This window comes from Paenibacillus eucommiae (genome assembly GCF_017874215.1).
GTDB classification, from domain to species: domain Bacteria; phylum Bacillota; class Bacilli; order Paenibacillales; family NBRC-103111; genus Paenibacillus_AI; species Paenibacillus_AI eucommiae.
This window is the reverse complement of the sequence record NZ_JAGGLB010000043.1, coordinates 1-57,671: the sequence shown is the minus strand read 5'-3', so window position 1 is coordinate 57,671 and position 57,671 is coordinate 1. Positions and strand designations below refer to the sequence as shown.

Genomic DNA, 57,671 nt, shown 5'->3' with positions numbered 1-57,671 from the left:
CCATCCCCAAATGCCAGTCTCTTTCACCCCGAAATCCCGGGCTTCCTGTCTAAAGCTCCTGCATCCCTCCTCTGTCCAAGCCGCAGGAAATGAAGACTCCAGCAGCAAATAGTCTTGAAAGCCCGCTTTAATCAGGGCTTGCAAATATCCGCTTGGCGCATCCCAAACATCGATGCCAAATCGAACCTGCGGGTTAATCTTGCTAAATTTGCTTTCCAGAAGACGCATATATTTAAAAGTATCTTCAGGATTTTTCAGATTGCCGGGATCGTAATAGTGTCCGATAACCCGATCAACATACATGGCCAGATCACTGTATTTATCATAATATTTCTCGAATGTCTTCCTCACCTGCGGATTCTCAAATGCACTTTCGCCATCAGGAGCCGTATACACAGCCTCTGTATCCACCCAGCCATATTCATCAAAACAGGCGGCCCATACCCAGAGTGTGACCTTTTGCCCGCATTGATGGGCAATTTGCGCAATTTGCTTCAGCTTCTCATGATAAGCATCAATCGAACCGAATCTGCTCCACATGTAACAGGTATCCAGGAGCTGGACTCCATTAAACCCGAATGAACCCATCATCTTGATATATTCCTCTAACTGACGCTCTGAAAACTTAAATATATCGAAATCGTTGCTTGCATGAGGATTGATAAATTCCCCTCTGACCTGGCTGGGAATCCAAGGGCACAAAGCCCACTCCCTTTGCTGTACCCAAGGTTTAACAGCTAATCTTTGTTCAGGCAGCCATAATTCCTCTCCATCTTGTTTGGTTATGCGAATCAGATGATAAATGGCTTGCTGCAGGCAGCCGGCATTATCGGCAACTATCGTCACCAACAGTCCGTTTTCACCTTTCTCCATACTGAGCAGGTATGAATCTTCGCCATCCGGGCTCTGGAAATCTCCGAACAGCTTGGCATTTTCAGTTGAAGTAAGAATAATAGAAGGAAACTGGATGACCATTTCTTTGCTGTAAGGCTTAATTTCCGGCGTGATTCCGGAGCACCTCTCCATATACGACAGTAGATCATGGACTACTGGATGCTCTAATGTTTCTGCAAAAGCATTAATAATTTGAACCGCAGACGCTTTGCTATGCAAGAGATTAGTATAGGAATTAACGTTCATTATCTTGAATCATCCCTTTTCACTTAAAAATTTCACTTACGCTTTTATGGCACCGATAAGCAAGCCTGATCTAAAATAACGTTGGATAAATGGAAAGATAATCAATATCGGTAATATAGTAATAACTGTAACAGCCATAGTAATGGTCTGGGAATTTGTAGTTACAGCCTTCCCCATTTCCTGAGCATCCTGCAAACTAACTGCCTTCGAGGTTAATATCATGTATAAATAAAATTGCAGCGTATATAGCTCACGATTCATAAAATTGAAAAGCATAGTATCAAAGAAGGAATTCCATTGTCCAACAAATGTGAACATGGAGATAGCCGCGACAATAGGCATACACATAGGAAAAAGAATTTTCCAGAAAATTACTATTTCGTTTGCACCATCAATCATAGCAGATTCTTCAAGCGCAGGAGGCAGGCTTTCGATAAAGGCCCGGATGATAATAACCCCAAAAACACTGACCAATGCAGGGATGATATAAACGAGAAAAGTACCGACTAAGCCAAGAGACTTGACAACGATATAATAGGGTACAAGTCCGCCTCCGAAATACATCGTGAAGACAAAAAACTTTCTGGCAAACCGGACCCCGGGGACATTGCCTTTGGTAATTGCATAGGCTGCCATACAGCTGACAAACATGGTGGCTGCAGTGCCAATCACCGATCTTGAAACCGATACATAAAACCCGTTTAATGTATCCGAATTAGCGAACAATGTTTTATACGCTTCAAGGGAGAACCCTTGTGGCCACAAGATGAGACCACCTTCAAGTTTCAATACGTCGCTTAGTGAATAACTCACTATATATAAAAATGGATAAATCATGATAACAAAGATACACAGCATTCCAGCAATATTCATGACATCAAAAACGCGAGAGAAATAGCTTTGTTTCCCCATTGGTTACTACCCTTCCTAAAATATAGATTTATCCGAAAGTTTCTTGCATATATAGTTTACCGCGAACACCATGGCCAAACTGATGATCGTTTTGATAATGCCTACGGCAGTTGCATAGGCGAAATCCCCCTTCTGCATGCCGCTCTTGTAAATGTACATATCAAGCACCTCCATGGTACTCCAATTCGTTGAGTTGGTGAACATAATCAATTGACCTAGATCCGAGTTGAAAACGTGACCGCTATTAAGAATCAGTATAACGACTACGGTTGGTATGAGATGGGGAATTAAGATATACCATATCTTAACGAATCTGCCGGCACCGTCTATTTCTGCCGATTCGAATTGCTCTCTCTCGATCCCGGCGATTGCAGCAACAAACAAGATCGCATTGTATCCAAGTGTTTTCCAGGTGCTGGATAAGATAATCAGGATCCACGAATACTTTTCGTCACCAAGAACGTTAATGCCTTGCTCGATTATACCCGCTCCGACTAAAGCCTGATTGACTCCTCCTGAAACAGGTGCAAAAAAGGCGTAAATCAAGGAATAGGTGATGCCCCATGAAATAAAAAAGGGAAACATGGCAGTGATCTGTATGGTATTATTGAAAACACGGCTTCGGAGTTCATTTAACAATATGGCAAAAACAAACGAAAGGAACAATGTTGCAAATAATACGCCGAAATTCATAACCAGCGTGTTTTTTATGGTATATACATAATCGCCGGTCATCGAAAAGAATAATTTAAAGTTATCCAGCCCTATCCACCGCGACTTCCAGATACTTTTCGCCGCGGTGTAATCTTTAAAGGCGATGACCCATCCAAAAAGCGGGACATAAGAGAAAATAAATACTGTGATGAAAGCAGGAGCCATCATAAGATAAACATATTTGTACCGCATTATGGGAGAAATTATTTTACTCATAACATCCTTCCTTCTGTCAAAGCGTAACATATAGGCTTTCCGGCATTTTAAAAAAAAAGCATAGCTCCATCCCAGCAATACAAGAACGAGCTATGCGGTTTCCCATAATCTTATTTGGTGATTTCCTTCATTTTCTCCTGATATTGTTTGTTATACGCGTCTATTACGATTTCAGGCTTCATTTTTTTGTAATCTGCTACAGCAGCATCATAGATTCCATTAAACTCTTCCTTGGTTTTTGCCAAGATAAGCTTAGCGCTCATTTTATTCCTGAAATCGATTAGTTTGGGCTCAAGCCTGCCCTCTTCACTTTTCGTATCAAGGCTTATCGAATTCACGAAGTCAGTTGGAACAAGAAGTAATTTGTCATACCATTCGGTAAGACCCATCTTCTCAATGGCTTCATTCATTCGCGGTTCAGCAACTTCATTCATAATCTCGGGCGTAAGTAGGCTGTAATGCTGTCCGTTGCTGGTCTTTCCATTTATTGATGGTATGAACCTGAACTCATATGCCAATCCAATTTGCTTGAGCCAATCGAAATTTCTCAGGTTTTTCTTGTACTCATCCAAGAGCACTTTATTTCCGTCCTGCACCGTGTAAGTCTTTCCTTCTATGCCGGCTTGTCGCCATACCTGGCCTTCTTCTGAAAGCGTCCAGTTAATAAACTCCATGATCCTTTCCGGATCTTTGGCCTTGTTGGTGATAACAACAGCCTCGTTACTATTCGTGGAGTTCATAGCCATGACTCTTTTTTCATTATTATCCGCTTGAGATTCGAGCTGAAAGGGCGATGTAACGTATTTCATCTCGGGTTTGCCTGAAGCAACAAATCCCTGATTGGCTTCAGATCCCGACCAAACCGCATACCACGTTGAGAGTGCTTTCCCTGCCTTCATCTTATCTGTTGTCTGGGGGTACTTGTCAGTAAATGATTCTGGATCCAGCAATCCCTCCCGGTATAACGTATTGAAGAATGCTAAAGACTCACGAACGTTCTCGTTCAGAAAATAGTCCGTAAATTTTTTATCAAGTATGCTCCAAATAACTGCATTGTTTCCAGATGCTGACGTATACTTCTCACCCTTCTCATAACCGATACCCGCTATACCCTGCAAGCCCCACGGCTCAGCCAAAGGCAATGTCATACCGACGGTTTTCTGACCGTTAATTTCAGGAAAATCCTTCATGGCCTGCTTAAGGAAAGCGATAAAGTCATCCTGCCTGACAATATTGGGCCAGCCCTGCTTTTCCAGCGCATCACTTCTAACCGCCACATCAGTGGGGAGATCCATGATTATTGTGCCAGCTGTCTCTCCACCAACGCCAACCTCCCAATGATGCACCTTATTATCGTCGCTGTAGCTTCTCCAATAAGGCAGCTGGGTTGCAAATGCTTTTTCGAAATTGGGAGCAACCGCAAAGTACTTCTCCAGATCTATTGCTGCGCCAGCATCCACATATGTTTTAATTAAATCCGTGCCGGCGAGCGTAAGCATTTCCGGATAATCACCCGTAGCAAGCAGTAAATTTGCCTTTTCCACGAAGTCGCCCGTATAAGGCAAATATTCAAAAACAATGTTAAACTTCTCCTTGATAAACTTACCCATTTCATTCTCATCACTTTTTTTAATATTGGGATTGATCGCCATATTCGTTAAAACCTTAATGGTATAAAGCGGTCGATCCTTAGGGTTTGCCTCTTCACCAGGCTTTGCACCAGCTTGTGTTTCTTGTGTAGCAGCCGGGGTAGAAGAGGTGGATCTGCTGCATGCCGTTGTTAATACAAGCAGCAATCCTAAACACACAGCTACTATTGTTCTGAAAGAATAGAACTTAGTTGACATTGAAAACCCTCCCCTTAAAAATAAAAGTATGATGTGGCCAATAGTATTTGAAGGTCAAGCATTGACAACGACTCTCGTTAGCTAAGCGAATCATCATTTGTCAGAAAGAGAGGCAAAACTTAGAAAGCGCTTTCCATATCATTTATTATAATAGTAATCTTCCCGGGTGTAATTATGTGAGAATGTACTTTAGTATATAATAAATTATACATATCCCCCTATCTCCGGGTTGTCTCGTTGCTGTCATTGTTTCTTGGCATCAGATCGATAAAATGAGGGTGAAACACCTTTTGCTTCCTTAAATTTTTTATAAAAATATACGATATCCTTATAACCTACCTGTTTGTATATTTCAGAAACTTTATAATTTTTATTATTTAAATAGACGATCGCCTTCTCTATTCTTAACTTGTTGATATAATCATTATATCCAACACCTGTGTACTGTTTAAATAATCTTCCCAGATAGGCAGAATTCATATAAAACTGGCTTGATATCATTTTCAGGTTAATATCCTCACAAAAGTGTTCATTCACATAGCTGATGACTTGGTCAATAGTCGTATCACTGCCAAACAAAGAATTACAATGTACGACTCTTTGCATGCTCTGATTATGAATAGTTAGTGAATTGCATTTGATAAACGTGGATGTAATCGAGTTAAGGGCACTTTCCGCATTATCGATATCCGAGCTAAGCATTACAGAATACGATATTCCAGCTTCTGAATTTAATAGTTCCAGAAGTGTATTTAACCTTACAAGTAAATCTGCCGTATCCAGAGCATTGTAAATGAGGGAACCGATGATAGAGTACGTGCGGTCAATATGAAAAGTAAAATAAGGATATTTGGCTTCAAGTGTGTCCTTCATTAAGGCATCAATATCATCCAGCTTCTTACTCCCGTTGCAGGCATGAGGAAGAAACACCACCAGCTTTGCAGGGTTGTTATACGCATTTATTCCAGCAGAAAATATGAAATCATTGATTTCTGTATCTCCGCCTTTATTATGCAGGAAACTGTATAGCACTTTCTCGATTGCAATATCCCGAAATTTAATCAATGAAGATTGTTCGGCCAGTTCCTTATCTATTTCGGTTTTTATGGAGCTTACTGTATCGATCAGTATATCCTCATCAATTGGTTTGAGAATATAATTCTTCACACCGAAATTTATGGCCAATGCAGCATATTCAAAGTCCTGATAACCGCTAAATACAATATACTTTGCAGGAGAATCTGTTTTCTTTAAGTTCCTAATCAGCTCTAACCCATCCATACCGGGCATTTTGATATCCGTTATGATTAAATGGTATGAGGTGCTCTGCGCCTTTTCAAGCGCTTCCTGGCCGCTAAAAGCGACTTCGATTGGTTCAAATCCATATTTTTCCCAATCGATTATTTCTTTCATCCCCATGCAAATTCTGATTTCATCGTCAACTAACAAACACTTATACAACTTCATCACCTTCTGTCTGTTTTTCGGAAAAAGGCAAATTAATTTTGAAAAGCGAATATTCTTCTTTTTTGCTTTCAAAACTTAAGCCATATTGAAGACCATACATCAAGCTAATCCGGCTATGAACGTTCCTGAGCGCTGAATAACCTCCATTGCTCCAACTATTCTCGTTCTCTTCACTGCCATATATTCTCTCTCGCAATCGATTAATCTCATCATTGTCCATGCCAACACCATTATCATACACTGTAGCAATAATATCATTAGCCGTCCGAAACACTCTTACCTCAACCAAGCTATTCCCGGCTTTGGGCTCGGCACCATGAAAGACCGCGTTTTCTAGCAATGGCTGTAAAATCAACTTCGGTATCCGGCAATTATACAGGCTTTCATCTATGTCTACTTTAAACCTGATCCGGTTGCCATGCCTGTAATTCTGTACAAGCAGGAAATTTTGCAACAATTTCATTTCATCATTTAGCATATAGATTTTTCTTTCATCATGGACATACGTACGAAAACCATCCGCAAAAGCCTTGATTACATCCGCAAGCTCACGTTGCTTCTGGATAACAAGCTCCATTCTAACGGTCTCTAAGGTATTGAAGAGATAGTGGGGATTAATTTGGCTTTGCAAGGAGATAATTTCAACCTCTCTCATCATTTTTTGGATTTTCTGGTGTTTGATTTCCGCGTTTTTAGCTTTCAGATCCGATTCATAGACTTCAGTAATGAGCAAGCTGACTCTGGATACCATATCATTGAAATTGCGTTCCAGAACGCCAATCTCATCATTTCCTGAGATATCAATCTCCGTATCGAAATTGCCTTCCTTCACAGTTCTCATCTTGGTTATAAGTGCATGGACACGGGTTGTAATATTTTTAGAGACCGTCATAACAAGCAAGGAGGAGACAGTAAAACAAATGATGCATAAGAAAATACTGGAATACCAGATGAATTTGGATTCCGATAATATGCTTTCCGCTGGAATCATGTATACTATCTTCCAGTCCGCAATCGAAAGCTCATCGATATCTATTGTGGTAAATTTAAAAAGATATTGCTTCTTATTTACTTTAATGATTGTGTTGCTGTGGACCGCAAGCAATTTATTGCTGTATCCTATAGATAATTCAAAATCGTTTATCGTTTTACCCACCATACTTCTCTCCGTGCTGGAAAGGATGTGATTATCCTTATCGAGGATAATTACAATGTTGCCGACCTTTGCCTCCTCTGAAATAAGCTTGAACAGCTTAAGCTCATTGACAAAGGCTGCATACACCGACTTTAATTCTTTACTGCTTTTGTCCTTAAATTGTTCTTTAAATATGTTTAGATAATATGGGGTTTGACCAAAACTGCCTAGCTTGGTCAAACCCCAATTGTAGCCATATTTTGAAATAGAGCTTTCGTTATACCATGGTTCGTTATGAAGGCTTGATATCTGATTATTAGTCAACATAGAGGTTCTGATTGTAGGATTGTTTGAATAAATTTTGATATAATCAACTGAATTTTCAGCATTCACGATCTCAAGAAAAGGGGCAATGTTGGCCATATAACTATCATAGGCTTCATAATCACTTTGAAAGCTTTGATTAATATATTGAGTAACCGATTTGTTATTGATCATAATAGGTATAATCTTAGCCCAGTCATTAAGCTTACCGATCGTATTGTTTTTGATTTGGTTAAGGCTAGTATCGGTCAAATTTATAGTGTTCTCGAAGTAAGAACGATTTAGACGCGCCGTCAAATTGAAGCCAACTATAAATATCGAGAGACTGAGAATGATGAAGATGACAATAAGCTTATTCCAAAGAGAAATATTATTGAACAGTTTAGAATGCCTATCTCTTTTCATAGGGACTGCACCTCAAGGAGTGTCAAGTTAAGTTTTATAAATATTAAAGTGTTTATAATTTCGCATAGAAAGAACATAGTCACTACCTCAAGATTTTGGGGTTCCCTTTTTTCATGCATTTCAAACCCGATTTTATCCATTATTTGGAATTATAGAATTAATTATATTGCAGTACTTTTCTAAAAGGTAGCGTTTACTTTGGAATAATCATACAAAAGCTTTATCACTTCAAAATCGCATTTCGTTCTCTCCTCCCGTTTCTCCTATCGCTGCGTTTATGGATAAATTGTACCACCCTCCGGTGGATTTTGCCTAGGGTCCAAGAGAATAAAGACGTAAAACAGGGAAAAGACCAAAGCATATGCCCTGATCTTTTCCCTGTTTTATTTCCCTGCTCTATAATATATGGCCTATGGCCTATATCAACTTGCAACTTGCGTCCATGATCATCTAAAAAGGCAGTTCCACACCAAATTCAGCCGCTACACTTGCAAGAATGTCTTGATGCTCCGCGTTAAGAGGAATGCCTGATACGCTCCAATCCTGTTCGCGATGTGCTTCAAGAACGCCTGGCAGTGTCGCCTTTTGCAGCCCTGGCATAGGCTTCATTTGACTCGTTACCTTCATGTAGTTGTCCATTTCACCTTTAAATTGATCAATCGGGAAAAAGCGGTTAATGTCCATCGCGATAATCAATGATCCTTGATCAGCGCCTCTGTACTGCTTGCCTGCCCGCTCCTCATCCAATGGAACACCTGCAAGGAAGCCACCTAATGCTTGGCACATATAACCCAGTCCCAGGTTGCGAAATACAAGGCCGGGAGCCAGCTTGAACAATTCTTCTGCCCGCGGCGCACCTGTATACAGATCTTGTGTAGCTCCAAAGTCCAGCACCATAGGCAATTCTTCATCTGAAGGCACAGCGAAGGACATCGGTGGCCCGCCTGCCGCATCCGCGATTGAATTCTCAGGACCTATATTCAACTGATGACCGGATGTTACATATCCAAAAAGGTCATTCTCCACCAGTAACCGGGTATAAATACCCGCAGCTCCGATATGACCGTGATTACGCGTAACAGCAGCAGCTATTCCGTTAAGACGAGCACGTTCAATCAGCTCTTGTGTTGCCTTATAAGCAGCAAAGTAACCAAGTCCCCCATCCCCGTCAACAACAAGGGTTGAGGAGGCATCATTATGGACGCTGACCTGTGGATTCTTATTAAGCAGGCCCGCACGCATATCACGGGCATAAGTAGCAATTTGTTTGGAACCATGGGTAAATACACCACGAAGATCGTTCTTGATTAGTAATTCCGCCAGAAATAATGCCTTATCCTCAGGCAAGCCGGCTTTGTGTGCAAGAATGAAAACAAAGTTTTTCATTCTCTCTGGATCTGCTTTAATTGGCTCCTTAAGCTCTGTGTTCATGAGATCAAATCCTCCGATTATTGTCCAAAATGAGATCGTTATTTCCCTATTATAGCAGGGTGGGTTTCACTATGATAGAGCCAGATTTCAGCTTTTTTCAGATCATTATTGCTAATATCCAACAGTCCGTGCGCCTTACCAACATGTCTTTTTTTTGTCCAAATAACATGTACGATTTCGACGCCAATTTCCTAGGCTGCCATGATTCATTTCACCCGCCATGAAAAATAATATCGGCTATATGGAGATAAAGTTGTAGATGTTTTTTACATGGTACTTGACCATGCACAAAATGATAAAACGGACGGTATGCCGAATTGGTGATTTGGCGATTTGGCGATTCGGAGATTCCGAGATTCTGAACCTGCCAATCCGGGCATGTAGGGCATAGGACGAGATGTTTACGGACACCACAGCCGTTATTTGTGACAAAATCGCTTGTTTTGAAATGCTTACGGACACAGAAGCCCTTATTCAGGCTTATTTTCCTGTTTCTAGTCTGTTTCAGGGCAAATAAGGGATCTCATGTCCGTATCTTTTAAGAAATGGAATCTTTTAAGAAATGGCCTCATTACGGGGAAATAACGGATCTCATGAGGCTGTCGACTAACTGTTAGCAACTCAAAACTCTCACTGAAATCGATGAAAACTCACCTGTCAGCAGCATTGGAAGCTCCCCCTCCATTGTAGGCAAAAGCCACGTACTCTAACCATAAGTAAAACCTGCGAAAGTGCAGGATTTTTCACCCAAAATCGGTTATGGACCGAGAATTCCTGCAATTGTGCAGCAAAATAGTCACTTGTAGCGCTCAAACGGACAAAAGGCGCCTAAAATCCTGCAGATTCGCAGTAATTTCCTTTATCCAGTGCATTCAGGCCCAAAAAAGATGTACTTATGCATCTTTCTCGTTCCCCATGGCAGGTTGGATTCATTTTGAACCCTAAAATCCGCTTTTTTTTCTTTTCTCCGTAACGATAACGATGTTTTTCATCGTTAAGTCATGCAATCGCCAGCAATCTGGCTCATTAACGATGTTTTTCATCGCTAAACAGCTCTTTCATCCGCGATCAAGGGTAATTCTCTCACTTTAACGATGTTTTTCATCGTTACGAGACGAAATCTCCAGTAATCTGGCTAGTTAGCGATGTTTTTCATCGCTAACTCCGCGCCAGCTCACAAACTACACTTCATACACCGTACCCTACTACCGGACCTTACCGCATCGAAGCGAAAAATAAAGAAAACTCAAGCTAACTATCAGCTTGAGTTTTCTAAAACTATTCAGCCACTCCTATGAAGCTTCAAACACAAACTCATAATCGCCGCCATCAACAGCAATGACGAATCCGTCTGCTGAGAGCTCACAGCTTTTCACTCCGTTTACTCCAGCAATGAAATGCCCCTTATCCCAAATAGTGCCGCCGGATTCCTTCTCCCGGATGATCACACTATCTGCCGTGCCTCCTGCATCAACGACAATGCTTCCATTCGTCGTGACCGGAATTTGTGCCGTAAGCCGGATACTGGTTCCGTCAGCAGAACGGTCCCATCTTACGCTGATTGCGCCGCGCACTGTTGGAATCGTTGCTGATGCAAAGGTAAGATCTTGCGGCATATAAGGCTTAATCTGCACATCGGCAAAGCCCGGCGTAAGGGTACTTATCCCGACCACATACTCCTGAAGCATCCGCGCCGGATAGCCGTTCCATGCATGGCTGTGCGATTCGATATCATCCCAGCCTTCCCACATCGTGGCCGTGCCCTGGGCGATTGTATATCCCCAGCCCGGATACTCTGTCCGGTTGATCAGCCGATATGCAGCCTCCTGCTGCCCATTCTCGAACAACATCCGCAGCAGCGGAAGCGATAGGACAGTCTTGCATTCCCACGGTCTCGACGCCGCGTATTGAACCAGCGCTTCGCGGTCCTCCTCCGGTGCCACACCAGCATAGAGCGCTATGCCCGTAGCCCCTTGATGGGCCTGTTCAGAATTCAACCCATCGCGGAATCTCTTATTTTCCTTATCGAACAGATGCTTCACGATATGTTCCTTAAGCTGATCAGCATGCTGGCGGTAAGTGACACTGATTTGCTCATTGCCTATTATTTTAGCGGTCTCAGACACAATATGCGCTGCCTGATACAGCTTCACATTTTGCACAGTTAAATACAAGGGCTTATCATCTACAGTCGGGTATGGCCAGTCACTAATGTGCCACCCTTTATCGATGGGGACCAAACCATACTGAGGATCGATGATGCCCAGATAATAATCAACCATACGCTTGCCAGGCTCTATATAAGTCTCCAACAAACGCTTATCGCCATACATCCTGTATAACTTCCACATGATCGTGCAATAATGCAGATCCCATTCAGGTATTTGCAGCTCACCGTAAGGTCCATCCACATTCTGTGGATACACGAACGGGAACGTCCCATCCTCCCATTGACCATCGACAAAATCACTGATGACTTTTTCCAGCACATGCCGGGCATCGAAATTGTACAGCAACGCTTCAGCCTGCAAATCGGAATCCGCCAGGTATTGAGCCTGCTCACGATGCGGACAATCTACCATCTGCCCTAATGTATTATTGGTCTGCGTACGAATGCAGGCTTGATACATTTTGTTCAGCAAATCATTTGAACATTCAAAGCTGCCTTCGTAAGCCATGCCTGTGTGGGCGTATGAGATGCGCAGATTTTCGCCTGGAACCAGAAGCTCTGGATAGCCAGTCACCTCGATATAACGAAAGGCTTTATAGGAAAAGCTTGCTTCCCAAGTCTCCTCTTCATCCCCGCGCATCGTATATTGATCATAGTAGTAATCTGCTGGTGTTTCATTACAAACATTATGCTTAACCCAGCCCTGCTCATCCAAATCCTCCGAATAGCGCATCCGTACCGTCACTCCGGCCAAACCGCGCAGCGTGATGGAAGGCCAACCCGAGACAATTCTGCCGGTGTCAAACACCTGTCTCAGAACGCGTTCCTCACCCCGCCCCAAATCTTCGGGGCTATCCTTGAAAGAGTGGAGATAGACGGGGGCAATCGTCTCATTTACAGTTCCTTCAGGAATGGTCTGCCATTTCATCGGCCATTCCTCGGCTGCTATAGTCGCCGCTGCTGCAGGTCCGCATTTAGCTTTATCGAACCCAACCTTCAGCCACTCAGGATCGATGCTTCTTGCGTCATAGTCCTCAACAGCCGACAACAGCCGCATTTGCTGGTACGCTGTCCCCGTTTTATGAGGCATTTCAACAAGCGATTCCCAGGTCGTGTCTGACTTGAAGCTTTCCTGTGTACCATCTACATAAACAACCTCTAATTGTAGACGAAACCCCGGAAGTCCGTTCACATAGTTCTGTCCGTTGCCTCCCAGGTAATGAGCGGCGGCCGCGATACAGCTCGTCCCTTGAGTCAATTGAGCGGTAACATCGTAGGCCACATAATACTTATGCTCATAAGGATTAGTCGGAGCCGGTGAACCATACCCTCCGATCCGTTCGCCATCCAGATAGAGCTGAAACACGTTGTGAGCGGAGGCGAAAATTTTGGCGTAAGCTACTGGCTGACGCAGCTCGATTTCCTTGCGCAAATAGGCAAAATCATTGATCTGAATCTGATCCGACCGCCAAATCCACTGCGCCTGCCAATCATCTGCAAACAAGCCAGTATCAAAGAAAGCAGCCTCTGACTCTACAACTTGCCCATCCGCAACCGAAACGGCCACTTTCCACCAGTACCTGGCATGTCCCTTCAGTTGTACTCCTGCATAATCGGCATACAGCGTAGAGCCATTGACCTTACCGCTATCCCATAGATCAGCTTCACCGTCCTTCAGCTTTTCAGCAGAAGATGCAACCCAAACCTGTGAAGCAGCAAGCACAGCACCTCTATTCGAACTATTCAACTTCCATGAAAAACGGATCGAGCGTTCGTCGATGCCAAGCGGCGCATTTAGCTGATTAACCTGCAGCGAGTAAACCTGGTAATTCTCCTGATTTTCGGCCATCTCTAGACTCCCTCTCCAAAAAAAGCTGCCTCGAACGCCGTAAAATAAATCCAGTGTCCGTAGTCATTGGGATGATTAATATTGTTCAGCAGTAAGCTGCCTGGCGTTTTGCCAGCTTCAAGCTCAAGTACCCATTTGGCATGCGCATCTGCAGCGCCTATTCCATATTCACTTGCCAGGCGCAGCAGCACCTCAGCATACTTGCCAATGGTCCCACTGGTATGCTGCCACAAAGGATTCGGCTCACAAGGTGTTACCAATATAATCACAGCATTACCTTCACTGCGGATCGTCTCAATCATCTCGCGTATATTCGCTTCATATTCAGCAAGCGGCACACCATTCCCAAACTCGAATTTATTCTGGTCATTCATCCCGTAGCCAATCGTTACAAGGTCAGGAGCATGGGAGAGTACATCTGTGGCAACACGTGCAACACCGCCGCGGCTATCCTCACCGCCAATTGCTGTGTTTACAATACGAACGCTTCCGCCCGGATACAAGCCTGATAAACGTTCAGCGAATCTGCCAAAATAAGTATACTTCTCTTCGCTGGCTTCTCCTCCGGTGCTGATGCTGTCACCATGAACTACATAGGTGATTTCTTCTCCGCGCGCCAGCTTCTCCTTTAAACCCTTCAGCACGTCTGGCCCTGCAGGCTCGCGCACTTCAGATTGTGCTCCTGCTTCATCATCGCCCGGCTCATATTCATAATCCGCAAACACCGTGTATTTGGCATTGCTCCAATCCTCGTATTTGGTATGGTCGAAATTTGTGACTCCATACAAAACATTCTTAGACCAGTCCGCTATCCGGCTTCCTGCCGTCCGGCCGATCAGGCCGTTCGCGGCATCCACCACATAATCTTCGCCCTCAACAAAAACTACGGCATCCGGGTGCTCCGCATTCGCATGCGATCTCAAGCGAATACTGCTCGCATCCACATGTCTATAACGCAAAGGAAGCTTCTCTTCCTTCACAAAAACAAACGATTCTGCTATTTGACTCTTGGTCCTGACGGTCATTATGTACCAAGCCTCCATCTTTCTTCCACGATTAATTTTACATACGATTACATAAGAAGTGTAAACCATTCGCCTTGTTGATTAAAGGGGTGAATGTGTTATATTTATAGGTAGATTACATCCTAAAATAAGGATTTGAAAAACTATGAATCACCTCCAGCTTCTGCTGCCCGGCAGCTTGTTCTGGCAGCCCGAATTCCCCATGTGTGTGACCCGGGAACGGGAATTTTTTTCATTAGCCATGCATGTGCATGACTTCATTGAAATCAACTATGTAGCTGAAGGCAAAGGCTTTCATTATATAGGAGAAGAACGGCTGCAGGTGCAGCGGGGAGATCTTTTTATTATTCCAATTGGCACTGCACATGTCTACCGCCCTGTATCGCCTCACGCCGCCCACGAGTTGATTGTGTATAATTGCCTGTTTAGTACGGAGCTGCTGCATAAGTTGTTGAAGGCCCATGCCCTTCCTGCGGAACTGGAACAAATGCTGACCGAAGGAAATGGCGAGTACCGGTACTTCAAAGATAGCCAGCATGAATTCCGGCCGCTCATGGAGCAGTTATTCAAGGAGCATTCCCTTCGTTTATCCGGCTATGAACCCGTTCTATGCGGGCTGCTGCTGCAGCTGCTCATCGGCCTCTACCGCTGCGAAAAACAAGTCCATCGACCAGGCGCTTCCTTTCATCAATTACAAAATGTTTTCGAGTATATGGCTAAGCACTACGCTGAGCCCATCTCATTGGAGCACCTTGCGGGCATGATCCCCATCAGCGTAAGCTACCTGCAGCGACTGTTCAAACGCACAACCGGACAATCCATCACTGAATACCTGCAAAATTTGCGCATCGAGAAAAGCTGCGAGCTGCTGCAGCGTTCGCCGCTGAGTGTCCGCGATATTGCCAGCCAAATCGGCTATAAGGACTTGAAATTTTTTCATGCTTTATTCAAAAAAAAGACTGGCTTCTCCCCGTATCAGTACAGGAAGAAAGCCAATCTTTGAAATAACGGAAAATAGACCGCCTCGCTTAAGGTAACGGGTTCCGTTTTGAGGTAAAAAAAGAAATTGACATAGATAGTGGAGCGAAAACTGGCAACAGTTTGGCGCTCCATTTTTGTTGTATTTGTTTTATTTTTAAATACTAGTCAAAATGGGCTATGTTAACTCTAAATGCTGATATTTGATAATTAGGTTTGAAAAAATTACTTTACAAAGTAATTTTAATCACTATATAGTGTAATTACTATTTAATGTCAGGGAGGAATAAAATGTACCTAAATCGTTCATCGCTTGTTGAAGATTCGGATTTATTACGCAGTGGAAAGATCGAACTGCATGAATATATAGAAAAATATTTAGAGAGGTTAGAACAAATTGAACCCATCATACAAGCATTTGTTGCTCAAGATGATTTAAGAAGTCGATTGAATCAAGAGGCGGTAAAAGTTAAATCAACATACCCTAACCCTAAAGATAGACCGCCATTATATGGAATTCCTGTTGGAATAAAAGATCTGATTCATGTTTCGGGTTTTTTAACTCGTGCTGGCTCCAACCTTCCTCCGCAAATAATAACTGGCGAAGAAGCCTCCATTGTCTCAGATCTTCGCGCACAAGGTGCGCTTATAGCGGGTAAAACCGCAACTGAAGAATTTGCTTATCAAGGTGTCATCCCAACCCGTAACCCTCACAATATAAACCATTCCCCAGGTGGCTCTAGTGCAGGGTCCGCTGCGTCCGTGGCAGCTGGTATATGTCCTTTAGCGATTGGCACCCAAACTTTACGTTCTGTTATCGCCCCTGCTTCTTATTGTGGGGTCGTCGGATACAAACCAAGTTATGCAAGAATACCGATCACGGGAACCATATTTTGTAGCTCGTCGAAAAGCACAGAGGCGGAGTTGCTCCAGGCAAATATAACTGCGAATTGAACTGGCGTTTTTGACCTTGTCCTTGACCTGGGTCTCGCTTTTTTCTTTTAAGACTGGGTTTTGACTTCTCTGAATTGGCTCACTAAAACGATTTGAAGACTATTTGAATGGTATTTTCATTCATAATTGGCATGGTTAAGGCTTATATCTCTAAAAAAAAGCAATGAGGGGCTCCAACCGTATGTGAGGGTTTTAGGAAGAATGCCTGCAGTAGGGAGAAGTACATAATCGATTGATGTGAAATTATTAAGGGGTTCTTTTGAGTTTTTGGTTTACTTCGGAGCAAAGGAGGAATAGAAGTCCAATGGAATCAACCAGATCTAAAGCGCTAAGCTTTAGATCTGGTGAGTGGCTTTGGCTTCCCGACTGAACGAGCTGGGGGATCCAATTGTCTTAATCTTTGAATTTACGAATGCACAGCGTTTTGATTGAACTATTGTGAATGCGAAGGGCCAGTGAAAAATCCCCCTCTTTTCTGAGGGCTGAATCATCGGGAAAAAGCCTTGGAAAAGTATCTCCAAGGCTTACCCTATCCATAATCTCATCAGAGTGAGCAGGCTCCAGTAGGGGTACACATAAAATTATAAGGATTAATTTTAAAGAGTATCTGGATGAAGTTATTCCTGAGCTGTTGAGAAAATAGGCACAGTATAATTGATCAGGGGGGGAAGTTGCATGAAATATACATTTTCTGCTTCTAATAAATCTGTATTCATAAAGAAGGCCAACAAGAAAGATAACTAAAATGGTTAAAACGTTCCTTAGGGTTGATTATTTTACTATTCCTTATCTTGTATCGTTTCGTTTACTTTACACTCAATTCCAATTAGCAGCAATTGTATTCCCGATTCAAACAATTGCTCAGAATCGATATAAAAGTTTTGGTCTTCATATTGTTGAAATAACGGGGAATCTGAAAGATCCTTTGACAATTTATTCTCCTGGCTATCCATCAAAGAGGCCAGCGCACTCCGTTCATATTCGTCCACCGCAAAATTGACCACGAAATTGAATACATGATAGGTATAGCTGATCTTCTGCTTTGCTGACAACGGCGTTGGTTCGATCATCCGCAGCAAGCAATTTATTAGCTGCTTAAAATCAGATTCCGGTATTGTCTTCATCAGCAATTGCGCTGAACAAGCGAATTGTTTCAACTTTCGTCGGATTGTCCATGCACTCTGCAGCAATTGTTCGCTCCATGTCCCTTCGCTCGGGAGTTGAGGAATAATGTCGCGGGCTACATTGTTGGCGAGTGCCTGAAACAGCAATTGCTTGTTATCAAAGTACCAATATATGGTCGGAGCCTGAATATTCAATTCCTTAGCCAAGCCCCGCATTGTGAATTGATCGATACTTTGAACACCCAATATTTTCCAAGAAGCTTCCATAATCTTCTCCTCGGATATGTGGGGTCTCCTCTTCCTCATTTCTATCATCTCCAATGTATCAATAATAAGATCGCGAATCACTACATTATAGCTTATTTAGACAGCGGTTCGCTAATTAACAGGCTGATTACCACTTCAATACTAGATACATATAGTATATGATACGAAACAGCAGTAGCCATGGAAAATAATGTTCAGGCTTACTGCTGTAATATTAGAAATTCTGGGCAAACGCTAATCAACAGACTACGTCGCAAAGCAACTCGTACTCGTCAGTCTAAGATCTGTTTTATTCTGCTCTCATTTTCCTGTTTTTCGATTAGGAATGAACAAAGTTAACAGCAACCCGACAATGGCTAATCCTAAAGTAACGAAGAACGTATGGGAGAACGCTTGGGCCATACCGGGCAAAGTATGATCGTTAAGGCTCAGTTGATTAGTCAGCATGGCCATAACGATCGTGATACCGAAGGAAACGACGATCTGCTGGGCGGATGACGTAATCGGAGTTACTCGGCTAACGAGATCCTTGGGAGCAGAATTCAACACGTGAGTATTCATTTGCATCATCGTTAACCCTTGACCTAGACCTAAGAAGGCGAGACATGCGACGATATAAACCGTACTCGTATTTGCACCAATTTGCGTCATCGCGAACAGGGAGCAGGCCGTAGAAGCTACACCGATAATCGCAACAGGCCGAATGCCGAACTTGTCGAACAATTTGCCGCCGACAATAATGCCAATTGTAGAGAGAATGGCTTGAGGAATGACCATTAACCCCGCATCGAATGCTGATAATCCCTTGACCTGTTGTAAATACAGCGAAAATAACAATATCGAGCCGAACAAAGCCACCATGTTTACCCAAGACAAAGTAATGCCCAGCGTAAAACTTCCTGAACGAAATGCCCTTAACTCTAACAATGGTTGTTTTTGCTTCAGCTCTACAAAAATAAATAGTATCAGCGCTATTAAACCGATTACAAGCGTCGATATTGTTACTACAGAGCCCCATCCATTCGTTCCTCCCTCATGGACGGCGAACACGAGAGAACCGAAGGCAATCGGCGCTAGAAGAGCCCCTTTTATGTCCAGCTTCATTTGTTTGGATGGATTCGACGGACGAAGATATTTTCTTCCCATCACGAAAGCAATGATTCCGACCGGAACGTTAATGAGGAAGATCCACTGCCAATTGACGTAATCGATGAGCCAACCCGACAAGACCGGTCCTAAGATTGGCGCGAGAAGCATCGGCGCCCCCATGACACCCATAATGGCGCCGCGTTTCTCCGGAGGGGCTAGCGTGAACGTCATAGCGATACCGATCGGGGCGACCATACCTCCACCAAGCCCTTGAATAATACGGAATACGATAAGTTGGTCCGCAGTCTGTGCAAGAGAACATAAGACTGAGCCAATGACGAACATAACGATACTAAATAAGAACATTCTCTTCGCCGAGAACCGATCCGAGAACCACCCTGCTAACGGAATGACGGCGGACAATGCTAATGTATAGCAGGTGATAACCCACTGAATGTGCTGTAAACTCGTATCGAATTCATTGACCAACTTAGGAATAGCTACGTTCATAATCGTTCCGTCCAACATGACGACAAACATCCCAATTGCGATGGCTAATAAAGTAGGCAATATCGCTTTTAGTGAGAATGTATCCGGTTTAGCTGCTGCTTGCTCGTGCATAATAGTTTCTCTCCTTTGAACTGCTTTATTCACAAACAAATTTAACGATGTTATCTTTATCTAACTTAGTTAGATAATATCACGGGTTAAATTTCACGTCAAGCAGAATCGGGTTACATCAGAGATGCTGTGTGTAAGTCAATAATATAAGTTCTCCTTCCCACAATTTATTACTCATTTTCCGCGTTAATCTGCCTGTAATCCCGCCTTAATGACCGCTAAGAAAGATTAGCGGTCATTAAGTGTTTTCAAAACACGCGATGAATAAAGCACAAGCTGTTCTTGTTAATTTTCATCATAAGCTGGCTCTACCTTCATATTGGGGGAACGGCACTACTTCCTCTTCTGATGGAATGCGCGTCCAGATCGGTGTATCGTCACTTCACGCAGATGCGAATCCTCACTACGGGACTGGAAAAGGAGCAACGATATATCGCTTCGTAAGCGACCAGTTTTCCACGTTCTACACGAAAGTCATCAATACAAACGCTCGGGATGCCGTACATGTCATCGACGGTTTGCTCCACCACGAAACGGACTTGTCCATCGAGGAGCATTATACGGATACAGCCGGTTACACCGATCAAGTCTTTGGTTTAACGCATTTGCTTGGATTTCTCTTTGCGCCGCGACTTGGCTGATTCCAAGCTCTACGCTATCGGAAAACCTTCTAATTTCCCTAAATTGGAGAAGCTGCTTCGCGGGCAGATTAATATCAATATCATTCAAGAGAACTACGACGATGTTCTCCGTCTGGCTCACTCCATCCGGGAAGGAACCGTTTCGGCATCACTCATTATGGGGAAAATCGGCTCCTATGCAAGACAAAATAGGCTTGCTACCGCGCTGCGAGAAATGGGGCGTATCGAGAAAACGATCTTCATCTTGGATTAACTTTCGAGCGAGGCGCTGCGGAGAAAAATTCATCGAGGGTTGAATAAAGGAGAAGCTATGAATGCATTGGCCAGAGCGATCTTCTTCGGCAAACATGGCGAGCTGCGGGAACGTGCCCTACAAGATCAGCTCCAACGGGCAAGTGCGTTGAACATTATCATCAATGCTATTAGCGTTTGGAATACCATCTATCTCCAACAAGCAACTGAGCACCGCAAAAATCAAGGTAAGCTTCAGGAAGAACTGCTAAATCACATTTCCCCCCTTGGATGGGAACACATCAATTTTCTAGGCGAATACAAATTCAACTTCAAGCAGAATACGTCTCTCAATTCATTACGACCGCTGAAACAACAGGAAGTTGAATGATTGGTGGTCCGGGTGATATAGCCCGGACTATTTGGCTTAGAGTAAGAAAAAACGCTTAGCCGGGTACATCCGAAGGCTTAGCGTATATTTTCGTTAAAATGTTGGCGGTACCCCCAGTATAGTTAAAAATTTATTTCGATAAACGTGTTGTATTTATCGGTCTAAATTTTCCCTTATTAATGAGCGGCTGAACAGAGATAAGAGCTTTGGGAATAGCTCTTACTGCTGTATTCCCATCAGACTCGTTCAAAATAATTTGGAAATATAAATAAAAGTTGCTATTTAAGTTACTGTTTGGTATCCATTTGATCAGTACCATTCTCTGATACACCATCATTGACTACTTGGTATGGAGGTTTCCGGTGGAGGAATACACCGAGCAGGTCATTCCAAACGGGGACACCTCACAACCTAAAATAATGCGTGTTGCCACGCTATAAATTGGAGGAAAAAACTATGTCAGTTGCTAGTCATTTTCAAACTACTTACAACGGTAAAGTGGTTATGCTTATTAAAGCCGATATTGACTGCGTGTCCGTTGAAAATATTGCAGGTTCTGTTCCAAACTCAGGCAAGTACGGCGTAAACGGTACGTTCTTCGATCCTGCTACTGGAGACCTTTTGGGTATTGCCATTAAAGGCGGTCTTGCAGTCAAGACTGGAGGTCTCCAATCAGGGCAAACATGCGCTGTCAGCACCAAGAGGGGAACCATGTACAATTACTCTCCTGCCTATAATTTTTCGTTCCTTGAAACTAAGGTCGTGAAGAACCACACTGATTCAGGTGCAACCGCATCCCAAATGAAGTGGGCAATCGGTGGTTACAGCTTGCATCCGAATAGAACCTATACCATGTGCGAAACGCTGCAGACGGACAACAATTGCGAATTGGACCGACTTGCTCTTGCTCTTGTTCTTGACCGGCTCTTGATCTGGTTCTTGATCTGGCCCCATGACCTGCTCATTTATTAGTCCTATCTAAAATGGCAAGAAAAAAAGAGCATCCTGGTTGAATGCTCTTGAAAGTAAGGTATATGGTTATTAAAACTTCGTCAGCAAAGGAGGATAAGAAGTTCAATGGAATCTACCAGGTCTTAGGTGCTTTAGCGCCTTAGTCCTGGTTATTCGCTTGAACTTCCTGACTGGCGAACTGGGGGAAGCAAATTCTATAATCATTACATCAAATGTCCCTTTTTTCATACATTTTCGGTAAATTTTCTATATTCTTAGCTTGTTTTAGTCGCTTGGAGCGTTTACCCGGCACTTTCCTCCATAGCTTTCTCAAAAAGTGTTGCTTACCTGACGTTAATTCAATATATTTTATATTAATAGATATACACACATAGTAATAAAAACAGCATATCCCAAAAGCCACAAGCTATCTCTAAAACTGCCTAATGGAATAAACATGGTGCTCTTGCCTACTTTTTCAAAAAGAAAAATAAGATAAACTATGAATAGCATAAATACTGTTGTTCCCTTTGTTATTTCAAGCAAAAACCGCATGATCCCATAGTAACCTTTTAACCAGAAAGGTTTTTTCATGAGAAATTGCTGCCATTTGAATTCATGGTAGATTAAGCTGTTAAGTTTTAGATATTCTTGCCTTACTTGTTGCCACCTCGAACATCTATCATGAGCCATTTTAAATCTTCACAAAGCGTTGAGGAAGTAGCTATGATATATATGAAAGAAAGCACTTCAAACGTTTTGTCCAATAACTGTCATTATCACTTATTAAGGATGTTGTCAAGAAACGACTACCAACTCCCAACGAATACGTTTTCCATCTTGCCCCGCGGCTTTATGTTCCGAGTGATCTGAGCAAGAAGAAGGTCAGAATCGAAATATTAGGTGTGGACGCTGGTGGGTAATCTATTTTCAACCATTCAACAGTTCAGCCGCAGCGTTGGGGGAATAAACAGTTTTTCTATAATCAGTTCGATTGATCGCAACAGTTATCTGGATCCTGATGCTAAATTGATTGTTCATGACATCCAGAATCACTTCGAGATCCAAGAGAGCATTACTCTGAGTAACTTCCCCATAGAACTTCACAGTTTTTCACCCTGGAGGTAACTATTATTCGGATTGGTACGTATCGCAGGTGGAGGAAAAGTGATATTTTCTCATTTTTTACATATTGAGAAAATTCAGACTTTCGTAATTTTAATCTCTGTAGGAATCTTTTAAGAAAGAGAAAAAGTCGCATTAATTCATAAAACTAAAGGGAGAGTGTGCATTATTGAATAAATATTCTAATTATCTATATAGCCGTGCTAAATCTTATTGGCTTCGCACTAATGGGCTACGATAAATCTCAGGCACGCAAGGGAGGTCAGCGGGTTCCTGAAAAACGTCTATTTACATTAGGAGCACTGGGTGGGGCGCTTGGAACTTGGATCGGTATGAGGACTGAATCATACACATGCATAAATTGAATAATGGATGTTTTATTTATAAAGGCTTTAATTATTCACTATTTTAATGAATGCATTCTTTTTTTGTGATTAATAATTACAATCACTATTTAATGCATAAAAATAAAGCCTCTTACGTCTTCATGGCTGTCCACTGCCTGACAGTACGTACCAATGTCATAATCGGCAAAAGGTGCAGGGATCCAATACCATTCCGATGCGCAGTGCTCCAGCCCGTAGGAATAGCTGTTGGTGAAATGGATATTGGCGATGGAATGGTCAGCTTTGATGTTCATAACGATCCTCACGATCTAATCTTTTATAATGCCATTAATTTAGGGCTCTGCAACCCCATTATATCAATGAAATGCTGAGCATACCAGAACCACAAATTCACCAGACACGGCGAATTCATGATACCGTAAATGCCGCTGGAGTCACGGCTTTTGGAAATCGCGTCCATTACAACGAAACCTAAGGATTTACCCGATTCCATATCCCATGATATAATTGATTAGGGAAATAATAAAATAGGAAGGAGGCGATTTCAAACGTGATATGAAGCTTTCTAATGTTACCCAACATTTCAAGAAAGTAATTTCAAACTGGAAAGTGAGGTATGCATGATGTCAACCGATCAACAATCTGTCATTCAGGCTCAGTCAGTCAACGAGGCTTCTGAACAAATTATTACCGCGCAGTTGAAGTATGAGATGGATTACAATAACGCCGCCCTGGTCATCATTTCTACGGGGCTCAGTCAAGTACCGGTAGCAGGATTTGCGTTAAGCGCTCTTGTCGAAATTTTTTGGCCTTCTTCGCAACAAGATGTATGGGCGGAGATCGAGGAAAAAGTAGAACAACTCGTGAATCAGAAAATCAGCGAATTGGTCTATCAACAAGTTGAAGAAAGTCTTAGGGGGTTGCATAACAATTTAAACGAGTATTTGTGGGCCGTGCAAAATACTTCGGATAAGAGCTATATCACGCAAAAATTCAACATTGCCCAGGGACACTTTATTCAGGAGCTTCCTCATTTTCAATCCAAAGGATACGAATTACTGCTGCTTCCCCTATTTGCACAATTCGCAAACTTGCATCTAAGCCTCTTGCGTGATGGGGTCATATACGGCGCCAACTGGGGATGGGACGAAGATATACAGCGTTATCTGCGCGAAACAATTGTTAAAACCATTGAGGAATATGTTAAATACACGGATAGTACGTATACTACTGCTTTAGAGGAAACACAAAAGAAAGCTCCCAGCAACAAAAGCTATGTCGAACCGTTCAATACCGTAAACAGGTTTACCAGGGAAATGACCTTGACCGTCTTGGACTTTAAAACGACGTGGCCGTATTATGATCCGACTCAGTACCCCGACCCCACCCAGATTTACCTGGATCGGGAAATTTATTCCGATGCCTTAGGATCAGCAGATGACAGCGGACCAATTAAGCTTCCTTCACCACCTACAAAACCCATTACGGACATTGAAGTATGGGCTTGGGATCGAATCGATGGATGTCGGGTTACTTATGTACAAGGAGGTGGACCGGACGGTGTGACTCAGACACCTCAAATGGGAGTTCAAACCGCTAAAAACCCCGAACCCCCATATGGAGGCGTGTTCGACCTAAAGGCTCGCGGGCATGTTGTTGGGGTCAAGGCGCGTACGGGTGCTACCTTGAATGCATGGTGGTTCACCTTCAGCGATGGCTCGACCAGTAATCAACTGGGGGGTCATTATAAGGGCGGTGACGATCACAGTTTCAGTTACCCCGACGAGATCCTGTCCAGCATTAAAATAATGGGAATCAGTAATTACTACAAAAGTGCGGATTGTGTCGTCTTCGGATTTAAATTCAATCCGGAATCAACAGTGCCGGAATCCGCAGTTTTGCGTACGATGTACGTGGCGTCGCCTGCTAGAATTAGTCCACAAGAACTGGCTCGTTATGTCGGAGCTGAAGATGTTGATGAATTCGGAAAATGCATTCAGGAATGGGTCGATTTATATCATTGGGATACAATGCGCCAAACCCATTGGGACAAAATACGCACGATGATTGACTCACCCGATCAATAATCCGATAACCGTCCGCCGACCGCGGGCGGTTATTTTCGGTGCGCCACGCATGGCGATTAACTTTCGATAAAAATCATTTTTAAATGAATGCATAAATTCTTCCCATAGCTTATTATCTCTTGTGTTTTTAAAGCCTCTGTATTTGTCACTAAGGTCATAAAAGGTTTCCAGCAGTTCCTCATCATCAAGTTTGTATATTTGAGTGTTAGAGGAAAGATATTTACTAAAAAAACTATCTAACAAATCCTCTCTTTGCTTTTTCTCTTCAGGCAGTGTTTGAATGAAAATAGCTCTTAGTTCATGATACAAAGGACTCCAAATATCTTTAACATTTTCTTTCGAGTAATCAATGACCCTATCTTTTATTTTGGTTCGTTGACCATAATAATAAGCAAGAGTCATGGATACAATCGCAGCCAGTAAAGGCACATAATTATTCATCAACCTTCTCGCCCTTTCATTTTAATGTATAGGTGATTTAGCCCTTTTACCATGGTCCGCTTTACCTTCGATAAAGTGCCCTCAGAAATCTAAAACTATCTCTAAATAAAACATACTTCCATTTTCTTGGGGTTGTCCGGTATATTCCCTCAATTACTCACGCTAAATAAGATTCATATCCCAAATTTGATCGGCCGCGGCAATAAATTGTTGATATTTTCGAATCAACATGTACACTGCTTATTAATTTGCTAAAGACTCCTCGTATTCCTTCACTCTCCGATAAAAAGTTCGCGCCTTCATATTCAACAATCTCATTGCGTCCACAGCCTTTATCGAACCAGATTTCCATTCATAATAAACACGAATAAATTCAGCCGTTATCAATTTTTTGGGCCGACCAAATTGTACACCACTCGCCTTCGCTACCTCTATGCCCTCTGCTTGCAGCAGTCTGTTCTTCGTTCTCTCTTTCTCGGCCATGTAAGCAAGTAAGCTTAAAAGCTAGTCTTCCATTACCTTTCCAAGGTCCCCCATTTCTCGAAACTTACGGCTATCAAACAACGTTTCGTTGTCCAAACACACTATGTCTGCATCAATCTCGCGCGTGATAAATTTCCACTCACTAATGATACCATCATAATCTCTTCCCAATCTATCTAGAGAATCCAAATAGACAAGATCGCCTGGCCGAATGATCATTCGCATTGCCTGATAGCGAGCCCGAACAAAATCCTTAACCCTCTGCTTATCGACAAATATAAATCGTTCCTCTATCCCCAACTCCCGAAACTTTACAAGCTGCCTTTCCGGATTCTGATCTTTGGAGGATACTTCCTTCCTCTATCAATAGTGAAATCGGAGCATAGGTTGCTTGAGTATTGTTGGTTTAATTGTCGTAGTTGTCGGTTGTCTGATCTATTATTTCGGTTTCTCTATGAGCCATTCAAAAGGAGAATTGATAAATACAGTAAATTCCCTTAGAAGTTTATTTAAGGATGTTCGCGTTCCCTCTTGGAGGAAAGGGTTAGCTGATACTATTCTCTGCGCCAATCAAACTTATCTTTTGTAACATTTAATTTTTGATCATTAATAATAATTGTAGTTGGGCATTGAACCCAGGTGATGGAGATGGTGTTTCAAATGTATATGATAGTGGTTACTTTACTAACGTTAATTACACTGCTGGACTTATCGTTGATGACGGAGAATACAACCAATTATATCTAAAGAATAATTGGAGAATTCTTTCCAGTAGAACAGCTACGATAAATAGCGATGAGCATCGTATCGCTTTCCGAGTCGGCTGGATTGATACTAATAATAACGGAGTTGTTGATGTTAGTTCAGATCTGGTTGACTATCACTTCATGGTTCAGAATGACACTGGTAAATGGTCTGAAAAACATGGTCAGCAACCATCCGTTAACTCCGCCATTACTGACCCAAGCTCTTTTAGCTGGGATCTTGGCACTTATAGTAATTTTTATAATAGCGCTACCGTATACATTGCTGCAAGGCATTGGTAGTTTTCAAGCATAGTTTAAAAGAAAGGAGTCTGTCTCTTATCGAGAAGGCTCCTTTTTTCAAACCAATTTCTTCTACCATTTTTTTGATTGATGAATCTATAGCCTCATTTGAATTATGGCTTCTTATTTTCCAACACGTTTTGAATGTATTGGTAGACTTCTTCACTAATTTTTGCATCAAGATCATGTTCAATAATTTTAATGTCAAGGAATTCACCGTTTTCATATTCATATCTAAAAATAGATATTCCAGATCCAATATCCTTGGTGTTGCCTAATGCATTTATTATTTCTTTGTACGTCATATCCTTTGTTATTTGAGTCAATTGAAACGACGTTATTTTTCTTATCTCATTTGTTATTCCTAGGATTTCAGTATTATGTTTTTTAGCATCATTTGACTGATTTGAATTGTTAGAGCATCCGAGTAACGCCGTCATTAAAGTAACAAAAACTAAAATAAATACCTTTTTCCGGATATGCATTGCAATTCCCCTTCCTTTTTGTAGCATGTATCGTTTACAAATAAAACAACTTCTGGTCGTTCGCTTCTTGGTTTAGAGTATCAGCCTCTAAACTTGAATTAGACTCAATGATTCGAGAAGGAATTGATCTCTGGGTTTCTCCTGCACAGGCTGGACCCGCTCCCGAAGGATTTAAAGAAACGGGACGCGCTGGAATGACGTCAATATGGACATACGCTGGCGTCCCAACCATAAGTATTCCCAATGCAAAAATTAATGGAATGCCACTCGGTTTTCAGTGTATTGCTGGCTATGGTGAAGATGAATCCCTACTCCATTGGGCAAAGGAAATAGAAGATATTTTAAAAAGACACAACAAAGAATAATTGACACCACAAGAAACCCGCCTCTTATAGAAGACGGGTTTCTCCATGTCGCAAAAATCAAAATCAATCATTTATTCCCCCTGCTGACCCATAACCTTCTCAAGACTCACAATCTGCACGCAAAGGCACAGCACCTGAATAGCGGTCTTCAATTCTGTCAGCGATGGGTAGGTAGGTGCTATCCGAATATTCCGATCCTGCGGGTCCTTGCCATAAGGATATGTAGCACCTGCTTTAGTTAGGGTGACCCCTGCCCCGGCTGCCATAGCCACAATGGCTTTCGCACAGCCATCCAAAGTGTTAAGGCTGATGAAATATCCTCCGTTCGGCTTATGCCAGGAAGCTATTTGCTTATCGCCTAATTCTGCTTCAAGCAGGCTGATCACCAAATCGAACTTGGGCTTGATAAGTTCAGCGTGCTTCTTCATATGATGATGAACAGCATTCATGTCAGGAAAAAATCGGACGTGCCGCAGCTGATTAATCTTATCAGGACCGATCGTCTGAACCGAAAGCTGCTTGCGAATCGCCGCCAGATTGTTCTCACTCGCGGCCATAACAGCAACGCCGGAACCGGGAAAAGTGATCTTCGAGGTGGAAGCGAACTGCAGCACACGATCCGGATTGCCTGCAGCTTTGCAAGCATCCATCATATTTTTCAACGGGTCCGGCTGATCTGTCAAATGATGAATCGTATAAGCATCGTCCCAGATGATTCTGAAATCTCCCGCCTTCGTCTTCATACTGGCAAGTCTGTCTACAACCTCATCCGAATAGGTGATCCCGTCAGGATTGCTGTACTTGGGGACACACCAAATTCCCTTGATCGCATCATCCTCGCTGACCAGCTTTTCCACGGCATCCATGTCCGGCCCTTCATTAGTCATTCTGATCGTAATCATCTCAATTTGAAAAAGCTCACATATGGCAAAATGTCTATCGTATCCCGGGCTAGGACACAGAAATTTAACGACTGGCAGCTTACCCCAGGCAGTCCCGCCTCCTGGCACACCATGCAGCATAGCTCTGGCAATCGTATCATGCATCATGTTAAGGCTGGAGTTGCCGCCTATTAGAACTTCTTTCGCGCTAACGCCCAGTATTTGGGCAAATAGCTCCTTCGCCTCGGAAATACCGTCAAGGCCGCCGTAATTGCGCAGATCCGTGCCATCCGCAGCATGCAAACTGTCAGAGGATTTTACCAAATCGAGCATCTCCATAGAGATGTCCAGCTGTTCCGGGCAAGGTTTCCCTCTGGACATATCCAGCGAGAGCTTTTGCGACTTATAGTCATCATATTCCTTTTGCAGCTTAACATAATAATTATTTAACTCCTCTTGCCCTAATGCTGCAAAAAAAGCAGTAAAATCAACCATCTGTTCCACTCCCATCACCTAGAGGCTATTTACTTTGATTTAATCCCTGAAGAAACTTTCTCACTTCATTGGATGCTTTTATCATGCCATACACCTTTACTTTTACAAAAGCCTTCTTGACCAATTCGAGATCTGCATCTTCATCAATCACAAGAGCCCCGACGATTTTGACCTCTATTTGTTTCCCAGCTTGCAACGCTTCTTCCAAACGCCTGCGATTAAAATCCACAACGCCAATAACAAAATATTTTTCTGAAACGTACTGCTTCAGCTCGTGGGAATGGTTTTGAAGCTGATTACGGATAGCAATACGAATAAAATCAGTTCTATTGGAATAAAAACCTTGATCAACCAAAAGGTCAACCTGCCCTAAATCAACGGGACCTAGATTAATTGTGATCTTCTCTGTATCAGCCATCTAATTCCCCCTCAACATCCTTTTACGAACTAATAGAACCATCTGTTAAAAATCTAATAAACATCTAATATACATCTAATATACATCTAATAACCATCCATATGGATGTTATCATACAATAAAATCCCTTTATTTACAAGTCAAAATGAAACCATAACAGAACTAAATTTCAACTGCGCCGCCAAATCACCCACAAATTAAAAGCCAGCAGAACTAGCGCAACAACAGCCAGCACAAACTTCCCGCTCTCAAAACGGCCATCCAGCAAACTGAATAAGTATAAATCCCCTGTGTACTTTCCCTTCGTAAATAACTCCAATACATAGTACATAAATGAACCGATATACGCGGCAGCAATATTGCCCGTGATGGTTGCTATCGTTAATCCAACTGCCCCTAACAATACAGTAGAAATCCATACACCGCCCACCATTTCGGGAAAGGAAAACTGTCCGCCTTGGCCATAGGCAAGCAGCGCAATCGCAGCAACCATGATCCCTAGTAATCCAACCGAAAGAACGATACGGATCAGCACCATATAGACATGACGTACGGATCGCGGAAAAATCGTCTCATGAACCGAATCTGTCTGCTCCGGCATCGTGATATGGGGCAGCATAAAAATCCCCAGCAGCGACACATACATCTCCCCAATTTGCGCCATTTCCTTAAAATCGACAAAGCGGAGGTTGAACATCAAGCAGATCAAGATGACGTAGACTAAGCCAATGAACGGATAGACGCTGCCGCTTATTTTCGCATTGTAATAGATAAGTTTAGGGAAGTTGGCTCTAAGCTTTGGCTGATGCACCTGCATGCCCCCGCTTTCTGTTCCAAATCCATATGACCAGCCACATAATCGCAAGCGAAAGCAGCACATAGAAAATCCGGTTGACCATGATAGCAGAGCTCCACTGCACGTAATTATCGTATCCACCGAAAGTATTGTAGCGAATTACAAATTTACGCAAGCCGTATTCGCCTTCCAGCGGCATCATCGTGCTCATCCAGAGCAGAAATTGAAGCGGTATCGCCACCAAGGTATATTTCGTCAACACGGAAACCAGCATCCCGAGTGCCACAGTCACCATGATGGTAGGCAATAGCCAAGCAAATGTATACTTATAGAAGGCAAAATAAGCAAAATCCAGATGCTCCGCAGCGGCAATTTTGGTTAAAGAAAACTCCGCATGCGTTGCCACCGCCAAATAACCAAGTAGAAGGATCAAGCAAACGGCAGCATACTTCGGCAGCACATACCTCCAGGAGGAAAAGCTTCGACTGTAAATGATCTCCTGCATCCTGGTGCGCCTGTCTCTCCCCAGCACAAAAGCAGATAGGAATACCGGGAAAAATCCGGCCGTAATCCCCATATAATCCGCGAAAAGCCTGCCTCCGGCATTTGTAAGCCTGTCCTTTTCCAGCAGATCCTTGTAATCCTGCACAGCATCCTCATAGGTTTTCTCTTTATATAAAATGGAAGGCCGCAGCTTATCGCCATAAGCCGTTGAACCACCGAGCTTTTTATCGAGACTGCGAACCAGCTCCAAGTATTTCTCATACGTCACTGCAAACTCCATCCTGGAGTCATCTTCAGCCATTTCGGAAGTCAGACCGCCTGGCAGTAACGTTTCCAGCGTTTGTTCCATCGCCGCCAACTGCTGCTCATCCAGCTTGACGGACTTGTTCATAAATAGTAAAGGCTTCGAAATCTCACCCGCTTGATAATCCCATTCCAATTGCCAGACCATTTTGACCATTTCATCACGCGGCTCCGTAATCGTCTTCTGCCCGTAATAAATCCTTTCACCCTGAGCTTCTGCTTTCGGCTTTAAATCGGCAATAGAACCGGGAGGATCAAATTGTGTTACATAAAAAAGGATCACCGCCACAAGAAACATATAGAACGTAAGATTGCCAAACTGATACTTTAATTCTTTACCCATTAGTGAAAAAAACATCGTCACGCCTCCCCCATCAGCTTCATGTAGGCATCCTCGATCGTTGGCCGGACCGCTTCAGCATGGCTGAACGGGCGCTCTGAACCAAGCAATCTGAGCCGGATACTGTCACCTTCCGAAACCGTGGAAATGATGGCATACTTCTCACGAATGCTTTCCAGCTCCTGACGTTCTATAGCCGCTGTCCACACATGGCCCTCTGCCTGCAGCAGCAGCCCCTTCACTTTCCCCTCATACAGCAGCTGTCCTTGCTTCAGGACGGCCAAATTCTCGCAAGTAAATTCAATATCCTCCACAATATGCGTAGATAAAATCACAATTCTCCCCTCGGAAAAATCCCTCAGCAAATTACGGAAGCGGATTCGTTCCTCCGGGTCCAAGCCAGCCGTAGGCTCATCCACAATCAGCACCTGCGGATCGTGAATGATGGCCTGTGCAATGCCCAGCCTTCGCTTCATTCCCCCTGACAGCGAGCGCACCTTCGTCTTCATTTGAGCTTCAAGATTCACTTTGGCCAGCAGCAGCCTGATCTTTTCCTTGCGGGCCTTACGATCATCAAGCCCTGAAAGAATGGCCAAATAGTCCATGGCTTCATATACCGTAAAAGACGGATATACCGAGAAATCCTGCGGCAAATAGCCTACCATGCTGCGGATTTTCATTTTATCTTCAATCGGAACCCCCGCCATCTGGATGCTCCCTTCGCTTTTGGGCAGCAGCGTTGTCAGAATCCGCATCAGGCTTGTCTTGCCTGCGCCATTGGGACCAAGCAAGCCGAACATGCCCTCGCCAATGCGCAAATTCACTTTGTTTAGCGCCTTTTTTTCACCGAATCTTTTGGATAGCTGTTGAATTTGGATTTCCATGCTCGTTCACCTCTTAATTAAATTGTCATCTTTATCTTCTATTGTCTGCACATACTCATGAATCACCCCGGCGCACATCCACAGGACAGACATACATAGAACAATCCCTATAGAGAAGCCGTTTACGAAAAATACAACCCCAGAACCAATAAGCAGCGCAAGCATGGCAAGCCTGTATACGAGCATCCTTTTAGCGAATAGCTTATTGTGCCTGCGCGAGCTTGTCAGCTCCAGATGCTGCTGTGTTTTTTCTTTCAGTTGGAGCCTCATTACTTTGTCTAAAACACCATTCATGAATTGCTGCTCTTCAGCATTTAGCACTAAAGGCTCATGCTCATGCTGCTTGGACTCTTTTTCCACCGTCATCCCTCCTGTTCGAGTAACAGCTTCATTTTTTTCCTTGCCCTATAGATCAGGATTTTCATCTGCACCGTGCTTTTTCGCATGATCGCTGAAGCCTCTTTATAGGAAAATTGCTCGATATCGATTAAATACACCGCCGTCCGATAGTCCGTTTTCAGCTGCTTCATCGTTTCATACAAGAACACTTTTTTCTCGCGCTGCAGCACTTCCTCTTCCGTCGTCTGTCGGCTCATAAGCTCAGCTTCTTCGTACTGGACTTTGCTATGTTTGCGTAAATAATCGACGCACTTATTGCGAATAATCGTAAATAAATAAGTCTTAAACTTATAATTGCTGTTGAACCGCGCCCGATACACATAAAATTCGGCAAAGCTTTCCTGGGCAATATCCTCAGCCGTATGAAAATCCTTAACAAAGTGCTGCCCGAACACGATCGCGCTGCGGCGGTACTTCAGGACAAGCCTTTCAAAGGCGTCCAGATTCCCTTCCAAAAAAAGCTCAATCCAGTGCTGATCCTCGTCCATCTTGTCCCTCCCCTCAGCCCTTACCTCTTATTCGTAATTCAGCTGAAAAAGTTACACCTTCTAGTAAAAAAAATTTGAACCGAACGCAAAAAAATCCGAAACCCAGGCGGCATCGGACTTTATTGTTATATCCTAAATATGGAAAATTTGTTACACTTAATGGCAAGGTAACCGTTTTGGCATAATCGGATGGCTCTAAATGATTTGTATAAAAAAGAAACTTTTGTGAGTTGAAAGGGGTACTGTGTCTATGTTCATTACCAAATCAATCCGTAGAAATAAAACAGGTCATGAATCCAGAAAAAAGGCTGACCGTGGAAGCTTCCGGTGGGCTGGTATTGGGTTCGCCCTTGCGCTCTTCCTCTCGCTGGCAGCTTCATGCGACGAAAAAGCGAAACCACCCGCTGTCAGCAGCTCGCCTAATCAAGAATCAGGCTTACATCACCTGTCTCCGTCTCCCTCGCTGCTTCCCGTTTCTTCTGCCTCCGGTTCCGGGAGCGGTCAAGAGACAGCGAAATCCGAGTTCTCAGCTGCGATGAACGAGCTTTCCCTTTGCCAGCAGAATCCTCCACCCCCAAATCAGGAAGGCTTAGGAGACTCTGACTGTTTTGCTTTTTATGGCACTATACCTGATTCCGGTTCTCCAATAAAGCCGTTTCCTGATCAGCCAGCCACATATGCCCTGTATATGACAGATGCTTATTTCTTCGTCAATTTCGAGTCTAAGGACGCCGCCACACTGGAGCGGCTTGCCGCACAAATTCATGTTGAAGGCGGCAAGCTCAACTTTGTTAAAGAAAATCCTGAGCTATCAGCTTCCCGCTACAAGGGAGTGATCACCCAAATTGGCAGCAGGGCAGTGCTTACAGTAGGCGATTTACCGCCAATCACGCTCATCCGCAGCGATAATCGTCTTTCCTTCACAGCCTCATCAAACGGAAAAGATGGCGAACTCCTCATGGCAAATGGCCGGGAGTTCGGCACTCAAATATTTGTATCCAGTACGGAACGCGAAGTACTGCTGACCTTCTCCGAGCCAGTTCTGGCCAGCCAGGTTACAGCTAGCGGCAACGGTTCGGATGCCCCCAAGCCTTGGGGAAAGTGGCAGAATGAAAGCAGTCTTCTGCTTCCGCTTCCTGAGGGTAAAGACGTATGGAACATATCACTTAGCTCGCTGCTTGCCAAAAGCGGTAATTATATGAACCAATTTGACCAATATGTGAGCATTCATAAAATTCCCGAACGCCAGTGGCTTCAATATCCAAGTGGTGCCCAGGTAACCGATTCGCGGTATGCCAAGTTTTATGATTTTCCGCTGCTTTCCCCTAACAAAAAGAATACTATCGGGCTTATCCAGCTTGGCGGTCCGTTTGCTGACGAACCTGGAGGCTACTATGCCCTTGTGCTTGACAGGGAAGGTCAGAAGCCCACGATCATTGAATCTGTCGTTCATTTTCCCGGCGATCTGCAGAACATGCCCGTGCAGTGGATTGGCAATGATGCAGTCGTATGGATGACCTATACGAACTGGATGAAGCTGGACTTGAACACTGGGAAATTAACCAGCTTCAAGGATGATGACGCCCCGGCTGGCTATTTCAATGGATCAGCCTACGATGGCCCCACCGATACACAACCCAATATTTCGGTGAAGAACCAATGATCCACATTAACCGCTGGTCTCAGAAAGGGAACAGTAACGCCGTGGTGCAGCCGAATTATGCGCAAACCGGGTGGGCAAACAAATACCATGCCCTGCAACTGCCCATTGTTCCGAAGCCGAACGGCATCTACAGCTCGAAGATGATCGATGGAAAAATGGTTACGGAATTCACCTTCAGGAACGGCAAAAAAGCAACGACCGACGGTCTGCTGCTACTCGCTGACGATCAGCGGGCTTATCTTGTCGTAGCGCCGCTGAATGCACCTGGAAAACCTTTTGACGATACTCCTGCCAAATGGTATGAATGGGTACCCGGCTCTGCCAAAAAGCAAATACCCGTGCCTCCAGGCGACAAAAGACCGTTACCTTTCGGTCCCTTCCTGATCGTCCAGAAGGAGATAGAAAATAGCGATTCTCAGTGGCTGATATACGACTCCAAAGCAACAAAATGGAGCCCCCTGCCTGACAGCATGCAGCAGGCGTTCCTCCCCTATCAGACGGTTGACGCCTTTTACCGGGTTGATAGATAGAGCATATGCATAATAAAGCTGCTTCCCCCTTTGGCCAGCGGGTGAAGCAGCTTTTCTAATCAAAGAGTGCCTCATCCCTGATTCTTATGAGCCATTTGAGTAATGGTTCCATCCTCGGAATCTGTATGAATCAGACAAGCGGCCAACAGACCAATACCTAGAACAAGTGCCAGCAGAAAAAACGTAACCATGTAGCTGCTCATTTTCATCAGGTTTATGGATAAAATCGGGCCTAAACTTGTTCCCGTAAACAGGATAAAGGTATAGACCGAAACCGCAATCCCCCGCGACTTCCCTCCCAATTGACCAACAAGAGAAACAAGAGATGGGACAGATAAGGCAATTCCGCCAACAAATATCAAGCTCATGCCTATCAAAATAGGCAAGCTCGAAAATACACCAAGGAGAGCTAGACCTGCAATGGCTAAACATAACCCGCCACGCAGTAACCGACGAACTCCAAACCGCTTAGAAAGCTTACCCGCGAAAGGAGAGATTAACATGCCCAATACGCCAGTAGATCGAACATAAAGGATTTCTTGTTGGTTGAGTCCAAAATCCGGACCGCTCAAATAACCGCCTAAGACTGTGTACATACTAACAAAAGACATAAGCAATACCAGTGCAACCATGTAGCTTAAAACAAGATTTTTGTGTGTAAAAACAGCACCAAATTGCTTAATGGAGGCCCAAATGCTCGCATTTGCTTGCCCAATATCTCCTTTTGGCAAAAATCTTAGCACCAGAAGCGAAGTCACTGAGTAGACAACAGCAAGCACATAAAATACGGCGTTCCAACCATATTGCTGAGTAATTAGACTGCTTATAACCTGGCCAACGATCCCCGCTACCAAAAATCCTGTGCTGATGAATCCGATAGTTGTCACGCGTTTTTCTGCAGGAAACATTTCAACCGCATAGGCAAGAGCAACCGGTGAGAACGTGGCAGCAGCAGCGCCTTGCATACCTCTGAGTAGCAGAATCCACGAGAAATTATCCACCATACCAAGCAGTATAGAAATGAAAGTTAATGCAATAAGTCCGATTAAAATTACTTTCTTACGCCCGTATTTTTCGGACAATGCTCCATAAATCAGACAGCCCATCGCAAACCCTAGTGAAAATACGCTGCCCGCTGCCGCAGCTTGTGTCAATGTGATACCATAAGTTTCAGCAAACATAGAAATAAGAGGAATGGTTACATACAGACTAGACATGACCACCATCCCAGACCAACATAGAATAGCAGTCATCATAGAATAATTTCTTTGATCCTTGGTTGAATGAACGATTCGTGACATAGGACACCTCTTTATCAAAAAATTAATATAGTAAGATAATCTAACCATTTATTCAAAAAAAATTTTATCTCCCCACCCCCATTCTCTTTTCCAAGCTGGCATTCAACTTTAACAGTATTTTTTCCAGAACGATTCGCTCCTCAGGATCCATTTCGATAATAATAGAGGAACAAGTTGACCAGAACGCGGGTAATACTTGCTCGAGCAAGTCTCGGCCTTCCGGCGTAAGGCTGACATGAATCATGCGACGATCCAGTTCGCTTGGCTGGCGGATAATCCATCGTCTCTTTTCCAGCCAATCCAATAGAGCCGTAACGGAAGCACGCCGAATCCCAAGTCTGTCTGCAAGCGCAGAAGGAGTGACAAGTTCTCTGCCTTCGTGCAGTGTAAGCAGCAGCAGCAAATCCAATTTGCTCTCAGTAATGCCGAATGAGGATAAACCAAGGTCAATAGCATCCAAGGTGTTGTCCCCAAGCCATAACATCAATAAACCGATGTAAGCCGAATTTCGATCTGTGTCTTTCGAAGCGGTTTTGCCCATCAGCTCTATATAGGGCTTAACGCCTAACTTTGGCAATTGATCGGATGTATGCTCCTTGTTGTTTTTTCTGCCCATAACATCACCTCATCAATTAATTAGATTATCTAACTATAATTTAATATAACGGATTCCATTCAAAATTACAATACTTTTCGGCGCTGCCTCTTGGTCCGGTCTAACAAGAACTTATCTCACATCAAAGCAACCAAAAGCCCTGCCGCTCTCCAGTGAGAGCTGACAAGGCTTTTTTCATGCGCAAGTTCACAAGTTCGTAAATTCGCTAGATAGAATTAGTTGACCATATTCGAAGCAACTCCAACCGTACCTAACTTCTCTGGGTTCGTTTTTGTTTTTTTCACGCCAGAAGCCAACAGCAGGGCCAGAAACGCTCCGCCTATAGTCCATAGCACGGATGCATTGGAGCTGACGGAGTCTAGTCCTCCGAAGTACATCACCTCACGCAAGCCGCTGGCCGCGAACCTTAGAGGCGTCCATGAATAGATCCAGTCCTGCGTCGTCTGCGACAAAAATTCCGGAGCCATATTAAGCACAGGCATCGAGAAGAACATTAAGAGCACCAAGATTCCCATGGAAGGCAGCCCGATCCAATTGAGCAGCGCAGACTGAAGGAGGAAAAACACCGAGCCCGTAAGCCATAGGAATAACCATGTGTCAACTGCATGCGCCAGCTCCATCCCGTACCAAGAAGATGCCATCCACAGCAAGAAACCAGCTGCCGCTCCTACGATCACTAGTCCGGCAGCAGTTTGGCTCACCATTACCGTCCATCTGTTTGCTCCCGCCATCAGTGCCTTCCCATTCGTTATGAACAAAATCATTCCGGTAATCAAGCTGCCTATCCAAATGATCTGTGTCAGCAGTCCCGGCGCATTGCCGCTTGCGTTGTTCACGCCTACAGGATGAACGATCTCCTCTTGAATCGTGATCGGAGCCAGGAGGGATGCAGCCGCTCCCGCCGGAATCTGTCCGGTTTGCTGCCCGAGCTGTCCGATCATCTGATTCGAGAGCTCCAGGGAGACCCCCTTCATGACTTGACTGAGGACTTGCTTCACAACGGTCGCGGCTTGTGTATTCATGCCTTCATTCGCGATGATTGTCACCACAGCAGGCTTAGGATTAGGAGAGGATAAGGAGAGCAGCCCACTGCTCAAATCTGCCGGTAGCACCAGCGCTCCATAATATTTATGCTTGTCGTGTCCGGCCCGGGCCTCTTCCTCAGAGCCCACGATTTCCCAGACAATCGGCAGCTGCGTATTTTCGGTCAGCCTCCCTTTCATCATCTCTCCTGCCGCAAGCTTGCCTCCAGCAGGTAATTCCACCGCTTGGTCCAGCATGACCAACGCCACGGGCAGCTCCTTTGGTTTCGTCCCGAGCACCGAGCCCATCATCGCCGCACCGAAAGCGACTAATGCCACCATCACGACCACTATGCCGAGCCACAACATTTTTTGCTTAAAAATAGCCATGATCTTCACCGCTCCTTGTTCTTTATTATTTTACTAAACAGTATGTTGATTAATGATCACAATGTTCATTATAATAATATCAATGGAAAATACAATCATCAGCTTATGCCCGATCTGTTCACTAATCACCAGGTTTCGGCTGGTCTGTTTATTATCTTCATAATTTTCGAAAGTGGTGGGGAAATGTCCGATTCAATGGATCGCCGGAAAGCAAGAACGAAACAGAGCCTGTATAAGGCGCTTATTGAACTTATGGAGAAGAAGGGATTGGATGGAATCACGGTAACCGATATCACGAACTGGGCGGACATTAACCGCGGAACGTTCTACCTGCATTACCGGGATGTCGCCGATATGCTGGAGCAATTAAAAGACGAAGCATTCGAGCAAGTCCGGAGTTTAATTCAACAGTTAGACATCATGGAGTTAATAGAATGCGGCCGCAGTGATCAGCCTTATCAGAAGTTGGTTGCGATATTTGAAGAGTTTGCACGTAACTGCAATTTCTTTAAAGTCATGTTCGGACCCAAGGGCGACCTAGCCTATATGAACCAATATAAAGAATTAATGAAGACTCAAATTTTCAAAAAATTAAACTACTGGAAGCCAAATGGCGACAGCTCCCTCGTGCCGCTTGACTATTTGATCGCCTATATGACTTCCGCAAACCTAGGTGTGTTGCTGCATTGGTTTGAAACCGGGATGAAGAAATCACCTCATGAAATCGGTCTGATTATGACACGTATTGTCAGCCAAGGCCCGATTGTTTCATTAGGACTAGGAGAGAATGACTGAAATACATGGGTCAAAACAGAGCGAAGCCCCCATCCCAATTCATGGATGGAGGCTTCGTCTCTTTTATCTCATAGTTTGCTCATTCAAATTATTTGTCTTTCAAATCCAGCATTCTTAAAAGTACCGTGATAGCTTCCGCTCTGGTGGCAGCAGCATTGGAAACGAACTGGTTGCCGCTGCGCCCCTGAATAATTCCAAGCTGATTGACAGTGTTGACTGCACCTTTTGCCCAAGCCGGAATGTCTTTCTCATCAGCAAATCCGGATGCTGCGTTTGGTGCCGCAACCTCGTTACCTAAGGCATTGGCAATAATAACCGCCATCTGTGCACGGTTGATGGGATCATTGGGACGGAAGCTTCCATCCTCATATCCATGAATGAGGCCTACATGCGCTGCCTGAGCGATCGCGCTCTCCGCCCAATCTCCTATTGCATCCTTGTCAGTAAAATGCACAGGCTCTGCTTCTACATCTATTTTCAACGCGTTCACCAGCATAACGGTAAACTCAGCCCTGGTCACGGCGTGATCCGGTTTAAAGGATCCGTCCAGGTAACCGTTGATCATACCTGCGGCTATCGCCCGCTGAATACCGGCTTCCGCCCAATGACCGGCGATATCCAGAAATGTCTTATTCTGCTCTTCTTCTTCAGTAATCACTTTAGGCTTATCTACGGCAAATACCGCAAACTTTGTGAAATGATCCACACTCGCTGTAACCACATCACCCTGTACCTGTCCTCCAACCTTTACCCAAAGCTTCTTGCTTTCATCATAGTAGAAAATGGCTGCTGTCTGATTGTCCTTCAGACTTTTTGGATTAAATACGATCGATAGGGTAACCGGCTTTTTAAAATCATCCTTGATGTTTTTCAGTACTTCAAATATCGGACTGAGAAGCACATCCTGCTCAGATAGAAGCTTAGCTGTTTCCAGCACTTCCTTTATGGTCAGCTTTAGCTCCGTATCGGCTGCCCCGGCTGGAACGGATATAGTAATCATTTTGCCGAGATTCACTTTACCGGCAGCTCCTGACGGGATGGTTGCTTCCCCATCTTTCGGGAGAACTGCCCCACTCGACACACCATTATTTCCATTATTTACATTACCACCAGAACTCTGTGATACTAAGGTCTTCACGCTTATTGTACTGCTTGCCTCTGATTCAGTTCCTGACAAGTCATACGCCTTCACATAATAGTTATAAGTCGTATCCGCACTCAAGCCGGTATCTTGATAAGTCGTTCCCGTAACTGTATTCATATTCACTTTCTCATTATTACGGTACACATTGTAACCTGTTATATTCGCGTTATTTGCAGGTGCCGTCCATGTCAGGCTAATGGCTGAAGCTGAAGTCGCAGTTCCTGCAAGCTCCACCGGCGCAGCAGGCCTAGTTTCAGGAGTACCTCCATTACCTCCACCTGCTGCTTGGGTCTTCACACTTATCGTATTGCTTGCTGCTGATTCAGTTCCAGACACATCGTACGCCTTCACATAATAGCTGTAAGTCGTATCCGCACTCAAGCCAGCATCTTGATAAGTCGTTCCCGTAACTGTGTTCATATTCACTTTCTCATCATTACGGTACACATTGTAACCTGCAATATTCGTGTTATTTGCAGGTGCTGTCCATGTCAGGCTAATCGATGAATCGGATGACCCAACTCCTGCAAGCTCCCCGGGTGCCGACAGCGGGACTTCAGGCTCTTCGGGATCTGTTTTCACAATAAAAATCCTGTCGATGAATACAGCATCATCCTTGGAGCTATCTCCTCCATAAGCTTCACCTTGAAACTTCATCGATACATAAATATCGTAATGCTGATTAGGGTCGCTTCTAAGTGACGCCTCAAGCGGCAACGATACATTCCATGACCTGAACAAATATAAATAGTCATTGACTGTGAACGTTACATCGTCAATTTTATACAGCTTATACTCGTCAGGCACAATATCGCCCGGATATATATCCTTAATAAATCTGTTACCTTGAGTGAGCGGATTATAAAGCCCAAAAGGCATAGGTATATTTTCAGTTACATAATGAAGTGCCCTCTCCTGCTCAGTTGCAAAATCCGCCAGCTTGACTCTGGCCGCTCTTTTCGTTAAAGAGTCCTCATCATTCACAAGCTTAACTCCCCCGGATGGTGTGTACAAATTGAATCTCTCCGAGGCATATTCATGGATGTCGCCCTGCGGAATACCCGCAAGCTCACTTGGCAATGCCCCACCATTATCAACTACAAAGACCAGCTTGTCGAGGTACAAAGCGTCCGCACCCGCGCCGCCAAAGGTTGGCCCCTCAGCTCTCACAGATACATAAACATCGTACAACAGACCAGGCTCTGTAACGACTACATCCAGATCCTTTTGAATCACCCAGGCGGGGTATATATAGATGAAATCAGTGCTATTCAATGGAATGGAATCGTAAATCTTGTACAGCTTATATTCACTGGAAGATAAATCAAGTGATACTCCCGTATCATTTCTAGTTTCCGCAGTCGCCACATTGTAAATGCCTACCGGGAACGGTGCCCCGCTGCCTAGCGGCTCAAACATAGCGCGACGTTCGGGAGTCAGATCGGCAAATGTCACTTTTACAGCACTTTGGGTTGGGGAATACACGTCGCTTACGATACTCATCCCATATCCGGGTGCCATCCAAAGTCTGAGGTCAGAAGCATGAAACTCAAATACGCCATCCGCCGTATCTCTATACACGGGATCCTCTAACGTAGTATAGGACTGATACAAATTAATCTCGGCATCAGCATCGCCAGCATAGCTCCCTGTCATCGCGTATACAGTTGAGCTTTCAAATCTCAATGCTTTCTGATCATTCAACGTTTGAATCAACCGAATTGCAGATTTCTTTCTACTGACATTTGCAGCCTGCAGATCGATATTATTTTCACTTGCATCCTTGGCAAAATCCAGGTATTTCAAAATAATTAATCGATCCAAAGAGCTGCGGGCATGATTCAGACGACGCAATAATACTGGATCATTCTCCACCAATTGTTCTGCCGAATCAAATTTTGCTTGCGCCCATGCTACAAAATCAGCTGTAAAATAGCTAAAGGCTGCGGTTCTTGTTGTGAAATAATCATTTCTTTGCGTAGTCTCATCGGCAAGTTCTTTGCTTTTTTCCAGATATTCCATCACATAGCTTCCAGCAGGTCCATAATAGCCATCCGTGAAATCTGTCATCAAATCTTCCAGATTCAGGTCGGGGTTTTCCATCAACTTCGCCTGCATCCAGACCTTCATATCCCACATATCTTTGGTAATTGGAGATTCATCCTCAAAGAAAATGCCCGTCATGCCCAAATTTCTGTACAATTGGAAATCTTCCTTGTAAGTGTACATAGAAGGCAAGGGACCACTCGCTTGAAAGTCAATGCCATACTGCCATACCATCAGCTCATTAGAAATGGCCTGCCACGCATTAAGCTTACTTAAGGTTTGACTATTATTCGGATGACTTAAGCTGTGGAGATTGTCCCTGTCCAGATCTGCAAACCTGATCACTACATTGTCCCGGGGCACTACAGTTGCAGGAGGATCTATGTAGTGCATATAGGCCAGCGTTTCGATTTTTACTTCGGGATATACCAATGCCACTTTATCAGCTATATTGTTTACAAACATTAAATTCAGTGTAGTATCATCATATTGATTTGTAGAGCCTGCACATACACCACCATGCGCGTCATTTTGCGAGATATCGAACATCGTTGGTCTCGGCAGTCCCGCCTGATCCGCAACCAGATAGGAGTTCTCAATATGATCGATCAGTTTTTCGGCAAAAAGATTCTGAAGCTCCGTATTCTCCAGACAGAGCTGTCCGCCCGGCACACCCCCTACAGTTGCAAAATACTCCGGATGGGTCGCTATATAATCGGCAGGATTAAAGTACCAGCTTGCAGTGTGCACAAAATAAGGAGGCCCAAAGGAAACTGTACCCCCATATTCTGCAGGAGCAAATCCGAATTGGCCATTCAAACGGTTGCGGACATAGAAATTCGAATGAGCCTCTTTAATATCTGACATCACAGTAGGATCATTAAGAATATAAGTATTACTGGAAATATAGGCAAATGCATTAATATACATGTCCCGGTAACCAAATGCGGGTTCTCCTGCCAGATCGAGCTGATCTACTTGGATAACGCTTTCAGAAGGAACGTATTCTTCCCAAATATTCCACCATCTTACTCCAATTACATCCTCCAGAAAGTGATACACGCCATATAGCGTCCCCCGCTGACTCCCGCCTGTTATGATAATCTTGTTGTCTATTCTTTTTATAGCCCATTCTTCCTCGCCTGTCGGATTTACCCCGTTAGTCACAGCAAAGGCAGTGGGACCAATCAAAAAGGATTTATCCGGTGTCCCGCTTTCTGGAACGATAGGTAAGGTTACACCACTCACTTGCTCCAAATAATCTTGAAGTTCATCGGCGGCTGTTAATTCAACCTGTGTTGCATTGCTGCGAACCTCGATTACATATTCGCTTGTACCATTCGATATAATCGTTAATGGCTCCGGATCAGCCGCAAACGCAGCAGAAGTTGACACACAAGCCATTAAAACGAACATAACGGTAATCACTAAAAAATTTTTCACTTTGAAAGCTTTCATACTTTCCATACCTTTCATACCTTTCATACTTTTCATAAAGCTTTCACTTAAACTCTTCATTGTAGCTCCCATTCCGATGCAAGCACTAACACAATTCCCCATAACAATCATGGCAAAAAAAACATCTGTGCATGGCCTCATCTACTAGATTGATTGAACAACGCGTAAGCGCTCTCATTAATGATTGAATTACAACCCGGACTTCTCATTTGATGTCCAACCGCTTCTCAATATCCACCTCGCTTTTAACCTAATCTATTTCCTCACCTCCCTCGTTATTGCTTCTTTTATGACATGCTTCCCTTCCCTCATGGCATCTTTATGGCTTGTCTGGCATAAAGCGCCATGAGGAGTTGCTGGAAGCGGTAGTCCTCTATAATGGTTTACTTTGCTTTCGCTATCTCATCCTTGTACCACTGATAAACCTGATCAGCTCCTAACTTCTGGACTTCAGCGATAAATTTGGCTTTCTGCTCTGTAAATTCAGCTTCCGTCTTTAGTGCTATCATTTTATATTGATTTGTTTTTATAAAATTCGCCAGTTTTGTTTCAATTAATTTGATATCCTCGGTAGGAGGAGGGTAATTAGCAGCTACAGAGGTATCGAAATATTTATACTTCTTCGTCTTCGTAATTAGATCCCCTGGAAGCTCAACGCCAAAATGCTCTACTCCCTCTTTTTGCACGGCCGACATTCTTTCTTTGACATATTGCGGCTGGAACATGAAATACAGCGGAATATTAAATCTGGGATCAACAATGTCATAGCCTCTGCCGGCTAAATTGTTATATTTATTAAGGCCGCTCTTGATTCTGTAATCAGTATCATTCTTAAGCCCGTCCAGTACTTCCTGTTTGAAAACAGGCTTGCCATCAACCTCATCCCAATGTACACCCTCGACTCCATTAACAATCAATCTCGTACCTTCATAGGACAACAAGAAATCTAGCAGCTCCACCGCTTTTTCCGGATGTTTCGTGTTCTTGGAAATCATGAAAGAATACATACCTAGTGGAGCTGCAAAGCTTACTATATATTTATCCAGATTATTAGGAGCCGGCATTTGGAAATAGCCCTTTTCAGGAGTGCCGCCTTGGATAAACGCTTGCGTTCCACCTTCATTCGCTGTCCAGCTTAATAAGTTACGATTGGAATTCAATTTCTCTAAATAATTATCCCACTTCATGGTGAAGGAATCGGGATCCAGAATGCCCAGCCGGTATGCCTTATTGAACCATGTAATACCTTTCCAGAAATAAGAGTCGGGGTCGGTCAGCAAAGGCGTTAGCTCATTACTTTCCATATCGAGTACTCCCCAGTTTCTGACGAAAGATTTCCCTTCCATCATGCCGAAAACCGTTTGAAACGGCCAGTCGCCCCAGCTATCAGCGAACCATCCGGAAACACCATAGTTTTTCTTGCCATCACTATTTACAGGCTCAAGCTCCATCATCTGCTTTAATACCGGCAAATAATCGTCCATCGTCTCCAGCTTTGGGAAGCCAAGCTTCTTCCACAAATCGTAGCGCAAATTCGGCGCTGCCTGTACCTCAAGCGGATCAGATGCGGAATCTCCACCTGTGTTCAGGATGTACAGCTTGCCATCGTTATTCCCATCCACATCAGTGCTCATGAACTTACGGGAGTATTCAACCCTCTGAGGAATCTCTTTTACAATATGCTGTCCATACTTCTCGAGATAATCATCCAAAGGAAGAGCTGCTTTCGCAGATATAATCTTTTTGTACATTTCAGCCGAAGGGATGCTGGCAATGTCCGGCAAATCGCCACTAGCCAGTTGGGCTGCAAATTTGGCACTTACATCACCAACAGCATTAGCTGGAATAATGTTCAGTTTAATATTCAGCTTTTTCTCAATTTCCTTCATAACCGGGTCATCCTGGAACCCTGGCGGAAAGCTTTGCGAGAAAGGAGGTGCCGACATCGTTAACTCTACTGGCGGCTCAGCCGGCTTCGTTCCTTCTCCTTGTGCCGTTCCCGCTGGTGTTGCCTTCACAGGCTCCTCCGTTTTTTGACCACATCCTGCAACCGTCAGCATAATAGCAACCAACATCAGCAGTAACATTTTCTGCCCCTTAAATCTTCGTTTCACGTCATAGCCCCCTATAATTTTTATCAACATTTATCAACCTTTAACAGCTCCAACCATAATACCGGAAATAAAATACCTCTGGAAAAGCGGATAAACGAAAATGACCGGCAGTGTCGCCATCATCGTAATCGTCATCCGAATGGAAACCGGAGTAATCTCCTTGATCGATAAATTCGTTTGCAAATTATTGCTGATCGCCATCATATTGGATGTCTGATCCGTCAAGTAAGACAGCAGCACCAGTTGCAGCGTTTGCAGCTTTGGATCCGTTACATAGAAGAAATTATCCTGCCATGAATTCCATTGATTTACCGCAGAGAAAATAGCTATAACAGCCAGAACAGGCCCAATTAACGGAATTATAATTTTCCAATAAATCATATAAATCCCCGCGCCATCGATCATTGCCGATTCTTCAAGCGAGTCAGGCAGCTGCTCCATATAGGTTTTCACCAAAACCAGATAAAAAGCAACGATCATGCTGGGCAATATATAGACCAGAAAGTTATCCTTCAGTCCCAGCTCCTTAACGGTGATATACATCGGAATCAGACCTCCGCTTACATACATCGTCGCAAGTGTCATCCGGTACATCAATTTGCGGAATTTTAATTTAGGGTGCTTCAATACGTAAGCAAATAACGAAGTACCAAACAAGGTAAGAATCGTCCCTATAACGGCTCTCGCCCCCGATACAAGGAAAGCACTCGAGATACCGTCTACCTTAAGCAATTGCGCATAACTCGTTAAAGTGAAGCCCTTCGGCCAGAAATATACGCCTCCTCTAGCCGCCTCTGTAGGAATACTGACTGAATAAATAAAAATATAGTAAAATGGATAGACGCTAATGATCATTAACATAAACAAAAATAAATAATTGAAAAAGGAAAACGTCCGATACCCCGTTGTGTTAAATGTATTCACATGCTTACGGCTCCTTTCTGCGCCTTAAATAATCGAGTAGCCGTTTACTTTCTTCATAATCAAATTGACGGAAAACAACAAGATCAAGCTGATCACGCTTTTGAACATGCCAATCGCTGTCGATAAGGAAAAATCAAAATTAATCAAACCAATACGGTAGGTGTAATAATCGAGAGTCTCAATCTTATCGTGCACCAAGGCGTTATGAAACACATAAATTTGTTCAAAATTACTCGTAAGCAGATTGCCTATTCCCAGCAGCAGCAGCACCGAGAAAGTTGGCATCAACCCGGGTACTGTAATATGCAGCGCCTGTCGGAATCTTCCCGCTCCATCAACACTTGCTGCATCATAAAGCTGTGTGTCGATAGAAGCTATCGCTCCCAGAAAAATAATGGCGCCCCAACCAATCGTTTTCCACACGCCAACAAAGGTTTGAAAGTACCAGGTCGCACTCGAATTGCCGAGTAAATTCAGTGGCTCCTTGATGATCCCGATCTTCAGCAGCAATTCGTTCATTACGCCCCCATCCACCGATAAAAATGAAAAGAACACGGAATACACGATGATCATCGAAATAAAGTTAGGCAAGGTGACTGAGGTTTGAATAAACCGCTTGATCTTCGAGCGTCTCACTTCATTTAATAAAATCGCCAAAATCATCGGCAAGGGAGAAACGAGAATATTAAGAAAGCCCATAGCCAGCGTATTGAGAATCGCCTTTGGCAAGTCGCTTCCATAACCAAATATCATCTTGAAAAACTTAAAGCCAACAAACTGGCTCTCCGTTATCGGAACCCCCGGTATATAATTTACGAAAGCCATCGACCAGCCCAATAAGGGCACATAGGTAAACACTAGCACTAGCAAAAAGAAAGGCAAAGCTGTCAGCAGCAGCTGCAGCTCCGTTTTATTCATGTACCTGCGTTTTTTCTCTGCATGCTGTAACATCGTTCTCACAGGAACATTTTCCATGGGTCACCTCTTTTGAGTTTTGCCTTGGCAAAACCTTCTTCGTAGATCTGCGCAGAATTCTATATAATCATCTTAACCTGCAGCCCCCCTCCTCACAACGGTAAAAACTTTGAAATTACCGACTTGATTATAGATGTTGAGCGACGCTCTTCTTGGGCGTCCTTTGAGGGGCATGTTTGTTTATTTGGGTGCATTGGGGGAGGGAAGGACTGTGGGTTTCAACCGCTGTTAAAGATTTGTTCCCTTAAATGTAATGGATATGGAGGTTGGAACAAATCTTTAAATGCGGACGCTACGCTCTCCACCCCATAGCAAGCTCCCTATACCAGCAACCAATCCATAAACAAGCACAAGCTCAAACGGACAACCAGCAGAGGTCTGACTCCTGAGGTAAAGGGATAGTGACAATATGAAATTCTTTGCCTCAGAGAACAAAAAAAGAAGGGCACCTTCGCGCCGCTCCTTCTGCTCGTTATTGCTATTGCTTATATTCTGATGGATAAACCCCTGTTGTTTTTTTGAACACTTTGTAGAAGTAGTCTGCATTTGGATAACCGACCTCCAGGGCAATTTGCTTGGCCGATAGTGCTCTGTTCATCAGCAGTTCCTTCGCTCTCTCTATTCGGTACTGGTTTAAATAGGACGTAAACAACTGGCCGGTTTCTTTTTTGAACAATTGACCAAGGTAAGCACTATTTATGAAAAAAGTGTCTGCAAGTGACTGTAAGCTAATTTCGCTGCTGTAGCGCTCTGCAATGGTTTTCAGCACTTTTTGGATCATCGGATTCTCGTTTTTATCCTTATAATCAATCATGTGATGGATGCTTTCAACAATGGCTTCAGAAATTTCACTCATCGTTTTTTTGCTTAGGATATGGATCAACGCCGTCTTGCCGTTAATGTCCAGCTGCTCATTATTTGAGCTGCTTCCTTTACTGCTGCGGATCAGATGAAACATAATTTCAATCGTCACATTCTGCACCAAAGAAGGCGTCTTATGCTCCATTTGTTCCATTTGCTTGTAGATGCTTTGGATGATGGACGCAGCCTCTTCCTTCTCGCGCTTTAGGAATGCCGCTTCCAATTGTTCAAAATTGATCTCCAGCGCCCCTTCTCTCCGGTCACGCTGCAAATCGATATCGCTTACATGAATGACCTGATTGACCGGGTAAATCAAAGAATAATGCTGCAGCTGCTTTGCCTTGTCATAGCTTACATGTATGTCGCCCTGACCGCATTCCATGGTGCCCATCGTTACAAAAACATCCTGCTTCAGAAATGATTGAATATTAACAATCGTCTCCTGCAAAAGGGACTTTACCTGCAAGGGATCCAAGCCTTTCTCGTCCATAAACAACAGGACAATATCATCCTCCGTATCCTGAAATACTAGGCCCGTCAGATGGATATCGCGCATAATCATTTCTTCACAAATATTACGCAGCCCATAATGAATCAATTCATCGTCATGCGAGTTCAATTGATCCCCCGTTAAATGATTCTTCGATTTCCTAATGATAGCTGTAATAAAAAATTCATAATCAAAATCGATATTCAGAAACAAACACTTGTCCATAAAATCCTGCTGACTTATCGTATCAGAAACGAGCCGGACCAATACATTGTCTCTTAAAATGTCCAGTGCCTCCCGCACATACCGCTGCTTTTCAACCGAAGAGGCTTGCTTCTCCAGTCTTTCGATTACACTTAGCAGGGTAGCGGACAATTCCTCCTTATTTACAGGCTTCAGCAAATAATTATCAATTCCAAGCATGGCTGCTTTTTTGACATACTCGAATTCATCATATCCGCTTAAGATCATACATCGGGTGTTCATTTCCTGTGATTTTACAAATTCGATAACATCCAGACCGCTGAGTCCTGGCATTCGAATGTCCGTCAGCACAATATCCACCTGCTTGCGCTTAAGAAAAGCGATCGCTTCTTCCCCGCTTGGTACCTTTCCGACGATTTCGATCCCGTATTCTTCCCATTTTATAAGATGCTCGAGCCCTTCCAGAATAAGCGGTTCATCATCAACCAGCAGAATTTTGTACACCTTGCAGCTCCTCCCTTTTGAGAACAGGAACCCGGATTCGAACTGTCGTCCCCACGCCCTGATCACTCATCAGCTCCAAACCAAATTGATCTCCAAACAGGAACTTGATCCTCTCATGAACATTAAGCATGCCTATGCTTCGATCCGAATCCATGTCCACCAGTTCCATGTCCGTGTTCATATCCAAATTCATAGTTCCCACACGCTTAAGCTGATCTTGAATTTGTGCCAGTTTCCCGGTTTCTATACCTCTGCCATTATCCTCGATTGTAAACAAGATCTCTTCATTTTCGCGATATCCTTTTATCATAATGCGGTGCCCACTTTGGGTCAAATCAAATCCATGAAAAACACAATTCTCCACAATCGGCTGAAGCAGGAGCTTGCCGGTTAAATCATTCATAATTTGCTTCTCCACATCAATGCTCACGGTTAGCTTGTCTCGGTATCTGTAAGAGAACAGCTTGAGGTAAAGCTCACAGTGCATGATTTCCTCTTTAATTTTCACCATTTTCCCCGTTTTGAGCGTATTCCTGAATAAAATCGAGAGAATATAGACCATATCAGCTACCTCTTCATTTCCATCCTTTACTGCCTTCATGCGAATCGCCTCCAGCGTATTGGACAGGAAGTGAGGGTTAATCTGTGACTGCAGCGCGGCAAAAGCAGCATTTTTATACTTGATTTCCGCGATGTACACATCTTGAATATATTCAATCAGTTTTTCCTGCATTATATTGAAGCGAAAAGCAATTTGCCCGAGCTCATCTCCCGTAGGCTTTAATTCGATTGGCTTCAGCACATTCCCCTGGGGAAGCTCCTGAATAGCTTTGACGATCGTTTTTACCCGCTTGGAAAATAGAGAGATGCTGACGATATTAAGCATAACGGATAAAATAACGCATATAAACCCGGCGATATAAATTTGGTTCTTAACCGATCTGACCTCCGTAAACATCTCTTTCTTCGGAATAATTCCCGCTACAATCGAGCCATCACCGGCTCGCAGCACATTAATCACATTCGTAGCATCGGCCAGTTCATGGGCATCTGTGCTTGCAATACTCTCGAAATAAGGATTCTTTTTGCCATAATAGACCGATGAAGAATCGAAAATCACTTCCCCCTTCGGATCAAAAATAAGTATAGCGCCTTTAATTTGGCTTTCATACTGTCCATAAGCGAGCTTAATCGACTCCGCATTAAAATTGACCAGCAGCACACCATCGTTACGGGTAATATCCGAAGACTTCAAATTGGCGCCGATCGTAAACACCCACTTATTTTGCTGATTAGTCACATTGGAGCGATAAGCTGGAGTTACTTTAAGGCCATAAAGGTTATCATTAAAATCCTGAAACCAATCCATATGTTTAAAATATAGCTCACTTCCAATATCCCAACTGTTCGAGGAATACAAATACGACTTGTCATTATTTTTGGAATAAACCGCAATGTTGGAAATGTCCGTATCCCGAATAAAATTGGAATATAAAAAAGCGTCCATTTTCCCTTTCTTTTCAATATAGCTGTAATTGGCCGGATCAAATGTCGCAAGCAGCTCAAAAATGAAAGAATAAGAATCCGGATTGTAATAAATTTGTTGAAGCATCTGCTTCACCACGCCCTGCTTCTCATCGTAATACTTTCTAACACTTTCCAATATTTGGGTGTTGAAATTAATTTCTTTCTCCCTTGTGCCTTTGGATATATTTTCCGAAACGATGACAACCAGAATTGCAATGGTAGCTATCATAATCGCAATATTCGCCAGCAAAATTTTGGAAAAAAGCTTGCTTTTTATATATTTCCGGTAAAAGAGCTTGAACATAGGCAACCACCTCTCCCTCATATTAGCACGAAAATGAGAAAAATACTTGACGTGACTTCCATTGATAGCTGCGTTCGTTTACTTAGTGCTTGGAGGGAGGAAAGGGATGTGGGCTCCAGCCGCTGTTAAAGATGTGTTTCCCTTTTATCTACCCAGATGGGCCATTTGTCCTCGTATAACGATGAAAATCATCATCAAAGTGGCTGCTTAACTGGAAACACTTCCTTTAACGATCAAAAACATCGTTAAGTGAAGTACACATTCAATTCAGGGAAGACGGACGGGCTGCTACTATAGGTCTTACTCCTTTCTAATTAAACAATAAAAAAACCGCAAGGGAATGGCCCTACACGGTTTTTATCCTTTAGTTGTAAAACTATATATAGCTGCAACTGTAATTATAAATGTAATTGAAACTATAACTATAGTTGTAATTCTCCTTACGCCGTGCCGAGCAATTACTTCTCTATATTTGCAGGATCGGCTTGACAAGCAAGGGAGCGGGCAAAATAATCATCCAACAGCTCAATCTCAAATGCCTGAGTCATTTCCAGCGCGGTTATTTCGTCTGATTCACTGGTAATCAGTACCGGTCCCAAATTGCCGGGATCATATACATTTACTTTAGGTCCGTATTTTTCACGCATGGCAGCGATTTTCTCAAAATTGTAGCCCAGATGAGCCGTGACATAATCGAGATTTACTTTTGCTGTAACAAAATTAAAGTAATTCGTTGAAGTGGCCACGATATCTCCCAGCGGATTGAGAATGGCACTTGGGTGACGCGGAACCGCTCCTACAAAATAAGAACGGCAGGAATAGGCCCAATAAGACTGCATAATACCGCCATGGTACATAGAAGGAAAAAGGATAATATCCGGCTTTGCTTCCACGTATTTCAAGCGAATCGGATCAAAATTTAAATCAAAGCAAATCGCGCAGGCAACACGCCCAAAATCACATTCGATGACATTGGCATCCTTGCCGCACAAAATATTTTCTTCCACCTCAATAATAACTGCATGGTTTTTGTTGTAAAATCCTGCGATCTCACCGCTTCTATCAATTAACTGCATCGTGTTGCGATACGTACCGTCTTCTGCTTCTATTAGAGTCGGATACGTGATGTAGCAATTATTTTCACGCGCTATTGCCGCCAGCAGCTCACGGACTTCGCTTCCTCTTTCCTTTACAAATTCGCTGCGCAGCTCCTGGCTGCCCGTATGTGATTGCGGAATATCGCACCATTCGGGCAATACGATCAGATCCGGCTGATCCGGCAGAACCTGCCTGATTTGACTGCGAATGTATTCCTTGACCTTTTCCAAAGACTGTCTTGTCGTTAATGTTTCCTTTGTTGAATACTGCTCCATACCAATTGTGCTGATTTTGACCCATTTAGCCATCCGATTATCCCCTCGTTCTAGAATTTTAATATGTTTTGAATAGATAAGTGCTCATTACAACTAGCCGATGTACGAACTATTCGAGCCTTCAAAATCACAACCCAAATTACTGTTCTCGTTGATCATACTGGAAGCTGGAACAGGCGTCAAGAGTGACTTTCCCCTTTCCTCTTCAATTACGATTCTGCATGGCCGCAGGAAAATCCCACCTCGATTCTGGCATCAAAATCTTTGACTAACATCATATATTCACAAACAATATTTTCGCTCAATCAAGGTCAATTATAGGGTAATAAGATCAAATATAGGTTAATAACAGAACAATTCCAGAGCGCTCTAGGAGCAATCCGGAAATTTCTGAGCAAAAATAGATGAAAGATGAAATACGGAGCAAATACGGAAAAATGCGAAAACATACAGAGCTAATACAGCTATATTCCATTTTAATGCGTTTGCTTCCTCGTATTCATTTACTTAAGTGTAAAATTGGTTTAGTATTTCCATATAGGTACAAGCAGCTTCATATTATTGTGGAGGTTTATTGATGCAGACTGAATTCCAAATTCGAAGCTTTATAGGCAGTAACGATAAAGATTGGCAGGACCCTGGATTTCATAGTCATATTACGTTAGAGATCAGTATCCTGTTAGAGGGCCAAGGCGTCTTCGAATGGGAGAATGGCAAAGAGATGCTCGAGGCCGGCCATGTCATCCTCATTCCCTCCCTTGTATCGCACCGTTTTGAGGGAATTGGCAGGAGCCGCTATGGCGTCATTCATTTGGAAGGGATGCCTACACGAATGACTGAACTGCTGCAAATGCTTGTCAACGAAAAGAACCCGACCCTCTTCGCCCTTTCCCGGCTAGATAAAGATCGATTCGAAAAGCTGTTCCGCGAATGGCTGCGGATTAAAGCGTCTCAACTCAAAGAAAAATCGTGGAACTATATATCTTGGACCGAAGTCATGGTTCTATTTCTACTGGAGCATTCACAAAAGGATCAGCAAGCTCTTACGATCACCAAAGCTGCTGATTATATTAGAGAGAATTTGCAGCAAGGTGTGCAAATATCGGGTATGGCTGTACTCGCCGGTTTATCGGAAGCAGGATTTCGGCGTCTGTTCGAACAAATTTATCATATGAGCCCCAAGCAATACCAGCAGCAGTGCCGAATGGCCGAAGCCAAGTGGCTCTTAAGCTCTTCCAACAAAGACATTATGGAAATTGCCGATCAAATCGGTTTTAACCGGCTGCACTCTTTTTCCCAATGGTTTAAACAGACAGAAGGCGTCTCGCCATCAGAATGGCGAAAAATGCAGCGCCGCGGGTAAATCTCCCGTTTCTATCGTTTTACCCGTTTCTATGAAGCTGGCGGCGTTTTGTGTAAATTATTTTTCGATTTCAATAACTACAATTACTTCCGAATATATTATCCTTTTACTGTAGTGTGCAATGAATCATTTTATTAACAGTAGAACAGATTCGGGAGGAGTAGTTTACTAATGGCAGTTAGAATCGGATTTATAGGTGTTGGCGGGATAGCTGAGCATCACATCAACACGTTAAAAAAGGTAGAACACGCCCAAATCACCGCCGTATTCGATATTAATCAAACCAGATCCAAAGAGGTTGCCGAAACTTACGGAGCCAAGTCTTATGAAAGCACCGAGCAGTTGATCGATTCAGGAGAAATTGATGCTTTATTTATATGCACGCCTCCTTTTTCGCGCTCAGGTATTGAAGAAGCTGCTGCTCGCAAAGGGATTCATCTGCTGTCGGAGAAACCTGTGGGCTTACATATGGAAGAAGTTAAAATTAAAGAACAGATTATTCGTGAGTCTGGCATCATTCATTCCTCCGGATATTGCTTGCGTTACCAAGACATCGTCGCTAAAGCGAAAGCCTATCTGGCCGACAAACAAATCGATTTGGTGTTGTCATACCGTCTTGGCGATATGCCAGGTGTAAGATGGTGGAGAATGATGGAGCAATCAGGCGGGCAGCTAGTAGAGCAGTCGACGCATCAGCTTGATTTAATCCGTTACTTGGCAGGTGAATTCAAGGAAGTCCATGCCATTCATGAACAAAGATCTATCCAAAAAATCGACCCAGAAGCAACAGCTTATGATGTTGGAACTGTATCCTTCGTCCTGGAATCGGGAGCCATCGGTAATATAACAAGCAGCTGCTTGGCGAAATATGTAGGGCGCGGCGGCGTAGAGTTCTATGGTCAAGACTTCTTCCTCTCCATTGATGGCATGACATTACGTATCAAGGATGATAATCAAGATCTGACTGAAGTCTCGGAAGTCGATTTTTACTATGAGCAGGACAAGGCATTTGTCGAGGCTGTTAGAACGAACCAACCAAGCTTGGTGCTGTGTGATTATTCCGATGCAGCTGTAACTTTAGCCGTAACTTTGGCAGCCAATGAATCAGCCGCGGCAGGAAAGTCCATTACCCTCTAAATAGGGAAGGAGAAATAACCTTGTTAAAATCTATTAATCAATGGTGTTTTAAATCCGATACATCCCTGGAGCAGGTCCTGGCAGTTAGCAGCAGTGCTGGCTATGATGCTGTGGAATTAAATTTATACGAGCCGGGAAGCATTGGCTTGACGATGGATACAACCGCGGCAGAAGCTGAAAAAATTGGCAATCTAGCCCGCAGCCATGGACTTCAGCTGCGCAGCCTGTCAACTGGCCTGTTGTGGCAGCACCCGCTGTCCTCAGCAGACGCCTCCGTGCGTGAGCAGGGACGCCGCGTTGTCACTAAACAGCTGGAGCTGGCTGAGCTGCTTGGCATTGACACTGTGTTAGTCGTCCCAGGTGCGGTTAACCCTGATACTTCGTATGATCAATGCTACGAACGCAGCCTAGGTGAACTGAAGCTGCTGGCACCAGAAGCTGAGAAACGCAATACCCGCATCGGCGTTGAGAATGTATGGAATAAATTCTTGCTATCTCCCCTAGAGATGGCGCGCTATGTGGATGAAATTGGTTCACCTAACGTTGGTGTGTACTTCGATGTAGGTAACATTTTATTGTATGGCTACCCGGAACAATGGATCCGTATCCTGGGTGATCGCATCTTCAAGATTCACGTCAAGGACTTCTTGACAGCTGTAGGCAACGGCAATGGCTTTGTCTCCCTGCTTGCGGGAGATGTCAATTGGAAGGCTGTCCGTGAGGCTCTGCAGGAAATCGGCTACACAGACACAGTCACTGCTGAGCTGGGCATTTACGCCGCTGATCCGCTGCAGCTGATCTATGACACGTCTCGCCATCTCGACATTATCTTCGGCGGCGAAGCTAAATAAGCTTTGCCTTAACGAAACAGGCTGCCAAGTTGATTGGCAGCCTGTTTCTGTTGATATTATTGTATTGACTATCCCTTTAACGATGAAAAACATCGGTAAAATAACAGGTCCCTCATTTTTCACCCCAGCGTCTTTGCCCGCTAGGAAATCGCCTCCAACAGCCAAAGGAAAACCCTTAATGGCTGTCCGTTTGAGCTTGGTGTTCGTTCGATTGTAGCTGAGAGAGTTATGATGAACGTAAGACAGCTCCAATTTGTTCACACATAGGTTACAATGTTGTTAGGACTAACACATTGCAGAGCTATAAACA

At 43.7% G+C, this 57,671-nt stretch carries 45 protein-coding genes and 2 pseudogenes (1 of these 47 running past the window's edge); 14 read left to right on the top strand and 33 right to left on the bottom strand.

Annotated features, from left to right (window positions below; translation table 11 throughout):
- The 9 genes from J2Z66_RS37160 to J2Z66_RS37120 form a co-directional block, all read right to left on the bottom strand.
- Window positions 1–1,140 carry the 5' portion of a hypothetical protein gene (locus J2Z66_RS37160; protein ID WP_209978166.1) on the bottom strand. The gene continues 972 nt to the left of window position 1, outside the view, so 1,140 of the gene's 2,112 nt are visible here — the first part of the coding sequence; the start codon lies at window positions 1,138–1,140; the stop codon falls past the left edge of the window.
- Between the two features lie 36 nt (window positions 1,141–1,176).
- Complete coding sequence (locus J2Z66_RS37155) at window positions 1,177–1,905, bottom strand: carbohydrate ABC transporter permease (RefSeq protein ID WP_209978164.1); 729 nt, start codon at window positions 1,903–1,905, stop codon at window positions 1,177–1,179.
- Window positions 1,906–2,067: 162 nt separating this feature from the next.
- On the bottom strand, window positions 2,068–2,982 hold the full coding sequence (locus J2Z66_RS37150) for an ABC transporter permease subunit (RefSeq protein WP_209978163.1): 915 nt from the start codon (window positions 2,980–2,982) through the stop codon (window positions 2,068–2,070).
- A gap of 110 nt (window positions 2,983–3,092) precedes the next feature.
- The gene (locus J2Z66_RS37145; protein WP_209978161.1) at window positions 3,093–4,829 is read right to left on the bottom strand and encodes an extracellular solute-binding protein; all 1,737 of its coding nucleotides are present in this window, start codon (window positions 4,827–4,829) and stop codon (window positions 3,093–3,095) included.
- 243 nt (window positions 4,830–5,072) lie between these two features.
- Complete coding sequence (locus tag J2Z66_RS37140) at window positions 5,073–6,368, bottom strand: response regulator transcription factor (protein ID WP_209978159.1); 1,296 nt, start codon at window positions 6,366–6,368, stop codon at window positions 5,073–5,075.
- Window positions 6,283–8,160: a sensor histidine kinase gene (locus J2Z66_RS37135; protein ID WP_209978157.1), complete on the bottom strand. Its 1,878-nt coding sequence runs from the start codon at window positions 8,158–8,160 to the stop codon at window positions 6,283–6,285. Before J2Z66_RS37135 ends, J2Z66_RS37140 begins: the two co-directional genes overlap by 86 nt.
- Window positions 8,161–8,610: 450 nt before the next feature.
- Window positions 8,611–9,591 (bottom strand): Ldh family oxidoreductase, encoded by a 981-nt coding sequence (locus tag J2Z66_RS37130; RefSeq protein ID WP_209978155.1) that lies wholly within the window; start codon window positions 9,589–9,591, stop codon window positions 8,611–8,613.
- Between the two features lie 1,292 nt (window positions 9,592–10,883).
- The gene (locus J2Z66_RS37125; RefSeq protein WP_209978153.1) at window positions 10,884–13,610 is read right to left on the bottom strand and encodes a family 78 glycoside hydrolase catalytic domain; all 2,727 of its coding nucleotides are present in this window, start codon (window positions 13,608–13,610) and stop codon (window positions 10,884–10,886) included.
- 2 nt (window positions 13,611–13,612) lie between these two features.
- Window positions 13,613–14,635, bottom strand: a complete 1,023-nt coding sequence (locus J2Z66_RS37120; protein WP_209978151.1) for an SGNH/GDSL hydrolase family protein — start codon at window positions 14,633–14,635, stop codon at window positions 13,613–13,615.
- Window positions 14,636–14,780: 145 nt separating this feature from the next.
- Between J2Z66_RS37120 and J2Z66_RS37115 the strand changes: the two genes are divergently transcribed.
- Window positions 14,781–15,638: an AraC family transcriptional regulator gene (locus J2Z66_RS37115; RefSeq protein ID WP_209978149.1), complete on the top strand. Its 858-nt coding sequence runs from the start codon at window positions 14,781–14,783 to the stop codon at window positions 15,636–15,638.
- A 266-nt stretch (window positions 15,639–15,904) separates the two neighbouring features.
- Window positions 15,905–16,567: an amidase family protein gene (locus J2Z66_RS37110; protein WP_209978147.1), complete on the top strand. Its 663-nt coding sequence runs from the start codon at window positions 15,905–15,907 to the stop codon at window positions 16,565–16,567.
- A gap of 779 nt (window positions 16,568–17,346) precedes the next feature.
- Here J2Z66_RS37110 and J2Z66_RS37105 read toward each other — a convergent pair.
- Together J2Z66_RS37105 and J2Z66_RS37100 are read right to left on the bottom strand one after the other, a co-directional pair.
- Window positions 17,347–17,958: a TetR/AcrR family transcriptional regulator gene (locus J2Z66_RS37105; RefSeq protein ID WP_245376131.1), complete on the bottom strand. Its 612-nt coding sequence runs from the start codon at window positions 17,956–17,958 to the stop codon at window positions 17,347–17,349.
- 300 nt (window positions 17,959–18,258) lie between these two features.
- Window positions 18,259–19,668: an MDR family MFS transporter gene (locus tag J2Z66_RS37100; RefSeq protein WP_209978144.1), complete on the bottom strand. Its 1,410-nt coding sequence runs from the start codon at window positions 19,666–19,668 to the stop codon at window positions 18,259–18,261.
- A 257-nt stretch (window positions 19,669–19,925) separates the two neighbouring features.
- Here J2Z66_RS37100 and J2Z66_RS37095 point away from each other — a divergent pair.
- From J2Z66_RS37095 to J2Z66_RS37085, 3 genes and pseudogenes are all read left to right on the top strand, one after another.
- Window positions 19,926–20,931: pseudogene (locus J2Z66_RS37095) on the top strand (Tn3 family transposase); the annotation flags it as partial.
- A 456-nt stretch (window positions 20,932–21,387) separates the two neighbouring features.
- Window positions 21,388–21,903 carry a hypothetical protein gene (locus tag J2Z66_RS37090; RefSeq protein ID WP_209978142.1) on the top strand — a complete coding sequence of 172 codons (516 nt, stop codon included), beginning with the start codon at window positions 21,388–21,390 and terminating at the stop codon, window positions 21,901–21,903.
- 1,304 nt (window positions 21,904–23,207) lie between these two features.
- Window positions 23,208–23,372, top strand: a complete 165-nt coding sequence (locus J2Z66_RS37085) for a DUF1294 domain-containing protein (protein ID WP_312894969.1) — start codon at window positions 23,208–23,210, stop codon at window positions 23,370–23,372.
- A gap of 89 nt (window positions 23,373–23,461) precedes the next feature.
- On the opposite strand, the gene J2Z66_RS37080 is transcribed toward J2Z66_RS37085, so the two are convergent.
- The gene (locus tag J2Z66_RS37080; RefSeq protein WP_209978141.1) at window positions 23,462–23,647 is read right to left on the bottom strand and encodes a hypothetical protein; all 186 of its coding nucleotides are present in this window, start codon (window positions 23,645–23,647) and stop codon (window positions 23,462–23,464) included.
- Window positions 23,648–23,974: 327 nt separating this feature from the next.
- On the opposite strand from J2Z66_RS37080, the gene J2Z66_RS37075 reads away from it, so the two are divergent.
- Window positions 23,975–25,441: an insecticidal delta-endotoxin domain-containing protein gene (locus J2Z66_RS37075; protein ID WP_209978140.1), complete on the top strand. Its 1,467-nt coding sequence runs from the start codon at window positions 23,975–23,977 to the stop codon at window positions 25,439–25,441.
- Here the strand turns inward: J2Z66_RS37075 and J2Z66_RS37070 are convergent.
- The 3 genes and pseudogenes from J2Z66_RS37070 to J2Z66_RS44235 all read right to left on the bottom strand — a co-directional run bounded on the left by J2Z66_RS37070 (window position 25,427) and on the right by J2Z66_RS44235 (window position 26,976).
- A complete protein-coding gene (locus tag J2Z66_RS37070) occupies window positions 25,427–25,882 on the bottom strand; it encodes a hypothetical protein (RefSeq protein ID WP_209978139.1) in 456 nt (151 codons plus the stop codon). The genes J2Z66_RS37075 and J2Z66_RS37070 overlap by 15 nt on opposite strands.
- Before the next feature lie 243 nt (window positions 25,883–26,125).
- A pseudogene (locus J2Z66_RS37065) lies at window positions 26,126–26,716 on the bottom strand (recombinase family protein); the annotation flags it as partial.
- A gap of 203 nt (window positions 26,717–26,919) precedes the next feature.
- Window positions 26,920–26,976 carry a hypothetical protein gene (locus tag J2Z66_RS44235; protein ID WP_376774546.1) on the bottom strand — a complete coding sequence of 19 codons (57 nt, stop codon included), beginning with the start codon at window positions 26,974–26,976 and terminating at the stop codon, window positions 26,920–26,922.
- A gap of 18 nt (window positions 26,977–26,994) precedes the next feature.
- Here J2Z66_RS44235 and J2Z66_RS37055 point away from each other — a divergent pair, with 18 nt between their 5' ends.
- Complete coding sequence (locus J2Z66_RS37055) at window positions 26,995–27,411, top strand: hypothetical protein (RefSeq protein WP_209978138.1); 417 nt, start codon at window positions 26,995–26,997, stop codon at window positions 27,409–27,411.
- 113 nt (window positions 27,412–27,524) lie between these two features.
- Here J2Z66_RS37055 and J2Z66_RS37050 read toward each other — a convergent pair whose 3' ends face one another.
- Complete coding sequence (locus J2Z66_RS37050; protein ID WP_209978137.1) at window positions 27,525–27,896, bottom strand: hypothetical protein; 372 nt, start codon at window positions 27,894–27,896, stop codon at window positions 27,525–27,527.
- Between the two features lie 107 nt (window positions 27,897–28,003).
- Between J2Z66_RS37050 and J2Z66_RS37045 the strand changes: the two genes are divergently transcribed.
- Window positions 28,004–28,261 carry an amidase family protein gene (locus J2Z66_RS37045; protein WP_209978134.1) on the top strand — a complete coding sequence of 86 codons (258 nt, stop codon included), beginning with the start codon at window positions 28,004–28,006 and terminating at the stop codon, window positions 28,259–28,261.
- A gap of 71 nt (window positions 28,262–28,332) precedes the next feature.
- On the opposite strand, the gene J2Z66_RS37040 is transcribed toward J2Z66_RS37045, so the two are convergent.
- The 7 genes from J2Z66_RS37040 to J2Z66_RS37010 all read right to left on the bottom strand — a co-directional run bounded on the left by J2Z66_RS37040 (window position 28,333) and on the right by J2Z66_RS37010 (window position 33,769).
- Entirely contained in the window at window positions 28,333–29,637 is a 1,305-nt protein-coding gene (locus J2Z66_RS37040) for an aspartate aminotransferase type Ic (protein ID WP_209978132.1), read from the bottom strand.
- A gap of 25 nt (window positions 29,638–29,662) precedes the next feature.
- Entirely contained in the window at window positions 29,663–30,055 is a 393-nt protein-coding gene (locus J2Z66_RS37035) for a ribbon-helix-helix domain-containing protein (protein ID WP_209978130.1), read from the bottom strand.
- 169 nt (window positions 30,056–30,224) lie between these two features.
- On the bottom strand, window positions 30,225–30,866 hold the full coding sequence (locus tag J2Z66_RS37030) for a hypothetical protein (protein WP_209978128.1): 642 nt from the start codon (window positions 30,864–30,866) through the stop codon (window positions 30,225–30,227).
- Window positions 30,847–32,016 (bottom strand): ABC transporter permease, encoded by a 1,170-nt coding sequence (locus J2Z66_RS37025; RefSeq protein ID WP_209978126.1) that lies wholly within the window; start codon window positions 32,014–32,016, stop codon window positions 30,847–30,849. The genes J2Z66_RS37030 and J2Z66_RS37025 overlap by 20 nt, the downstream gene beginning before the upstream one ends.
- Before the next feature lie 2 nt (window positions 32,017–32,018).
- Window positions 32,019–32,882, bottom strand: coding sequence for an ABC transporter ATP-binding protein (locus J2Z66_RS37020; protein ID WP_209978124.1), 864 nt, complete (start codon window positions 32,880–32,882; stop codon window positions 32,019–32,021).
- A gap of 6 nt (window positions 32,883–32,888) precedes the next feature.
- Window positions 32,889–33,242 carry a hypothetical protein gene (locus J2Z66_RS37015; protein ID WP_209978122.1) on the bottom strand — a complete coding sequence of 118 codons (354 nt, stop codon included), beginning with the start codon at window positions 33,240–33,242 and terminating at the stop codon, window positions 32,889–32,891.
- A 2-nt stretch (window positions 33,243–33,244) separates the two neighbouring features.
- Window positions 33,245–33,769 carry an RNA polymerase sigma factor gene (locus tag J2Z66_RS37010; protein ID WP_209978120.1) on the bottom strand — a complete coding sequence of 175 codons (525 nt, stop codon included), beginning with the start codon at window positions 33,767–33,769 and terminating at the stop codon, window positions 33,245–33,247.
- 250 nt (window positions 33,770–34,019) lie between these two features.
- On the opposite strand from J2Z66_RS37010, the gene J2Z66_RS37005 reads away from it, so the two are divergent.
- Both J2Z66_RS37005 and J2Z66_RS37000 read left to right on the top strand, forming a co-directional pair.
- Window positions 34,020–35,432: a hypothetical protein gene (locus J2Z66_RS37005; protein WP_209978118.1), complete on the top strand. Its 1,413-nt coding sequence runs from the start codon at window positions 34,020–34,022 to the stop codon at window positions 35,430–35,432.
- A complete protein-coding gene (locus J2Z66_RS37000; RefSeq protein WP_209978116.1) occupies window positions 35,429–35,962 on the top strand; it encodes a hypothetical protein in 534 nt (177 codons plus the stop codon). Before J2Z66_RS37005 ends, J2Z66_RS37000 begins: the two co-directional genes overlap by 4 nt.
- 71 nt (window positions 35,963–36,033) lie before the next feature.
- Here the strand turns inward: J2Z66_RS37000 and J2Z66_RS36995 are convergent, their stop codons facing one another.
- The 3 genes from J2Z66_RS36995 to J2Z66_RS36985 all read right to left on the bottom strand — a co-directional run bounded on the left by J2Z66_RS36995 (window position 36,034) and on the right by J2Z66_RS36985 (window position 39,291).
- On the bottom strand, window positions 36,034–37,263 hold the full coding sequence (locus J2Z66_RS36995; protein ID WP_209978113.1) for an MFS transporter: 1,230 nt from the start codon (window positions 37,261–37,263) through the stop codon (window positions 36,034–36,036).
- Window positions 37,264–37,327: 64 nt separating this feature from the next.
- A complete protein-coding gene (locus tag J2Z66_RS36990; RefSeq protein WP_209978111.1) occupies window positions 37,328–37,879 on the bottom strand; it encodes a MarR family winged helix-turn-helix transcriptional regulator in 552 nt (183 codons plus the stop codon).
- Window positions 37,880–38,094: 215 nt separating this feature from the next.
- Window positions 38,095–39,291 (bottom strand): YhgE/Pip domain-containing protein, encoded by a 1,197-nt coding sequence (locus J2Z66_RS36985; RefSeq protein ID WP_209978109.1) that lies wholly within the window; start codon window positions 39,289–39,291, stop codon window positions 38,095–38,097.
- A gap of 183 nt (window positions 39,292–39,474) precedes the next feature.
- On the opposite strand from J2Z66_RS36985, the gene J2Z66_RS36980 reads away from it, so the two are divergent.
- Window positions 39,475–40,086 carry a TetR/AcrR family transcriptional regulator gene (locus J2Z66_RS36980; protein ID WP_209978107.1) on the top strand — a complete coding sequence of 204 codons (612 nt, stop codon included), beginning with the start codon at window positions 39,475–39,477 and terminating at the stop codon, window positions 40,084–40,086.
- 88 nt (window positions 40,087–40,174) lie between these two features.
- Here the strand turns inward: J2Z66_RS36980 and J2Z66_RS36975 are convergent, their stop codons facing one another.
- From J2Z66_RS36975 to J2Z66_RS36945, 7 genes are all read right to left on the bottom strand, one after another.
- Window positions 40,175–44,770, bottom strand: coding sequence for a DUF4838 domain-containing protein (locus tag J2Z66_RS36975; RefSeq protein WP_209978106.1), 4,596 nt, complete (start codon window positions 44,768–44,770; stop codon window positions 40,175–40,177).
- Window positions 44,771–45,117: 347 nt separating this feature from the next.
- Complete coding sequence (locus J2Z66_RS36970) at window positions 45,118–46,848, bottom strand: extracellular solute-binding protein (protein ID WP_209978103.1); 1,731 nt, start codon at window positions 46,846–46,848, stop codon at window positions 45,118–45,120.
- A 33-nt stretch (window positions 46,849–46,881) separates the two neighbouring features.
- A complete protein-coding gene (locus J2Z66_RS36965) occupies window positions 46,882–47,772 on the bottom strand; it encodes a carbohydrate ABC transporter permease (RefSeq protein ID WP_209978101.1) in 891 nt (296 codons plus the stop codon).
- Between the two features lie 24 nt (window positions 47,773–47,796).
- Complete coding sequence (locus J2Z66_RS36960) at window positions 47,797–48,747, bottom strand: ABC transporter permease (RefSeq protein ID WP_245376129.1); 951 nt, start codon at window positions 48,745–48,747, stop codon at window positions 47,797–47,799.
- A 478-nt stretch (window positions 48,748–49,225) separates the two neighbouring features.
- Window positions 49,226–50,806 (bottom strand): response regulator transcription factor, encoded by a 1,581-nt coding sequence (locus tag J2Z66_RS36955; protein WP_209978099.1) that lies wholly within the window; start codon window positions 50,804–50,806, stop codon window positions 49,226–49,228.
- Window positions 50,784–52,637: a sensor histidine kinase gene (locus J2Z66_RS36950; RefSeq protein ID WP_209978098.1), complete on the bottom strand. Its 1,854-nt coding sequence runs from the start codon at window positions 52,635–52,637 to the stop codon at window positions 50,784–50,786. Before J2Z66_RS36950 ends, J2Z66_RS36955 begins: the two co-directional genes overlap by 23 nt.
- A 458-nt stretch (window positions 52,638–53,095) precedes the next feature.
- On the bottom strand, window positions 53,096–54,043 hold the full coding sequence (locus tag J2Z66_RS36945) for a carbon-nitrogen hydrolase family protein (RefSeq protein WP_209978096.1): 948 nt from the start codon (window positions 54,041–54,043) through the stop codon (window positions 53,096–53,098).
- Window positions 54,044–54,587: 544 nt separating this feature from the next.
- Here J2Z66_RS36945 and J2Z66_RS36940 point away from each other — a divergent pair.
- The 3 genes from J2Z66_RS36940 (at window position 54,588) to J2Z66_RS36930 (ending at window position 57,361) form a co-directional block, all read left to right on the top strand.
- Entirely contained in the window at window positions 54,588–55,373 is a 786-nt protein-coding gene (locus J2Z66_RS36940; protein ID WP_209978093.1) for a helix-turn-helix domain-containing protein, read from the top strand.
- A 171-nt stretch (window positions 55,374–55,544) separates the two neighbouring features.
- Complete coding sequence (locus tag J2Z66_RS36935; protein WP_209978091.1) at window positions 55,545–56,510, top strand: Gfo/Idh/MocA family protein; 966 nt, start codon at window positions 55,545–55,547, stop codon at window positions 56,508–56,510.
- Window positions 56,511–56,530: 20 nt separating this feature from the next.
- On the top strand, window positions 56,531–57,361 hold the full coding sequence (locus J2Z66_RS36930) for a sugar phosphate isomerase/epimerase family protein (protein WP_209978089.1): 831 nt from the start codon (window positions 56,531–56,533) through the stop codon (window positions 57,359–57,361).
- Window positions 57,362–57,671 lie beyond the last annotated feature (310 nt).

Coding starts and splice junctions, on each gene's coding strand:
- J2Z66_RS37150 (WP_209978163.1), bottom strand. CDS start 2,982: ATGAGTAAAATAATTTCTCCCATAATGCGGTACAAATATGTTTATCTT.
- J2Z66_RS37145 (WP_209978161.1), bottom strand. CDS start 4,829: ATGTCAACTAAGTTCTATTCTTTCAGAACAATAGTAGCTGTGTGTTTA.
- J2Z66_RS37135 (WP_209978157.1), bottom strand. CDS start 8,160: ATGAAAAGAGATAGGCATTCTAAACTGTTCAATAATATTTCTCTTTGG.
- J2Z66_RS37130 (WP_209978155.1), bottom strand. CDS start 9,591: ATGAACACAGAGCTTAAGGAGCCAATTAAAGCAGATCCAGAGAGAATG.
- J2Z66_RS37125 (WP_209978153.1), bottom strand. CDS start 13,610: ATGGCCGAAAATCAGGAGAATTACCAGGTTTACTCGCTGCAGGTTAAT.
- J2Z66_RS37120 (WP_209978151.1), bottom strand. CDS start 14,635: ATGACCGTCAGGACCAAGAGTCAAATAGCAGAATCGTTTGTTTTTGTG.
- J2Z66_RS37115 (WP_209978149.1), top strand. CDS start 14,781: ATGAATCACCTCCAGCTTCTGCTGCCCGGCAGCTTGTTCTGGCAGCCC.
- J2Z66_RS37110 (WP_209978147.1), top strand. CDS start 15,905: ATGTACCTAAATCGTTCATCGCTTGTTGAAGATTCGGATTTATTACGC.
- J2Z66_RS37105 (WP_245376131.1), bottom strand. CDS start 17,958: ATGGAAGCTTCTTGGAAAATATTGGGTGTTCAAAGTATCGATCAATTC.
- J2Z66_RS37100 (WP_209978144.1), bottom strand. CDS start 19,668: ATGCACGAGCAAGCAGCAGCTAAACCGGATACATTCTCACTAAAAGCG.
- J2Z66_RS37090 (WP_209978142.1), top strand. CDS start 21,388: ATGTCAGTTGCTAGTCATTTTCAAACTACTTACAACGGTAAAGTGGTT.
- J2Z66_RS37080 (WP_209978141.1), bottom strand. CDS start 23,647: ATGAACATCAAAGCTGACCATTCCATCGCCAATATCCATTTCACCAAC.
- J2Z66_RS37075 (WP_209978140.1), top strand. CDS start 23,975: ATGATGTCAACCGATCAACAATCTGTCATTCAGGCTCAGTCAGTCAAC.
- J2Z66_RS37070 (WP_209978139.1), bottom strand. CDS start 25,882: ATGAATAATTATGTGCCTTTACTGGCTGCGATTGTATCCATGACTCTT.
- J2Z66_RS37050 (WP_209978137.1), bottom strand. CDS start 27,896: ATGCATATCCGGAAAAAGGTATTTATTTTAGTTTTTGTTACTTTAATG.
- J2Z66_RS37045 (WP_209978134.1), top strand. CDS start 28,004: ATGATTCGAGAAGGAATTGATCTCTGGGTTTCTCCTGCACAGGCTGGA.
- J2Z66_RS37040 (WP_209978132.1), bottom strand. CDS start 29,637: ATGGTTGATTTTACTGCTTTTTTTGCAGCATTAGGGCAAGAGGAGTTA.
- J2Z66_RS37035 (WP_209978130.1), bottom strand. CDS start 30,055: ATGGCTGATACAGAGAAGATCACAATTAATCTAGGTCCCGTTGATTTA.
- J2Z66_RS37025 (WP_209978126.1), bottom strand. CDS start 32,016: ATGTTTTTTTCACTAATGGGTAAAGAATTAAAGTATCAGTTTGGCAAT.
- J2Z66_RS37020 (WP_209978124.1), bottom strand. CDS start 32,882: ATGGAAATCCAAATTCAACAGCTATCCAAAAGATTCGGTGAAAAAAAG.
- J2Z66_RS37010 (WP_209978120.1), bottom strand. CDS start 33,769: ATGGACGAGGATCAGCACTGGATTGAGCTTTTTTTGGAAGGGAATCTG.
- J2Z66_RS37005 (WP_209978118.1), top strand. CDS start 34,020: ATGTTCATTACCAAATCAATCCGTAGAAATAAAACAGGTCATGAATCC.
- J2Z66_RS37000 (WP_209978116.1), top strand. CDS start 35,429: ATGATCCACATTAACCGCTGGTCTCAGAAAGGGAACAGTAACGCCGTG.
- J2Z66_RS36995 (WP_209978113.1), bottom strand. CDS start 37,263: ATGTCACGAATCGTTCATTCAACCAAGGATCAAAGAAATTATTCTATG.
- J2Z66_RS36990 (WP_209978111.1), bottom strand. CDS start 37,879: ATGGGCAGAAAAAACAACAAGGAGCATACATCCGATCAATTGCCAAAG.
- J2Z66_RS36985 (WP_209978109.1), bottom strand. CDS start 39,291: ATGGCTATTTTTAAGCAAAAAATGTTGTGGCTCGGCATAGTGGTCGTG.
- J2Z66_RS36980 (WP_209978107.1), top strand. CDS start 39,475: ATGTCCGATTCAATGGATCGCCGGAAAGCAAGAACGAAACAGAGCCTG.
- J2Z66_RS36975 (WP_209978106.1), bottom strand. CDS start 44,770: ATGAAAAGTATGAAAGGTATGAAAGGTATGGAAAGTATGAAAGCTTTC.
- J2Z66_RS36960 (WP_245376129.1), bottom strand. CDS start 48,747: ATGGAAAATGTTCCTGTGAGAACGATGTTACAGCATGCAGAGAAAAAA.
- J2Z66_RS36950 (WP_209978098.1), bottom strand. CDS start 52,637: ATGTTCAAGCTCTTTTACCGGAAATATATAAAAAGCAAGCTTTTTTCC.
- J2Z66_RS36945 (WP_209978096.1), bottom strand. CDS start 54,043: ATGGCTAAATGGGTCAAAATCAGCACAATTGGTATGGAGCAGTATTCA.
- J2Z66_RS36940 (WP_209978093.1), top strand. CDS start 54,588: ATGCAGACTGAATTCCAAATTCGAAGCTTTATAGGCAGTAACGATAAA.
- J2Z66_RS36935 (WP_209978091.1), top strand. CDS start 55,545: ATGGCAGTTAGAATCGGATTTATAGGTGTTGGCGGGATAGCTGAGCAT.